Annotated in this window: 57 protein-coding genes and 1 pseudogene (2 of these 58 cut by a window edge); 10 read left to right on the top strand and 48 right to left on the bottom strand. The window is 40.7% G+C overall.

Annotated elements, in window-relative coordinates:
* Positions 1-249 carry the start of a plasmid pRiA4b ORF-3 family protein gene (locus tag RWN13_RS11660; protein ID WP_314063629.1) on the bottom strand. It extends 732 nt beyond the left edge of the window, so 249 of the gene's 981 nt are visible here — the first part of the coding sequence; its start codon is at positions 247-249; its stop codon lies off the left edge, out of view.
* A gap of 204 nt (positions 250-453) precedes the next feature.
* Here RWN13_RS11660 and RWN13_RS11665 point away from each other — a divergent pair, with 204 nt between their 5' ends.
* A complete protein-coding gene (locus RWN13_RS11665; RefSeq protein WP_314063631.1) occupies positions 454-1,101 on the top strand; it encodes a pentapeptide repeat-containing protein in 648 nt (215 codons plus the stop codon).
* Positions 1,102-1,257: 156 nt separating this feature from the next.
* Here RWN13_RS11665 and icd read toward each other — a convergent pair whose 3' ends face one another.
* The 6 genes from icd to rpsO all read right to left on the bottom strand — a co-directional run bounded on the left by icd (position 1,258) and on the right by rpsO (position 11,861).
* Positions 1,258-2,520, bottom strand: a complete 1,263-nt coding sequence (icd, locus tag RWN13_RS11670; protein ID WP_314063633.1) for an NADP-dependent isocitrate dehydrogenase — start codon at positions 2,518-2,520, stop codon at positions 1,258-1,260.
* Positions 2,521-3,660, bottom strand: coding sequence for a citrate synthase (locus tag RWN13_RS11675; RefSeq protein WP_314063635.1), 1,140 nt, complete (start codon positions 3,658-3,660; stop codon positions 2,521-2,523). It lies immediately after the preceding gene.
* Positions 3,661-3,776: 116 nt separating this feature from the next.
* Positions 3,777-6,479, bottom strand: coding sequence for an aconitate hydratase AcnA (gene acnA, locus RWN13_RS11680; RefSeq protein WP_314063636.1), 2,703 nt, complete (start codon positions 6,477-6,479; stop codon positions 3,777-3,779).
* A 185-nt stretch (positions 6,480-6,664) separates the two neighbouring features.
* On the bottom strand, positions 6,665-9,175 hold the full coding sequence (locus RWN13_RS11685; RefSeq protein ID WP_314063637.1) for a DEAD/DEAH box helicase family protein: 2,511 nt from the start codon (positions 9,173-9,175) through the stop codon (positions 6,665-6,667).
* A gap of 90 nt (positions 9,176-9,265) precedes the next feature.
* Complete coding sequence (gene pnp, locus RWN13_RS11690; protein ID WP_314063640.1) at positions 9,266-11,389, bottom strand: polyribonucleotide nucleotidyltransferase; 2,124 nt, start codon at positions 11,387-11,389, stop codon at positions 9,266-9,268.
* A 202-nt stretch (positions 11,390-11,591) separates the two neighbouring features.
* A complete protein-coding gene (gene rpsO / locus RWN13_RS11695) occupies positions 11,592-11,861 on the bottom strand; it encodes a 30S ribosomal protein S15 (RefSeq protein ID WP_314063642.1) in 270 nt (89 codons plus the stop codon).
* 363 nt (positions 11,862-12,224) lie between these two features.
* On the opposite strand from rpsO, the gene RWN13_RS11700 reads away from it, so the two are divergent.
* From RWN13_RS11700 to def, 3 genes are all read left to right on the top strand, one after another.
* A complete protein-coding gene (locus RWN13_RS11700) occupies positions 12,225-12,935 on the top strand; it encodes an ABC transporter ATP-binding protein (RefSeq protein ID WP_314063644.1) in 711 nt (236 codons plus the stop codon).
* Positions 12,919-14,472 (top strand): putative ABC exporter domain-containing protein, encoded by a 1,554-nt coding sequence (locus tag RWN13_RS11705; protein WP_314063647.1) that lies wholly within the window; start codon positions 12,919-12,921, stop codon positions 14,470-14,472. The genes RWN13_RS11700 and RWN13_RS11705 overlap by 17 nt, the downstream gene beginning before the upstream one ends.
* A gap of 100 nt (positions 14,473-14,572) precedes the next feature.
* On the top strand, positions 14,573-15,136 hold the full coding sequence (gene def, locus RWN13_RS11710; protein WP_314063649.1) for a peptide deformylase: 564 nt from the start codon (positions 14,573-14,575) through the stop codon (positions 15,134-15,136).
* Positions 15,137-15,174: 38 nt separating this feature from the next.
* On the opposite strand, the gene araD is transcribed toward def, so the two are convergent.
* The 7 genes from araD to ulaG all read right to left on the bottom strand — a co-directional run bounded on the left by araD (position 15,175) and on the right by ulaG (position 20,912).
* A complete protein-coding gene (araD, locus tag RWN13_RS11715) occupies positions 15,175-15,882 on the bottom strand; it encodes an L-ribulose-5-phosphate 4-epimerase AraD (protein WP_314063779.1) in 708 nt (235 codons plus the stop codon).
* Complete coding sequence (locus RWN13_RS11720) at positions 15,875-16,732, bottom strand: L-ribulose-5-phosphate 3-epimerase (protein WP_314063651.1); 858 nt, start codon at positions 16,730-16,732, stop codon at positions 15,875-15,877. The genes araD and RWN13_RS11720 overlap by 8 nt, the downstream gene beginning before the upstream one ends.
* A 5-nt stretch (positions 16,733-16,737) precedes the next feature.
* Positions 16,738-17,427, bottom strand: coding sequence for a 3-keto-L-gulonate-6-phosphate decarboxylase UlaD (locus tag RWN13_RS11725; RefSeq protein WP_399553658.1), 690 nt, complete (start codon positions 17,425-17,427; stop codon positions 16,738-16,740).
* An 11-nt stretch (positions 17,428-17,438) separates the two neighbouring features.
* Positions 17,439-17,738 carry a PTS sugar transporter subunit IIB gene (locus RWN13_RS11730; RefSeq protein WP_314063654.1) on the bottom strand — a complete coding sequence of 100 codons (300 nt, stop codon included), beginning with the start codon at positions 17,736-17,738 and terminating at the stop codon, positions 17,439-17,441.
* 36 nt (positions 17,739-17,774) lie between these two features.
* Positions 17,775-19,247: a PTS ascorbate transporter subunit IIC gene (locus RWN13_RS11735; RefSeq protein ID WP_314063656.1), complete on the bottom strand. Its 1,473-nt coding sequence runs from the start codon at positions 19,245-19,247 to the stop codon at positions 17,775-17,777.
* A gap of 34 nt (positions 19,248-19,281) precedes the next feature.
* Positions 19,282-19,755, bottom strand: a complete 474-nt coding sequence (locus tag RWN13_RS11740; protein ID WP_314063657.1) for a PTS sugar transporter subunit IIA — start codon at positions 19,753-19,755, stop codon at positions 19,282-19,284.
* 92 nt (positions 19,756-19,847) lie between these two features.
* Complete coding sequence (gene ulaG / locus RWN13_RS11745) at positions 19,848-20,912, bottom strand: L-ascorbate 6-phosphate lactonase (RefSeq protein ID WP_314063660.1); 1,065 nt, start codon at positions 20,910-20,912, stop codon at positions 19,848-19,850.
* Positions 20,913-21,235: 323 nt separating this feature from the next.
* On the opposite strand from ulaG, the gene RWN13_RS11750 reads away from it, so the two are divergent.
* Both RWN13_RS11750 and RWN13_RS11755 read left to right on the top strand, forming a co-directional pair.
* The gene (locus RWN13_RS11750) at positions 21,236-22,048 is read left to right on the top strand and encodes a hypothetical protein (RefSeq protein WP_314063663.1); all 813 of its coding nucleotides are present in this window, start codon (positions 21,236-21,238) and stop codon (positions 22,046-22,048) included.
* Positions 22,032-22,802, top strand: coding sequence for a DeoR/GlpR family DNA-binding transcription regulator (locus RWN13_RS11755; RefSeq protein ID WP_314063665.1), 771 nt, complete (start codon positions 22,032-22,034; stop codon positions 22,800-22,802). The genes RWN13_RS11750 and RWN13_RS11755 overlap by 17 nt, the downstream gene beginning before the upstream one ends.
* Positions 22,803-22,841: 39 nt before the next feature.
* On the opposite strand, the gene RWN13_RS11760 is transcribed toward RWN13_RS11755, so the two are convergent.
* The 4 genes from RWN13_RS11760 to RWN13_RS11775 all read right to left on the bottom strand — a co-directional run bounded on the left by RWN13_RS11760 (position 22,842) and on the right by RWN13_RS11775 (position 25,468).
* Entirely contained in the window at positions 22,842-23,618 is a 777-nt protein-coding gene (locus RWN13_RS11760; protein WP_314063666.1) for an HAD family hydrolase, read from the bottom strand.
* 100 nt (positions 23,619-23,718) lie between these two features.
* Entirely contained in the window at positions 23,719-24,360 is a 642-nt protein-coding gene (locus RWN13_RS11765; RefSeq protein ID WP_314063667.1) for a DNA alkylation repair protein, read from the bottom strand.
* Positions 24,361-24,378: 18 nt separating this feature from the next.
* On the bottom strand, positions 24,379-25,083 hold the full coding sequence (locus tag RWN13_RS11770; RefSeq protein ID WP_314063669.1) for an LrgB family protein: 705 nt from the start codon (positions 25,081-25,083) through the stop codon (positions 24,379-24,381).
* Positions 25,061-25,468: a CidA/LrgA family protein gene (locus tag RWN13_RS11775; RefSeq protein WP_314063672.1), complete on the bottom strand. Its 408-nt coding sequence runs from the start codon at positions 25,466-25,468 to the stop codon at positions 25,061-25,063. The genes RWN13_RS11770 and RWN13_RS11775 overlap by 23 nt, the downstream gene beginning before the upstream one ends.
* A gap of 344 nt (positions 25,469-25,812) precedes the next feature.
* On the opposite strand from RWN13_RS11775, the gene rpsD reads away from it, so the two are divergent.
* The gene (gene rpsD / locus RWN13_RS11780) at positions 25,813-26,424 is read left to right on the top strand and encodes a 30S ribosomal protein S4 (protein WP_314063674.1); all 612 of its coding nucleotides are present in this window, start codon (positions 25,813-25,815) and stop codon (positions 26,422-26,424) included.
* 442 nt (positions 26,425-26,866) lie between these two features.
* Here rpsD and comGG read toward each other — a convergent pair whose 3' ends face one another.
* From comGG to RWN13_RS11860, 16 genes are all read right to left on the bottom strand, one after another.
* On the bottom strand, positions 26,867-27,235 hold the full coding sequence (gene comGG, locus RWN13_RS11785; RefSeq protein ID WP_314063677.1) for a competence type IV pilus minor pilin ComGG: 369 nt from the start codon (positions 27,233-27,235) through the stop codon (positions 26,867-26,869).
* Positions 27,189-27,599, bottom strand: a complete 411-nt coding sequence (locus tag RWN13_RS11790; protein WP_314063679.1) for a ComGF family competence protein — start codon at positions 27,597-27,599, stop codon at positions 27,189-27,191. Before RWN13_RS11790 ends, comGG begins: the two co-directional genes overlap by 47 nt.
* Positions 27,600-27,627: 28 nt before the next feature.
* Positions 27,628-27,969, bottom strand: coding sequence for a hypothetical protein (locus RWN13_RS11795; RefSeq protein WP_314063683.1), 342 nt, complete (start codon positions 27,967-27,969; stop codon positions 27,628-27,630).
* Positions 27,950-28,408, bottom strand: a complete 459-nt coding sequence (gene comGD / locus RWN13_RS11800) for a competence type IV pilus minor pilin ComGD (protein WP_314063685.1) — start codon at positions 28,406-28,408, stop codon at positions 27,950-27,952. The genes RWN13_RS11795 and comGD overlap by 20 nt, the downstream gene beginning before the upstream one ends.
* Entirely contained in the window at positions 28,389-28,700 is a 312-nt protein-coding gene (comGC, locus tag RWN13_RS11805; protein ID WP_314063783.1) for a competence type IV pilus major pilin ComGC, read from the bottom strand. The genes comGD and comGC overlap by 20 nt, the downstream gene beginning before the upstream one ends.
* Positions 28,694-29,743 (bottom strand): competence type IV pilus assembly protein ComGB, encoded by a 1,050-nt coding sequence (gene comGB, locus RWN13_RS11810; protein ID WP_314063786.1) that lies wholly within the window; start codon positions 29,741-29,743, stop codon positions 28,694-28,696. Before comGB ends, comGC begins: the two co-directional genes overlap by 7 nt.
* A complete protein-coding gene (gene comGA, locus RWN13_RS11815; protein WP_314063687.1) occupies positions 29,709-30,716 on the bottom strand; it encodes a competence type IV pilus ATPase ComGA in 1,008 nt (335 codons plus the stop codon). Before comGA ends, comGB begins: the two co-directional genes overlap by 35 nt.
* 115 nt (positions 30,717-30,831) lie before the next feature.
* Entirely contained in the window at positions 30,832-31,179 is a 348-nt protein-coding gene (locus tag RWN13_RS11820) for a DUF6176 family protein (RefSeq protein WP_314063689.1), read from the bottom strand.
* Between the two features lie 2 nt (positions 31,180-31,181).
* The gene (locus RWN13_RS11825; RefSeq protein ID WP_314063691.1) at positions 31,182-31,907 is read right to left on the bottom strand and encodes a YebC/PmpR family DNA-binding transcriptional regulator; all 726 of its coding nucleotides are present in this window, start codon (positions 31,905-31,907) and stop codon (positions 31,182-31,184) included.
* A 258-nt stretch (positions 31,908-32,165) separates the two neighbouring features.
* Positions 32,166-34,625 carry an FtsX-like permease family protein gene (locus RWN13_RS11830; protein WP_314063695.1) on the bottom strand — a complete coding sequence of 820 codons (2,460 nt, stop codon included), beginning with the start codon at positions 34,623-34,625 and terminating at the stop codon, positions 32,166-32,168.
* A gap of 11 nt (positions 34,626-34,636) precedes the next feature.
* Complete coding sequence (locus RWN13_RS11835; protein WP_314063698.1) at positions 34,637-35,302, bottom strand: ABC transporter ATP-binding protein; 666 nt, start codon at positions 35,300-35,302, stop codon at positions 34,637-34,639.
* A 111-nt stretch (positions 35,303-35,413) separates the two neighbouring features.
* Positions 35,414-36,397 (bottom strand): HAMP domain-containing sensor histidine kinase, encoded by a 984-nt coding sequence (locus RWN13_RS11840; RefSeq protein ID WP_314063700.1) that lies wholly within the window; start codon positions 36,395-36,397, stop codon positions 35,414-35,416.
* On the bottom strand, positions 36,394-37,077 hold the full coding sequence (locus RWN13_RS11845; protein ID WP_314063701.1) for a response regulator transcription factor: 684 nt from the start codon (positions 37,075-37,077) through the stop codon (positions 36,394-36,396). The genes RWN13_RS11840 and RWN13_RS11845 overlap by 4 nt, the downstream gene beginning before the upstream one ends.
* A gap of 18 nt (positions 37,078-37,095) precedes the next feature.
* Entirely contained in the window at positions 37,096-37,458 is a 363-nt protein-coding gene (locus tag RWN13_RS11850; RefSeq protein WP_314063788.1) for an SPASM domain-containing protein, read from the bottom strand.
* A complete protein-coding gene (locus RWN13_RS11855; RefSeq protein ID WP_314063703.1) occupies positions 37,389-37,925 on the bottom strand; it encodes a radical SAM protein in 537 nt (178 codons plus the stop codon). Before RWN13_RS11855 ends, RWN13_RS11850 begins: the two co-directional genes overlap by 70 nt.
* Positions 37,926-38,229: 304 nt before the next feature.
* Complete coding sequence (locus RWN13_RS11860) at positions 38,230-38,742, bottom strand: VanZ family protein (RefSeq protein WP_314063705.1); 513 nt, start codon at positions 38,740-38,742, stop codon at positions 38,230-38,232.
* A gap of 130 nt (positions 38,743-38,872) precedes the next feature.
* On the opposite strand from RWN13_RS11860, the gene RWN13_RS11865 reads away from it, so the two are divergent.
* Positions 38,873-40,675 (top strand): M3 family oligoendopeptidase, encoded by a 1,803-nt coding sequence (locus tag RWN13_RS11865; RefSeq protein ID WP_314063708.1) that lies wholly within the window; start codon positions 38,873-38,875, stop codon positions 40,673-40,675.
* Positions 40,676-40,772: 97 nt separating this feature from the next.
* Positions 40,773-41,003, top strand: a pseudogene (locus RWN13_RS11870) (NUDIX hydrolase); the annotation flags it as partial.
* A 189-nt stretch (positions 41,004-41,192) separates the two neighbouring features.
* Here the strand turns inward: RWN13_RS11870 and purD are convergent.
* The 11 genes from purD to purE all read right to left on the bottom strand — a co-directional run bounded on the left by purD (position 41,193) and on the right by purE (position 53,056).
* Positions 41,193-42,446, bottom strand: a complete 1,254-nt coding sequence (gene purD / locus RWN13_RS11875; RefSeq protein ID WP_314063710.1) for a phosphoribosylamine--glycine ligase — start codon at positions 42,444-42,446, stop codon at positions 41,193-41,195.
* Positions 42,447-42,459: 13 nt separating this feature from the next.
* Positions 42,460-44,007, bottom strand: a complete 1,548-nt coding sequence (gene purH, locus RWN13_RS11880; protein ID WP_314063713.1) for a bifunctional phosphoribosylaminoimidazolecarboxamide formyltransferase/IMP cyclohydrolase — start codon at positions 44,005-44,007, stop codon at positions 42,460-42,462.
* A 37-nt stretch (positions 44,008-44,044) separates the two neighbouring features.
* The gene (purN, locus tag RWN13_RS11885; protein ID WP_314063716.1) at positions 44,045-44,620 is read right to left on the bottom strand and encodes a phosphoribosylglycinamide formyltransferase; all 576 of its coding nucleotides are present in this window, start codon (positions 44,618-44,620) and stop codon (positions 44,045-44,047) included.
* Complete coding sequence (purM, locus tag RWN13_RS11890; protein WP_314063789.1) at positions 44,617-45,660, bottom strand: phosphoribosylformylglycinamidine cyclo-ligase; 1,044 nt, start codon at positions 45,658-45,660, stop codon at positions 44,617-44,619. Before purM ends, purN begins: the two co-directional genes overlap by 4 nt.
* On the bottom strand, positions 45,657-47,144 hold the full coding sequence (purF, locus tag RWN13_RS11895) for an amidophosphoribosyltransferase (protein ID WP_314063718.1): 1,488 nt from the start codon (positions 47,142-47,144) through the stop codon (positions 45,657-45,659). Before purF ends, purM begins: the two co-directional genes overlap by 4 nt.
* Entirely contained in the window at positions 47,120-49,345 is a 2,226-nt protein-coding gene (purL, locus tag RWN13_RS11900; RefSeq protein ID WP_314063720.1) for a phosphoribosylformylglycinamidine synthase subunit PurL, read from the bottom strand. The genes purF and purL overlap by 25 nt, the downstream gene beginning before the upstream one ends.
* 1 nt (position 49,346) lies before the next feature.
* Positions 49,347-50,024 (bottom strand): phosphoribosylformylglycinamidine synthase subunit PurQ, encoded by a 678-nt coding sequence (purQ, locus tag RWN13_RS11905; protein WP_314063723.1) that lies wholly within the window; start codon positions 50,022-50,024, stop codon positions 49,347-49,349.
* A gap of 2 nt (positions 50,025-50,026) precedes the next feature.
* A complete protein-coding gene (purS, locus tag RWN13_RS11910; RefSeq protein WP_314063726.1) occupies positions 50,027-50,275 on the bottom strand; it encodes a phosphoribosylformylglycinamidine synthase subunit PurS in 249 nt (82 codons plus the stop codon).
* A 28-nt stretch (positions 50,276-50,303) separates the two neighbouring features.
* Positions 50,304-51,020 carry a phosphoribosylaminoimidazolesuccinocarboxamide synthase gene (gene purC / locus RWN13_RS11915; protein ID WP_314063729.1) on the bottom strand — a complete coding sequence of 239 codons (717 nt, stop codon included), beginning with the start codon at positions 51,018-51,020 and terminating at the stop codon, positions 50,304-50,306.
* A gap of 439 nt (positions 51,021-51,459) precedes the next feature.
* On the bottom strand, positions 51,460-52,581 hold the full coding sequence (gene purK / locus RWN13_RS11920) for a 5-(carboxyamino)imidazole ribonucleotide synthase (protein WP_314063732.1): 1,122 nt from the start codon (positions 52,579-52,581) through the stop codon (positions 51,460-51,462).
* The gene (purE, locus tag RWN13_RS11925; RefSeq protein WP_314063735.1) at positions 52,568-53,056 is read right to left on the bottom strand and encodes a 5-(carboxyamino)imidazole ribonucleotide mutase; all 489 of its coding nucleotides are present in this window, start codon (positions 53,054-53,056) and stop codon (positions 52,568-52,570) included. The genes purK and purE overlap by 14 nt, the downstream gene beginning before the upstream one ends.
* A 262-nt stretch (positions 53,057-53,318) precedes the next feature.
* Between purE and RWN13_RS11930 the strand changes: the two genes are divergently transcribed.
* A complete protein-coding gene (locus tag RWN13_RS11930; protein ID WP_314063738.1) occupies positions 53,319-53,942 on the top strand; it encodes an SDR family oxidoreductase in 624 nt (207 codons plus the stop codon).
* A 58-nt stretch (positions 53,943-54,000) separates the two neighbouring features.
* Here the strand turns inward: RWN13_RS11930 and lpdA are convergent, their stop codons facing one another.
* The 3 genes from lpdA to RWN13_RS11945 all read right to left on the bottom strand — a co-directional run.
* Positions 54,001-55,392 (bottom strand): dihydrolipoyl dehydrogenase, encoded by a 1,392-nt coding sequence (lpdA, locus tag RWN13_RS11935; RefSeq protein ID WP_314063740.1) that lies wholly within the window; start codon positions 55,390-55,392, stop codon positions 54,001-54,003.
* Positions 55,393-55,414: 22 nt separating this feature from the next.
* A complete protein-coding gene (locus RWN13_RS11940; protein ID WP_314063743.1) occupies positions 55,415-56,605 on the bottom strand; it encodes a dihydrolipoamide acetyltransferase family protein in 1,191 nt (396 codons plus the stop codon).
* A 100-nt stretch (positions 56,606-56,705) separates the two neighbouring features.
* Positions 56,706-57,671 carry the 3' portion of an alpha-ketoacid dehydrogenase subunit beta gene (locus RWN13_RS11945; protein ID WP_314063746.1) on the bottom strand. The gene runs 18 nt beyond the window's last position, so the window shows 966 of its 984 coding nt (coding positions 19-984); its start codon lies beyond the right edge, outside the window — the gene reads right to left on this strand; its stop codon occupies positions 56,706-56,708.

The following is a 57,671-nucleotide window of genomic DNA, read 5'->3' on the forward strand; positions in this document are numbered from 1 at the left end:
TATTTCTGAGCCGAAATCAGGCTGTAAAAAGAACATCTCAGGAAAAATATCTAATAAGATACCTCGCATGACAGGTTTATTCGTAAATCCAATAAATCGACTATCACTCAAATCAATCAACATGTCATTTAAACTACTAATAACTTCTCGATGACACTCTTCATCTAAAATCATTTGCTCATCAATTAATCGATTCAGCTTCACTTTAAAATATTTTTGCTCTAATTTCTTTAATTCCTTGCTGTTCATCGCTTCCCCGCCTGTCTCTTTGTGATAATTGTAGTATATCATTTAACAAGCATTAACAATAGACACTTTATTAAGAAAAACTTGGACTTCTGCTCTTCTTTTAGACAAATTATGTTAAACTTGGTTAAGATAATTCTATTGACACAGGCCTTGGCTTGCTTAATTGTATCAAGAAGTATCTACTAGCTAAATGTGAGGTGCCCTATGAAAAAAATAAAAAAACCAATCCAACCTAAGCTATCACCAGCTACCCTTCTTCCCTTTACAGGCTATCTGGAAACAGAAGAACTAATCGTTAATCAGTTACTACAAGAACAAGATTTTTCTTATCAAGAAGCCCAATCCGTTGGTTTCCAGACCTGTCAAATCAGCAAAACCAACTTTAGTGGCTGTCAACTAACTAGTTTTGAAGCTCAGGACGTCCTATTCGACCATTGTGATTTTTCTAACGCTGTTATGATTGGTGGGTCATTTCACCGAGTGATTTTTAAAAATTGCAAATTAACTGGCACAAATTTTGCCGAATCTTTATTAAAAGACTGTCAGTTTATTGAGTGCATCAATGATTTTTCTTCTTATAGTTACGGCAATCTAAAAATGGTTCAGTTTCAAGATTGCTCTCTGAAAGATAGCGATTTACATGAAGTACGCTGGCAGCACCTGGAACTGACCAACTGTGTCCTAACAGGCTCCAGTTGGTTTAATACCGAGTTAACTGATCTCAATTTAGCCACTTGCCAGTTTGATAAAATAGCCCTATCCCAAGACTTGATTAAAGGACTAACAGTTAATCAAGAGCAAGCACTGATCATTGCGTTAGGCTTCGGCTTGATCATCGACGATCCGCTGTAACAAAGAGGCTGGGACAATAGTCCCAGCCTCCGATATTTTTACGAACATTATGCGATAGACGCGCTCCAAAAGTCTGCTCCGAGCAATCGAAAAAGCCGATTGTTCGGGTTCTTCGAGATTGCTCGGAGCAAAACGACTTTATGTCCCAGCTTGTTTTTACATATTAGCAATTAATAGATCAGCAAAACCAGAGCAACTAACTTTCTCTGCCCCCTCCATTAAGCGGGCGAAATCATACGTGACGGTTTTGTTTTCAATTGTTTTTTCTAAAGACTTGACGATCAAGTCGGCTGCTTCTTGCCAGCCAATGTGTTCTAACATCAACGTTCCCGACAAGATGACAGAAGATGGGTTAACCTTGTCTTGTCCTGCATATTTTGGTGCAGTGCCATGGGTGGCTTCAAAAATTGCATGTCCCGTTTGGTAATTAATATTCGCGCCTGGCGCAATCCCAATACCACCTACTTGAGCTGCCAAAGCGTCTGAAATATAGTCACCGTTTAAGTTCATAGTTGCCACGACATCAAATTCATCTGGACGTGTCAAAATTTGTTGTAGGAAAATATCGGCAATTGAATCTTTAATAATGATTTTTCCGGCTGCTTCCGCCTCTGCTTGAGCGTCATTAGCCGCCTCAGTTCCCTTACTTTCTTTCAAACGATCGTACTGATTCCACGTGAAAACTTGCTCCCCATATTCTTTTTCAGCCAGTTCATAGCCCCAGTTCTTAAAGGCACCTTCTGTGTATTTCATAATATTGCCTTTATGGACCAGTGTAACTGATGCTTTTTGATGCTCGATGGCATATTCAATGGCTGAACGAACTAAGCGATCGGTCCCTTCTTTTGAAATTGGCTTCACACCAATCCCGCTAGTTTCAGGGAAACGAATGCTTGTGACACCTAACTCGTTTTGTAAGAAAGCAATTAGTTTAGCCGCCTCTGGACTACCTTCAGCAAATTCAATGCCCGCATAGATATCTTCCGTATTTTCGCGGAAGATTACCATATCGGTTTTCTCTGGATGTTTAACTGGAGAAGGCACGCCATTAAAATAACGAACAGGTCGCAGGCAAACATATAAATCAAGTTCCTGACGCAAGGCCACATTTAAGGAACGAATCCCTCCGCCAATCGGGGTAGTTAAAGGCCCTTTAATGCCGATTAAGTACTCGGAAATCGTGTCTAAAGTGGCTTTTGGCAGCCATTCTCCTGTGGCTTTAAAGGCCTTTTCACCTGCCAATACTTCTAACCATTCAACTTGACGTTGACCGCCATACGCTTTTTCAATAGCGGCATCAAAGACACGCTGTGAAGCTTGCCAAATGTCAGGGCCAATGCCGTCCCCTTCAATAAATGGAATCACTGGTTTATCTGGTGTTACGACGTTGCCGTCTACCATGGTAATTTTATTTGTCACTTATATAACCTCCCGAGTATCGTTGCGTTCTTCAATTGGAATGTAAATCAAGCCTAATTCACCAACATAGTTAGAACGTGGGCGAATCAATCGACTATTATTTTTTTGTTCATAAGTATGAGCCAACCAGCCCGACACCCGACTCATAGCAAAAATCATCGTAAAGAGGTCCGAATCGATGCCTAAACAATGGTACACCGTTGCGGAATAAAAATCCACATTGGGAATTAAACCTTTTTTATCGCGAATAAAAGTTTCCACTTCCACGGAAATATCGTACCACTTCTCTTTATCTGTTCCCGCCGTCAATTCTTTTGCCATGGCTTTTAAATACTGTTGACGAGGATCCACTGTCGTATAGACCCGATGGCCAAAGCCCATGATTTTTTCCTTTGAATCTAATTTTTCTTGCAAGTATTCTTCCGTATTGCCATGTTCATCAATGGCATTTAACATTTCAAACACCCGCTCATTGGCGCCACCATGGAGAGACCCTTTTAAGGTTCCAATAGCCGTTGTAATCGTCGAATAAACATCCGTCAAAGTTGAAGCACAGACTCGAGCCGCAAAGGTTGAGGCGTTTAACTCATGATCGGCATGAAGAACCAAAGCCATATCCAAAATTTTAATTTCCGTTGCTGTCGGTTCACGACCATCCAACATATACAAAAAATTAGCCGTAAAGGACAGATCATTCCGCGGGGGAATTGGGTCCAATCCTTGACGCAAGCGAGAAAATGCTGCCACAATCGTGGGCATTTTGGCTTGTAATTTAATGTTTTGTTCATAGGTACTCTCATTATCCGTTAACTCGGCATCCTTATCAAAAACCCCCAGCAAAGAAACCGTGCTACGCAACACACTCATAGGATGAAGGTTCTCCCGACACTGAATCCGCAAACAGGTTTCTACTGCATCACCAATCTCCATATTATTTCTTAGATCCGCTGAGAAATCAGCGAGTTCATCAGCTGTCGGCAAGCGTAAGTGCCAAAGTAAGAAAATCACTTCTTCAAACGACGCCTCATTATCTACCAGTTCCTTGATTGTGTAACCAGCATAGGATAACGTTTCATCAATGATTGAACTAATCCTAGTGTCACAAGCAACCGTCCCTTCTAATCCACCTTTGAATTCCATCTGCTTCCTCTCCTCGTATAATATAATAGGCCTGATCCGTTGATGCTACTACATCAACGAATCATCCTTAAACTTGTTAGTGCTTCTATTTTGAACTAAAGTAAATCAACCTATCATTAGTGTGTAGCTTGCATTTTTTTGCGAATAACCATTGGCAAAATGCCTTGATGTTTGTAATAACGGATATCCGCTTCCGCATCGAATCGCACCACTGCTTTAAACGCCGTTACCTGTCCCTGATCATCAATGGCTCGAAGATTAATAACTTCTTTAATTCCCGCGTCTTTCGGCAAGTCAATCTCAATAGTTTCTGCTCCTGTTAGCCCCAAGCTATCAGCATCTTCTCCAGGCTGGAACTGCAATGGCAGAACTCCCATCATAACCAAATTAGAGCGGTGAATCCGTTCGTAACTCTTGGCAATGACTGCTTTCACTCCTAATAAACGAGCCCCTTTAGCTGCCCAGTCACGAGAAGAGCCCATCCCATAGTCATTTCCCGCTAAGACTACAGAGCCAACTTTTTGGTCTTGATAATTCATAGCCGCGTCGTAAATCGATTGAACCTCGCCAGTTGGCCAGAAAGTCGTATAACCCCCTTCTGTTCCTGCGGCAATTTGATTGCGAATTCGAATATTACCAAATGTTCCACGCATCATCACTTCATGATTCCCTCGTCGTGAGCCGTAAGAGTTAAAATCTTTTGGCGCCACACCTTCTTCTTGCAAGTAACTACCAGCTGGCGAACGCATCGCAATGGCCCCAGCTGGTGAGATATGATCCGTCGTCACAGAATCACCAAATTTTGCTAAGACCCGCAAGCCCTTTAACGCTTCAAGTTCCCCAGCTTCTTCACTCATTTCCTCAAAAAATGGCGGATTAGCAATATAGGTTGAATCCTCCTGCCAATCATAATTGGCCTCTGTTGTCGTTTCAATGGCATTCCATTCATCATTCGAAGTGAAAACACCGGCATAATATTCTTTGAATAATTCTGGTGTGACATAGTCTTTAATATAAGCTTTCACCTCATCATCGGCAGGCCAGATATCCGTCAAATAAACCTCTTGCCCTTCTTTGCCAATTCCCAAAGGTTCCTTGACTAAATCAACCATCAGATTTCCAGCTAAAGCATAAGCTACGACAAGTGGCGGTGAGGCTAAATAATTAGCCTTGACCAGTGGATGAATCCGACCTTCAAAGTTACGATTCCCACTTAAAACAGACCCCACAAGTAAGTCATTTTCCGTTATGGCATCTGATATTTCTTGTTTAAAGGGACCGGAATTTCCGATACACGTCGTACAGCCATAGCCGACCACATCAAACCCGAGTTTTGCTAAATCTGGTAAAAGACCGGCATCAGCCAAATAGCCAGTTACGACTTTCGACCCTGGTGCCAAGGAGGTTTTTACTGTCGGGCGAACACTTAAGCCTGCTTTGACAGCGTTTCTTGCTAATAAACCAGCTGACAACATCACAAAAGGATTAGAGGTATTGGTACAGCTGGTAATGGCCGCAATGGTAACATCACCTGTCCCTAAGTCAGTCGTCTCACCTTCAACAGTCAAACTAACCCGCTTATTCAACTCTTCAGCAGCTAAGCCAAACCCTTGATTACCTTCAGGCGCTGTTACGGCTTCTTTAAAACTGCCCTTCATCTCTGACAATGGAATTAAATCCTGAGGGCGTTTTGGCCCGGCTAAATTAGACTCCACTTCACTTAAATCCAATTCAATCACCGTTGTATACTCAGCTTCAACTGTCACATCATAAAATAAATCATTAGCTTTTAAGTAAGCTTCTGTCAAGCTAATCAGTTCTGACGAACGCCCCGTTAAACTCATGTAATTGAGAGTTTCCTGATCCACTGGGAAGAAGCCGCAAGTAGCACCATACTCCGGTGCCATATTGGCGATAGTCGCCCGATCTGCTAAGGTTAATTCCTGAATACCTCTGCCAAAAAACTCAACAAACTTGCCGACTACATTGGCCTGACGTAACACCTGGGTCACCTTTAAAGCCAAATCAGTGGCCGTTGCGCCCAATTGCAAACCATTGACTAACCGTACGCCGATAACTTCTGGTGTTGGAAAATAGGAAGGCTCTCCCAGCATGCTGGCTTCTGCTTCTATTCCCCCTACTCCCCAACCGAGAACCCCTAACCCATTAATCATAGTCGTATGAGAATCCGTCCCAACTAGACTATCTGGGTAAATCTGAGTTTCGCCAGCTATTTCTTTAGTCAGCACTACATCTGATAAATACTCGATATTCACTTGGTGAACAATCCCAGTGGCCGGTGGTACCACCTTGTAATTATCAAACGCGTGTTGGGCCCATTTTAAAAACTCATACCGTTCTTTGTTTCGTTCAAATTCAATTTTCATGTTAGCTTCCAAAGCCTCTGGACTACCGTAACGGTCCACTTGAACCGAATGATCGATAACTAGATCAACGGGAATTTCCGGATTAATCTGTTCTGCTCTACCACCTAATTTGACAACGGCTTCACGCATCGAAGCCAAATCTACTACTGCTGGCACCCCGGTAAAATCTTGTAAAATAACTCGTGACGGTTTAAACGGAATCTCACCACTACTTTGTGTCGGGTTCCAATTTGCTAATGAGCGAATATGCTCCTCTGTGATATCAATTTGATCTTCTTGACGAAGTAATGATTCCAATAAAATGCGAATCGTGTAAGGCACTTTGGCCAAGGTAACACCTAACTCATTAGCAATCGTTGCTAAGTGGAAATAAGTGTAAGGTTGTTGATTAATGACAATCCCCTTTTGACTTTTTTCACGAAATGTTTTCATTTCTTTTCACTACTCCTTTCGAAATTTAGGGCACTACCCCTAGTATTAAAGTCTAATAGAATTAGTATACACTTTTTAATTCTAATTGTAAATTAATGGTTTTATCATAATTATCATCAAACACTCATAAAGGTAGGTTAAAAAAAGAAGCACTCTCTTCATCGACAGCACTTCTTTCTTGTAGATTAAGTCGACCAAAGATTTTTTCGAACAACTTCTACTTTTTGTGTATTCAACTGTTTCAATTTTTGTTGAATTAAGACATATCGTCCATCTATATTTTTAGTGTAAACTAGCTCCCAATCGTGCTTCACTTGGTTTTCCCAATTTTTCTTAAAGACGGTGGCCAATTCTTTATTCTGGCCAAATAAAGTAGGAACAGGATAACACTCTTTATTACTTACCAATAGATAACGAGGCATTCCAATTCCTTGAAAAAGCTCCGTCATAGTCTGATTAAACACCAATTCTTCTTTTTTAATCGCCCCTTCTAAAGAGCAGCGAATAGTCGTTGGCGTTTCACTCACAACTACCTTGGACCGATTGTTTAGCATTTTCAATTCAATCATAGTTTCATAGACTGCCGTGGCAGCGATTCGCCATCTTTTAGCTTCTTTTTGCCACGCCCTTTCAGCTCGATATCCTTGCCATTTATCCCCAAGGTTTTGACTATGAGCCAGACCGGCTGCCAGCACCCCGCAAGAAAGAACGATTCCTACTGAAAACCCCGGCGCTAGCGCTAAACTAATAGGTAAGGCAATCAAAGAAACCCCAATGCCAAGAGTCAAGCTTGGCAAAGGCAGCGGACTCAAGCGCTTGTTTTTTATTGGCTTAGGCATCTGATTTTTAGGTTGCTCCAATGGCTTTGCCATAACCACTTGCCGCAAATGCTGTCCTTTGGCCAAAGCTTTTTGCCACTGTTTAGCTAAGGTCTCTTTCTGGCTGCTCCAGTAAAACATCTTGTCATTAAACCGCCCTATTTCCTGCTGATTTAGCATAAAAGGAAATTCAAAACGAGCCAGGCCATTCTCAATCAAACCATCCTTCTCGAAGGTCACGCCCACAACATGCTCCATGCGCCTATCCAACCCGACTAACCCTTGTTGTCTTGCCAGTTCCAGGTCGTTAAAAACCAAGCCTAAATGCCAGATAGAGGTTGCATTTTTCCCTAGGGAACTGCGCAAACTACGACCTCGCAGCTGCTGAGTTTGGACAAAGCCACTGCCTTGATTGCCGAGAATCAGGCAATTAATTGCCGGACAATCCCAGCCTTCGCCAAGGAGGGCCACAGTGCCTAACAGCACGTGCAGTTTTTTATCATTTAATAAAGTTGTGACTAATTGTAAACCCTGCTGCCGATTACTTTGCCTTAAACGAAACAGGAGATAGCCCTCACTTTCTGGATAACTCTCCCCGAAAAGTCCTAAGGATTCCTGAGATAGCTCTCTTGGTAAAACCAACCAATCCCCACAGATCGCCCCAATTTTCATCTCTGACTCACAGACTGTCCTTAAATAATTAAATAAGGAAAACAAACCAAATTCTTGCTGATTTTGATTGCTGATGGCCTCTTCTATAATAAAATCAACTAGAATAACCGCCGACAACCTGTGTTTATCATACTGAAATTCTCGCAAGAGTATTTGCGTAATCGCCTGTTTTTTGCCCAATGGATTTTTTTGTAAGCGACTGATTGGAAATGAAGGAAACAAAGTCACCCACTTTTCCTGACCACGCTTTTGATTAATCAATTGACTGATGGCCAGTTCGGGGGCTGAAACAGCCACATAATTAGCCAAGGTGTCCAGATGAGCCTTAGTTAAAGGTGGCACACCTATCTTCTCTCCGTGCTTCTTACTCACTCCCAGCAATTGCCAGTGATCCTCTGATAACTCGTAATTACAATGCCATAAAAAAACCAACCCACTTTGATAGACATCAAATGACTCATAAATTTCCCCTAAGACCGTCAGTGGCTCTTTAATAAAAGAACACTCTAGTAAATAAGCTTGCAACTGTTCATCCTTTAAGAGATCCTGAAAGAGACTTTCCTCCTCTTCTTCATAGGCCAAATAAGCCTCTTGTAAATCAGTTGCTGCCGAATATAAATAAACAAAATCTTGGTGGGGGACTAAGACCTTTTCCCTTACGAGGGCAGGTATGCTGATTTCGGCATCAATCGGCCCGCTAACGTCTAAATAACGAGCCCAATCCCCAGAGTCGCTTTCAAATGGAGGCGTCGCCGTTAGGGAAATAGTGACCACTTGTGGGTTGCTTTCTTTTAACTCTAAAACAGCCTCTGCCCAGCTCCGTTTAAGGTGATGAACTTCATCTAATACCAACGTGTCAAATGGCTGCAACATTTCCCTTGAGTTCAGCTGAAATAATTTTTGATAAGTGTCAACTGTCACTGAAGATGGCCTTGCCAAGTCAAAGGATACCACGGCTTTCTCTGAGCCTCCCTCAGACAAGTTGTTTAACCACTGACCCCATTGATTTTTCAAGGCCAATGAGGGCACGAGAATCAATGTTTTGCCAGCCAACAATCGGGCTAATTCGATTCCCAACAAGGTTTTACCCGAACCTGGAGGTGCTACTAGGTGAATTGAATGGTCTGCTTTTAACTCGTCAAATTGTGCCAGCAGTTCCTTTTGATAGTCACGCCAATGAATTGATTCAGTTGATATGCCACGCATCTTCTCACCTCCAACTTCTTTTTAATAGACTGACAGCTTCAGCCAAAAACAAAAAGGGCAGAGAAAAACCACTCTGCCCTTCATCATTAATTATTTTGATTCGCCAGCTTTTTCATCTGTCAACATTGCTTTGCGAGAGGCATTAACACGGCCCATTTTATCGATTTCAGTGACTTTAACTAAGACTTCGTCACCTAATTTCACCACATCTTCAACATTGGCAACACGCTCGTTAGCTAATTGAGAGATATGAACTAAGGCGTCCTTACCTTTAATCAGATTAACAAATGCTCCGAATTTTTCAACACGAACCACTTTTCCTAAATAAACTTCGCCGACAACGACTTCTTTAGTCAACTCTTCAATGATTGAGATAGCTTTCTTAATCATCGCTGCATCGGCAGAGGCAATACTAACATTACCGTCTTGATCGATATCAATTTTAACCCCAGTTTCATCGATAATACCGTTAATAGTGTCGCCACCTTTACCGATAACATCTTTGATTTTTTCAGGTTTAATTTGAATCATTTCAATCTTCGGTGCATATTCGCTTAACTCTTCACGAGGTGCCGCAATTGTGGCAGTCAAGACGTCTAGGATTTCCATCCGCGCTTTTTTGGCTTGAGTTAAAGCTTCCGTTAAGATTTGTTCCGTGATACCTTCAATTTTAATATCCATTTGCAAGGCGGTAATCCCATCTTTAGTTCCAGCCACTTTAAAGTCCATGTCTCCCAGATGGTCTTCCAACCCTTGAATATCAGTTAAAATCGTATAGTTATCGCCATCCATCACCAGACCCATGGCAATCCCCGCAACGGGTGCTTTAATCGGCACACCGGCATCCATTAAAGCTAAGATCCCCCCACAGATACTCGCTTGAGAAGAAGAACCATTTGATTCAAGTACTTCTGACACCACACGAATCATGTAAGGAAACTCTTCTTCAGAAGGAATCACTTGTGCCATCGCACGTTCACCTAGAGCACCGTGACCAATCTCACGACGGCCAGGACCACGAGAAGGACCTGTTGACCCCACTGAGAATTGTGGGAAATTATAATGATGAATAAATCGTTTGCTGTCTTCTAAGCCTAAGCCATCAATAATTTGATGCTCGCCAAGAGGTGCTAATGTCACCACAGACAAGGCTTGGGTTTGACCACGAGTGAAGAGACCAGAACCATGAACACGTGGTAAAATGCCGACTTCACCTTCAAGTTGACGTAATTCATCGACTTTACGACCATCAGGACGAATCTTATCAATCGTAATTAAACGACGAACTTCATTCTTTTCCATGTCTTCTAATATTTGACGAACTTCTTTTAATTTCTTAGCAGCATCTGCATCTGCCGCTAATTTTTCTGTGTATAACTCAGTGATTTCAGCTTTTAAGGCCTCGATGTTTTCTTCACGGGCTAATTTTTCTTCAGTTTGAATCGCCGCAACCATCTTCGCTTTATACGCATCGTTGATTTCTGTTTCCAAATCTTCTGAGACTTGTAACAAGATGATTTCCATTTTTTCTTTGCCGACTTCTGCCGCAATTTTTTCTTGGAAAGCCACTAATTCTTTGATCGCAGCATGTCCGAATAATAACGCCCCAAGCATATCTTCTTCAGATACTTCTTTAGCGCCACTTTCCACCATGTTGATGGCATCTTTAGTGCCGGCTACAGTCAATTCAATGTCTGACAGTTCAGCTTGTTCAATTGTTGGGTTTAAGACATATTCGCCGTTAACACGACCAACGTTCACCCCAGCAATAGGACCGTTGAATGGAATATCAGAGATAGATAAGGCTAACGATGAGCCTAGCATGGCAGACATTTCAGGTGTGCAATCTTGTTCCACACTCATGACCACGTTAGTGATTTGCACGTCGTTACGGAAGCCTTCCGCAAACATCGGACGAATTGGACGGTCGATTAAACGAGCGGTTAAGGTTGCACGTTCGCTTGGGCGTGCTTCACGCTTAATAAAGCCACCAGGAATTTTACCTACTGCATACATTTTTTCATCATAGTTGACGGTTAATGGAAAAAAATCCACGTCTTTTGGTGCTTTAGAGCCTACTGCTGCGGTTAAGACAACCGTGTCTCCATAACGCACTAATACGGAGCCATTTGCTTGTTTTGCTAAATGACCCACTTCAACTGATAGCGGACGTCCGCCCCAATCCATTGAGAATACTTTTTTTTCTGAACTCATCTTTTGCTCCTTTTCTTTTCGAAAAACGTGAGTGGGCTACTAAACAAATGTCAACACCCAACAATGGCCTTGTTGACAGCTCTCATTTGCATAGTAGTATCACTAAACACGATTTCGAAACTTCAATTTTTTTACATACTTCAATACTAAAAGAAAGCGAGATCCATAACGAACCTCACTTTCTTAAATATGTCCAATTTGATTAACGACGTAATCCTAGACGTTGGATTAATTCGCGGTAACGAGCAACATCGTTGTTACGTAAGTAAGCTAACAAGTTACGACGGTGTCCAACTTTTTTCATTAAACCACGGTAAGAATGGTGATCTTTCTTGTGTAGTTTAGAGTGATCGTTTAAGTGATTGATTTCAGCAGTTAAAACTGCAATCTGTACTTCTGGCGAACCAGTATCTCCTTCGTGACGAGCATACTCTTTAATGATTTCGTTTTTCTTTTCTTTTGACATTGACATGCGTGTTCCACCTCTTCCTGATAAATTCATCCCATAACTGAGTAGGCCGTAGGTGACTCGACGAACCAAGTAATAGGCGGTACAATCTAATAATCGTACAATATTACTTTACCTGAATAACCAGTTAAATGCAAGCAGTTTCTGCCTTACTTTTATGAAAATAACAAGCTTGCCCAACCTTTCAACCAAAATTAAACCGTTCGGGAGAAATATTCAACCATTTAAGCAAAATTCACTTATCTACTTTGTTCCTTTGATAGGTTTAAGTCAGCCGCACTTGCGGACTGATCAGAAGGTTACGCCACTTACTGTTTTGACCTACAAAACATGAGTTGAGACTGACCCATCAGAGGAGGAATAAGAATGATTGAAGTAACAAATTTAACAAAAGATTACGGTAAAGGCGTTGGTGCAACTGATGTTAATTTAATCGCAAAACCAGGAGAAATCACTGTTTTATTAGGCGCCAATGGGGCTGGTAAGTCAACCACCATCAAAAGTATCATCGGACTCCTTAAGTACTCAGGCGATATTCAAATTTGCGGGCACCCCAATTTAAGCATTGAAGCAAAAAAATCCTTTGGTTACATTCCTGAAACTCCAGTCTTATACGACTTATTAACAATCGATGAGCATGTGGACTTTATTGGCAATGCCTACAATATCTCCGACTATCAAAGAGAAGCCACAAAATTTCTAACACTCTTTAAACTGCTGGACAAACGCCAGTCAATTGCCAAAGAGTTATCAAAAGGCATGCGCCAAAAATTATCCATGACTTTGGCATTGATGGTTCGCCCTAAAGCCCTTTTAGTTGACGAACCTATGATGGGATTGGATCCCAATAGCATTCAAGACACACTGGATATTTTAGAGGGCATGAAGCATCAAGGCGTCAGTATTTTGATGAGCACGCATATTATCGATATGTTAAACGACGTCTGGGATCGAGCCTATATCATGAAAAAAGGTCGGGTTTTACAGGAAGTCACTCGCACATCTCTAGGAAACCAAAGTCTCAAAGAACTCTTTTTCACCTTAAACGAGGAGGAGCAAGATGAAACAGCTAATTAAATTAAATATGACTAAGAAAAAAGCCAAAATTCGCGATTTATTTAAAAGTCCTCTTTCTGCTATTTTTATGATTCTGATGATTGGCGGCACTGCTTTTTCAATCTTACCTGTTTTTTTTAGCAAACAAGCTCGATTAGCAGAAGACATGTTTTCTGTCTATACCTTATTAGTCATCGGTTTTTCTTTTGGCTTAGTTGTGATGATTTTGCTTCAGAAGAGAATGTCCCTCTTTTTTGAAGAAGATTCCTACTATATGTTTATTGGCCCTTTTAACAATCGCCAAATTTTAGGATACGCCGCTTTCGACAGTCTATTACAAAGTCTGTTAACTGGTCTCTTCTGTGGGTTATTACCCGTTCTTTTTTTAATGTCTGTTGGCAAGTTCACATTATTACAATTGTTAACTGCCTGCCTTAGCTCCATCTTACTGATCAATGCCTTTATGACACTCTTACAAATCACTTATGTTAAAGAACTCATTAGCCAGCAAAAGAGTCGCCGAAATCAACTCCTTGGCCTAGTTTCACTACTAGTCGTGGCAGCCTTTATCGCCTATAACATATTTGTCGCTCATTTTGATGTCAGAGCAGGTTTATTAGCCTTTATTACCAGTAAAAATTTTTATTGGGTTCCCCTTATTGGTTGGGCAAAGCTGGCGATTAACAGCTCTTTCGCTCCTGACTACCTTGGCTTATTTATTGGGCTTGGACTACCACTTCTAACTAACGGCTTACTAATTGGTTATTTTACCCGTATCCAAGGAAACTTCTATGAGCAAGCCATGATCGATGCGGTTGATTACACGGACTACTACAAAAAAGCCTTGGCTGGTAAAGATACTTCTCAGCCTAAGCAACTTCAAAATGTGACGATTCGCTACAAACAAAAAGAAGGGGCTTTATTGTCTAAAAATTGGTTAATCCTTTTAAAATCACGACAATTTTTAACGAAAGGCGAACTAATTCCTCTCTTCGCTGGACTGGTCTTTTGTTTTAGTCTGAAACCTAATTTTTATCTTTACACAGGGCTGCTAGTTTTCTACTTAATCAATACTGTTAGTTCTTCCAGCATAACAGAAGAGCTAAAAAGCAACTATATTTATTTAATCCCAGGTCACCCATTAAAGAAACTCTTAAACATCCTAGTAATACCTTTTGGCAAGACGTTACTTTTTTGTTTCTTATTTTTATTACCTGGCGCCCTTTTCTTAAAAGCCTCTCTGACAACCTTTTTATTGACCTTTATATTACTAGCCTCCCTTATCGCTGTTTTCCATTCTGCCAATGTGGCAGCACTACGATTAGTGAAAAGTCGCAGTAATATTATGTTGGAAAGTGCCTTGCGAATGTTGGTCATTGGCGCTTCACTGATTCCTAGCGCTCTTATCACCTTAGGATTTTACGCTTTGACAGGAAATATCAATACAAGTCTGATCCTGTTAGTTCCAGTAATCACCCTCATAAATCTCTTATTAACAAGTGGCATTTTTTACTTGTGTCAAGGAATGATGAATGGCAATGCCTATACCGCTGATTAAGACCTTTTAACGTCTAAAACTACCTGAGAGCAAATCTATCTTTTTACGTTCTCCATGTGTTATAATATACTGATGAAAATGCACAAGGAGTGAGAGTTTAATGATTACAATGGACGATATCATCCGTGAGGGACACCCTACTTTGCGACAAGTTGCTGAAGAAGTGGTCCTGCCTCTAACTGAAGAAGAACGCCAATTAGGCGACGAGATGTTAACTTTTTTAAAAAACAGCCAAGACCCTGAACTAGCCGAAAAATATGAGTTGCGAGGTGGCGTTGGTCTAGCAGCCCCACAATTAGACGTATCAAAACGCATCGTAGCCTTACATGTCCCTAGCAATGACCCTGAAGTATCAGAACCATCTTTAAGCACTGTCATGGTTAACCCTAAAATAATCAGCCATTCTGTACAAGACGCTTGCCTAAAAGACGGCGAAGGTTGTCTGTCAGTCGACCGTGATGTACCTGGTTATGTGGTTCGCCACTTACGAGTAACCGTCTCTTACTTTGACATAGACGGCAACCCTCACAAGGTTAAACTAAAGGACTACGAAGCCATCGTCATCCAACATGAAATTGACCACATTAACGGGGTTATGTTCTTTGATCACATCAATGAAACAAATCCATATGCCGTTAAAAATGACGTTATTATTATTGAATAAAAAACCAGTCTTGGACTTCCAAGACTGGTTTTCTATTCTCATTGCCCATAATAAGCCTGTTCACCATGTTTTCTCAAATAATGTTTATCAAGCAACCCATCTGAAATAGTTCCGGAGGCTGGCCTGACTATTTCTGTTCCCATCGCCATTTCAGCCACTTCCTCTAAGATAATCCCATGCTCCACGGCTTCTGCTACTGATTTCCCCCATACAAATGGCCCGTGTCCATTCACAATCACCCCTGGCACAGCCAGTGGATCAATCTGTCTCACTCTAAAAGTCTCCACAATCACGTGACCCGTCTCTATTTCATATTCACCCACAATCTCTGCCTCTGTTAAAGGACGTGTACAAGGAATTTCCCCATAAAACGTATCGGCATGGGTCGTGCCATAAGGGGGAATATCCCGAGCCCCTTGAGCCCACATAACCGCATGTTTAGAATGGGTATGAACCACTCCCTGAATCTCTTGAAAATCACGATATAAAATAACGTGAGTCCCTAAGTCAGAGGAAGGTTTAAGACTACCTTCCAACACCTTGCCACTTAAATCCGTGACCACCATCTGCTCTGGTTTCATCTGATTGTAAGCAACACCACTAGGCTTAATAACAATCAATTGCAACTCTCGATTGACTTCACTCGCATTCCCCCAAGTTAACTTAACTAAGCCCTCTTGAGGTAATACTAAATTAGCCTGATAAACCCGTTCTTGCATTTCCCTGATGATCTTTGCTTTAGACATCATAACCGACCTCCCTTAGCAAGGGCAATAAAAACCCTTGGGCCTCTTTAATCGCCAGCTCAGGTTGGCCTGACGTTTCACTCCACATTTCTATGAGAAAGGGCCCTGTATAGCCCAGGCGCTTTAAGGTTTGTAAACAGCCCTTAAAGTCAACACAGCCCTCGCCAAAAGGCACCTCTTTAAACTTCCCTGGAAACTCTCCCCTCACTGCCAAGGTATCCTTTAAATGGACGTTGGAAATACTGTTAATTCCTTTTTCCAGCTCCAAACCAATGTCATTTTCTGGCCAAGCAGATAAGTTTCCCAAATCCGGATAGACTTGCAACCAAGGTGATGGCACTTGTTCCTTAATTTCTAAAAATTTGCTGATGGAGTTAATAAAGGGATCATCCATAACCTCAATAGCTAAGGTAATGCCCTTAGCTGCCGCAAGCCCCACCGCCGCTTTCAAGTTTTCAATAAAAAGATGACGGGAACTCACTGTTTTTTCTTCATAATAAACATCGTATCCAGCCAGCTGAATGGTTCGAATACCTAAATCTGCGGCCAAATCAATGGCTTTAGCCATCAGCTCCATCGCTTTTTCACGCTTTAAGGGATCCCTTGAACCTAAAGGATAGCGCCGATGACCACTTAAACAAAGCGACATAATTTTAACCCCAGTTTGATGAATCCCTTGAACAACTGCCAGACGTTCTGCTGGCGTCCAGTCCAAGCGCGCCAGTCGTTCATCTGTTTCATCAATGGACATTTCAACAAAATCAAACCCTAAGGATTGGGCTAATTCCAACCGCTTTAGCCATGTTATGTTTTTTGGCAAAGCTTTTTCATATATTCCAATTGTCGTCATTGATGTCACTCCCAAATTCGTTTAATCTCCTCTTGAAAAGCCCTTGCTGCTAAAGCAAGATCTTTTGCCTCTGTAATCCCTCTGCCCGCAATAAAGGTAAAAACCTCAAGATCCGAGAACAGTTTTAGCGTTTCAATGGTTAGTCCTCCCGTCACCGACACTCTAAAGCCCATCTCGATGAGCCTCTTAACTTTTTCCAAATCTTTTTCTCCCCAACTCTCGCCAGCGAACAAGGCATCTCTACTTTGATGATAAATCACTTGGCTAATGCCAACTTCTAGCCATGTCTGAGCTTGCTCAAATGTCCAGTCACCATAAAGTTCCACTTGAACTTCTTTGACCTCTTTAGCCGCAGCAATCATCGTCGGCAGTGTGGCACAACAGATAACCGTCATCCAGTCCGCCCCAGCTCGCCGACAGTTGCCTGCCACAGTTCCACCAGCGTCAGCACATTTAGTATCTGCGATCACTCGTTTATCCGGAAATAAAGCTCGCATACTCTGAATGGCCACTTCTCCCGCCTGCAAACAAAGAATGGTCCCTACTTCTATAATATCAACTTCAGCGCCTACCTTGACCACATCTGCTATGGCACTTGGTAAATCTGAATGGTCCAAAGCAACTTGTAAATTAGGTCTACTCACCTGATAATCCCTCTTTTCCAGAAAGGAATGACGTCTTTGTCCAGCAGCCATTCCTCCCACCTTTATTTAAATTTCTCTGCTAAATCAGTTTCATTCACACGCTCGACTACTTCTTTAGCAGACATGACGTTTTTTACGCCAACGATGGTCACCCCTTTTTTCTTGGCATTATCAAACATGCTCAAAAAATTCATCGGGGTAAAAACCACATCATACTGAGTCGCCGTACTTTTCCCTTCGGAAATCGCACAATGGTGGATATTGGTAATATGAAAACCTAATTCCTTCAAGGCCTTTTCAACACTCTTCTTCATCATTAAACTCGTTCCTGACCCATTGGCACACGCTACTAATACTCGCATTTTAATCTTCCTTCCTGTTTCTTTTTAAACAACTGCTTATCCTTTATTCATGACTGCTTCATACTCTTCATAATCCTCTGTTATTAAGAAATACGTCTCTGGTCGTCTACGATACTGAATTTGTGGGATTGCCAATAAGCCAATCACCACCACGCCGATACCAACAAACCCTAAATATTTCATCAAGACCGTCATCAATGGCCAGACAGTCGCCCAGTCAAACATGCCTAAATAACCGCCGTACTGAGACAAACCGATAAATGTTGCGATTAAAGCAGATCCTGCCACTTGGATAATGCCTGAAATGAAAGGGAAGATACAAGCCGCCTTAAAGCCTCCCTTATTATTTGAATAAACAGCAATCGCTGCATTATCAAAGAACAACGGAATAAAGCCTGCAATTACAATGGTCGGCGATTTCAGTAAAATCAATAAGCCGATTGTGATGAATTGACCCAAGGCCCCAAAAAGAAAACCAATGGTTACCGCATTCGGTGAGCCAAAGCCAAAGGAAGCCGCTACATCAATACCTGGAACAGCTCCTGGTAGCAAGGTATTGGAAATCCCTTGAAAGGATTCCGTTAATTCCGCCACAAATGTCCGAACCCCTAATTGTAAGATAGCCAGGTAAACAGCAAAATTAAGTGACGTCAATAAAATGTAGAAGAAAAAACTTTGTTCTGGCAACATAAATTCAGCCGAAACCAAGTAAGGTTTACCTAAAACCAATAGGATAATACCGAAGAAAAATAACATCAGTATAGACGTCGCAACCATGTTTTCATTAAAAATCGATAAAAATCCCGGTAACTCCATGTCTTCAAGCTTTTTATTTTTCTTGGTTTGTTTCATCTTTTCAGATAGTTTAGAAAAAATCGCTATCCCGAACATCTGCTGGTGAGCAATAGCAAACCCAGCCCCCTCTGTCAGCTCTTGAGTGATATCCACCGTCAAATTAGAACCAACTGCCCAATATACCCCTAAAATCAAGCCCATAATCAATAAAACAGGGATTCGGCCTAAATCGGGAAAACAAAACAATAAAATCCAAAAGGCCGTGGCCGCTTGCTGCACTTGCACATTCCCCGTAGTAAATACGGCCCTAAGTTTTGTATACTTCTTAAAACGAACAAGTAAAATATTCATGACAAAGGCTATCAGTAATAACAACATCGTATCACTGAATGTTTTACCAAAGGTTTCTTCGATGCCAACCGTCACGGCATTTTGACCAAAATAAGGATCAATCACCATGGCATCTAAATTAAACCGTTCCTTTAACCCAACTAATATCGGTCTAAAATTATTGACCAACCCCCCAGACCCGACAGATAAAATCAAATAACCAACAGTCGCTTTAAGAAAGCCGGCGACGCTTTCATATAAAGGTTTCTTTAGTAAGATATAGCCCAGTAATACGATAAAACCTATTAAAAATGCCGGCTGCGTCAAGATATTTGCTGCAAAATAACTCCAAATAGATAATAGAAAATTTAGTACTGCCTCCATCTTCTTCCTCCTTTAAAAATTCAAGACTACCATCCTAATCCAGATGGCCTTCCCCGCTAAACTGCCTCATCACTTCTTGAAACTCATCTAAATTATCAGTGGCTTCTAAGGCGCCAATTAGCCCCTCGGTCATTAACATTTCAGATAAATTCGAAATATTTTGAATGTGCTCCTCAGGATTTTTGGCTGCTAATGTAAAGAAAAGGCTTGCATTTTTTTCAGCATCCTGATCATTAAAAACCACAGGCTCTTTCATCTTCGTAAAGGAGATTGCCGTACCAAAAACCCCCTGACTTTGTTCTGATGAATGTGGCATGGCAACCCCAGGAACAATCACAATATAAGGCCCAAACTCTTCCACGCTGCTGATCACCTCATCCACATAAACCTGATCAATCACCTGCTGCTCTAATAATAACTGGCAACTTTCTTTAATAGCTTCCCGCCAGTCAGCAGGCTGCTCCTCACAATACCGAATCAGTTGATTATCAAAAAAATAATGTAACATTCCCCTGCTCCTTTCATAAACGATTCCAAACGCAACTTTCTTTAATCACCTATCCTGTCTTAGCTAGCCCCCTTTCCCCTGAGTTACCTAGCTTATAAAAATGATGTAAAAGGCACATCATTATCAATGGCAAAAACATCCGAAAAGCCACGATAGAAATTGAATTCCAACTTATCTTTATCTGTCGGGTAAGTGTACTTGCCTCCCACTTGCCAAATAAATGGCTTAAACTCATAATTTAAACGATCCTTTTTCGCGTTCCACAACAAGGTGATTTCTTTTGGGTCAGCCATAAAGTTGGACCAAATGTCGTAATGAACAGGAATCACAACCTTCGCCTTAAGGGATTCTGCCATTCTCAACATATCAACTGACGTCACCTTATCGGTAATTCCCCGAGGATTTTCACCGTAAGCACCTAAACAAACATCCACCTTATAACGATTACCATGTTCGGCAAATTTATTGGAATAATGGGAATCCCCTGCATGATAAATATTTCCTCCTGAGGTTTCAAACAAATAATTCACCGCAATTTCATCCATGTCTTGGGGTAGTTTACCTGCCAGAACCTGATGCTCATCGGGGCAGGTAATCAAAGCAGTCCGATCAAAGGCCTCTAAGGCCACTAGTTTGATTGACTTAATCGTCACTTGATCACCAGGATGCACCACGATCATTTTCTCTTTTGGAATGCCCCAGGCAAGCCATGTATTTACCACTTCTTGAGGCCCAATGAATAATGCCTCGGGACAGTTCTGATGAACAGCTGCCGCCGTGTTAATATCTAAATGATCCGAATGAATATGAGTGACTACCAAGGCATCTACATCCTTGATTGCAAAAGGATCAATCACAAAGGGTTGGGTCCGCAAATTCGGCTGCATCTGCTGAACACCACTCATTCGCATCATCTGGTGGCCTTTTTTCATTTTGCCATCACCGTGGCTCCGTTTACCCGTCCCACACCATAAATCACATAAAATATTCGTCCCTTCATGCGACTTTAGCCAAATGCCTGTACAACCTAACCACCACATGGAAACTGTTCCTTGGCTTACTACCTCCTGTTCGATTTCTTCATTTAGCCATGTCCCCCATTCTGGAAAAGTATTTAATATCCAATTCTCTCTTGTGACCTGCTCAACTTGACTCACTTAGCATTCCTCCTAATCTCTAACATGAAAACTCTATTCCTTTAATCATTCAGTAACTTAAACATTACCTGAGTCGCTCCCTTTGATGAACCTGTTCTGTGGGCACAACCTGTTTATTTTAGATTTGGTTCGACTACTGCCACTCAACTAGGCGCATCTTAGGAGAACGAGATGACTATACTTCTATTCTAAACGGATTGTTAGCGAATACAATCAGTTTTTATGACTGTTTCCCCACTTTTAACGATCATTCGATCATATCTCTGTTTTTTTTATAGTCATTAATCCGCTTCCATGATATATTATGATCGAGGTGAAGAGAAATGAACAAATTATCACGTATTTTATTTAAACACAGCTCTTCCATAAGAAAATGGAGCAATTGGACGCTGTATATTATTTTTAGTGCCTATATCCTCTATTTGGTTTTTACCACTCCCCAGCCATTAAAGATTGTTTATGGGATGATTGGACTAGTGGTCTTAAGCATCATCCTGCTTTTTGAATGGTTGAAGTCACTTTATGACAGGATGATTCTCGCTTTAACCTTTGACTGCAATCAAGAGAAGGCCCGCCAGCTAAGAGATCAACTAATCAAATTTGACTACTTTCACGGATTCGCCCCTTCTTTGAAATTATTCGACACGTTGCTTCTATTAGATCAAGGGGCTTTCCAAGAATGCCTCTCCCATCTGGACAAGCATCACCGCTTTTTCCATGGAACGAAAGATTATTTGTTAATCAACTACCACACCCAGATGCAGTGCGCTTATTACTTAAATAATCGTGAATTGTTTGACGACTCCCTCAAAAAACTGTCTCAGTTAAAGTACAGTCTGCAAACTAAAAAAGACCTCTCCCCTCTTTATTCCTGGGAAGAGATAGACGGCCTACATTTTTTGAGAGACAAGCGTTATTCCCAAGCATTAAAAAAACTTGAGGGAGTGGATACAACCAACTTTAATCCACGTGAGACCACTTATTTATTATTTGAGAAAGCCCAAGTTAATCACGCTCTAAACAAATCATCTGAGGCCCACCGTTTACTGAAAGACGTCATCGCACAAGGAAACCAGCTACATTTGGTTGAATTAGCTAAAAGAAAGGAGTGGATAACATTTGAAGAACACCAATGAACTAATTCAAAAACGTAAAAACAAGATTTTATCTTTGCTACAAGAATTTAATTCTCTATCTGTATTTGACCTGTCCGAACGATTAGGTATCTCAGAAATTACAGTCAGAAGAGATCTAGCCACCCTAGATCGAATGGGCTTAGTCCGCCGCTTTCACGGAGGGGCAGAAAAAGTCGACAACATTGACGACTATACCGAAGAAAACCGCCAACTGGACTGCATCAAATTACAGCTAGCTAAAAAAGCCGCCTCCTTTATTAAAGAAAACGACACCATTTTTATTAATACTAGCTCGACTGCCCTATTGAGCTTAAGCTATACCGAGGACAAACGGTTAACTGTTATTACCAACAACGTTAAAGTCGCCAATTTGGATCATAATCCTCATTCGACCATTATTCTGTCTGGTGGTGAAATTCGTTTCCCCAAAGAAGCGCTTGTCGGGGACATCGCCATCGATTCCTTTTCAAAAATGAAGGCGGACATCTGTATCATTGGCTGTTCAGGTATAACTGCTGAAGACGGCATTACCACTCCCATATTCCATGAAGCAAAAATAAATAAACTGATCATCGACCGGACACATGGACTAAAAATTGTCGTGGCTGACTATCGGAAAATCGGCAAAACCGTTAATTTTCTCAGTGGTCGCCTAGAAGAAATCGATTATCTGATTACGGATTCTTTCGCCAACACAGCCATGATAGAAAAAATTGAACAAAAGGGCGTCAACGTCATTCAAATTCCTATCTAAAAATGCACCAGACTTCCTGTCACAGAGAGTCTGGTGCGTTTAAATTAACTTCAATTCTTTGGCAGCGTGCCAAATACCATGGTTATCGTGACTTTTTGTCACAAAATCAGCGTAGCCTTTCACGTAATCCGTAGCATTATCCATGACAACCCCCACACCTGCCAATTGAACCATTTCAATGTCATTTTCACCATCACCAAAGACAATGATATCCGCTGCAGCAAACCCTTGTTCAACAGCGATTGCCTCTAATGTTACCGCCTTGGAACTATTACTCGGTACTGCATCCATGGCATCATCGCCCCAGCGCGTAAAGCGAATCTGTTCAAATTGCCCACTAAACAACTGCTCTTCCTGTCGATTACAAAAAAGAATGGCTTGATAAATGGCCTCTTCCCCATCAATATCAAACTCATAAGAAGGCTGTTCACTGTTAAAAGCCTTTTGCATTTCCGCATTCCGTTCATGAATGAAAGGCCCCTGCTGCTTAACTTGATCGATCGTCTGGTACAATAAATCAATTCGTTTGTCGTTTGCCATGGCCACCAGCTTCTTTAACTCACCTTTATTTAAGGGGTTACTAAAAACTTGCTGATGATTCAGAAAGGCATACCCACCATTACACAATAAATAATTGCTGACACCAACTTGCTCAATGACCGCTTTTGCCGTTGCCAAGCTGCGACCAGTGGCAATCGTGACTAAATGACCAGCTGCTTTGAGCTTGTCGATTACTTCCAAAGAACTTTCCAAAACCTCATGCTGTGAATTTAGCAAGGTCCCGTCAATATCAAAGGCAATTAATTTTCTCTCCAATAATCCTGCCTCCTTAACTAAATAGCTCACTACCAACCATGAAACAATCAGCCAAGACGCTGATTGTTTCACTTTTACTTATGATAATGCAGATATCTACTTATTTTAAATGTTTCGTCGCTTCTCGAACCGCCAAGGGACTTAACTGATAGTCCTCTAAAAACTGACGAACCCACTGTGGATCTGTTTTACTGTATTGTCGCAATGACCAACCAATAGCCTTCTGAATAAAAAATTCATCAGTCTCCTGATCTTTTAAAATCGCTTTTGTCAATAAGACTAGATCTGTTTCATCCTTTTGCATCAATTGTAAATTAATCGCCACTCGCCGCATCCAAAAATCATCACTGCTATGGAAATGATGGTACATCTCCTGAAGTTCATCGGGAAAATACTTAATCCGCAACCCGAAAAACTTGCGCCAAGCATCTACACTATCCCACCACGCTTTTTGCGAAACGTATTCAGCTAATGCCACCGTCTGACTTTTACTAAACCGTTTGACATTAGCAATCGCTAAATCAATGGCCAAGTATTGGTATTCCCGTTCTCTCAGATTATAATAAGCCCCAATCAGCTCCATAAGCTCCTCGGTGGGCATCTGCTTACTCGCTTTAAGCACATCCTGGCAAATTGCCTGCCGTTGTGGCGCCTTAAGCCCTAAAAAAACAAACCGATTTTTCATGTAAGCTGCCATAGGCCGTTGATTGTCAAGATTAACTGGTAAACTGATTAATTCCATCGGAAATCGCTCCTTCCATTATAGTAGGCCGCTAAACAGTTGCATCACCAAAGGCGCCACGAAAACCGTCACTAAACCGGTCACGCCAATAGCCAGACCCGACATAGCACCTTCTACTTTGCCCAATTCCATGGCTTTTGAAGTTCCGATAGCATGGGCAGAGGTACCTAAAGCAATCCCCTTGGCAACAGGCTCTTCTACTTTGCTCCATTTTAACACAGTTGGGCCAAACATCGCCCCTATAATTCCCGTAATAATCACCACAATAATCGTAACCGTTGTAATCCCCCCCATTTTAGCAGAAATCTCAATGGCGATAGCCGTTGTGACGGATTTAGGTAAAATAGAGGCCATCAGCTCCTTATTATAGTGAAACAATACCGCTAAACAAGCCGTTGTAACAGTACTGATCAGTGAACCGGCAATAATCCCCGCCAAAATTGAACGGGCGTGATGCTTCAATAAATGAAAGGATTGATATAAGGGAATCGCTAGTGCCACCGTAGCTGGGGCAATTAACATATTCAGCATTCCGCCACCAATATAATAATCCTCATAGGTAATACCTGTCAGCTTTAAAAAAAGAATGACCACTATGATCGAGATAATCAAAGGATTTAAGATCGGTAATTTAAAGCGAGCCGCCAAACGACGGGCCCCTAAAAAAACCATGATAGACAGCATTAAGCCAAATAAAGGATTACTCGTCAATTCGTGTAACATGTCCCTCTTCCTCCTCTTCATCTAATTCAACTAAATCACCTTCAAATCTGCATTTAACAGCTTGAACAATCCGCCCAACCACGACCATCGTCAACAGTGTGACAACTAGCGTGGCAATTAGCAAGGTCCACCAAGTCTCGCGAATCACTGGGAAAAAGACCATAATGCCCACCCCAGCCGGTAAAAATAAAATACTCAAATTATCCAATAAAAAGACGCCGACAGTCTCAACATCATTCACTTTGACCACCTTAAAATACAAGGCAGCGAATAGCAGCAACATCCCAATAACACTGCCTGGTATTGGTAACTTAAATAACTTGGAAACAATCTCACCTGCATAAGTAAAACTAATGATTAATAAAAACTGTTTAAATAACTTCATTTTAACGTTTCCTCCAAACTCTACCCATCCATTATATAGCAGATTTCACTTAATAAAAATGAAAATTTCATTTTTTTTCATATTTATTACAACCATCACATGATCGGGCCATTTATCAAAGAAAAACCATAATTCACTTGACCTAAGACAGGATTGTGAGGTATACTAATCTTTGTGTAAAATAAGCAGCTAGAAGATAAGTAACTCGTCAACAGTTTAACGCCCAATTGGGTTCAATTGCGTAACCACGGCTGCAAGGGGTGAAGATTGAAGGTTGAACTGAACGAATACTAAGTTTTCAGAAATTATTTTACTCCAAAAAAACATTATTGGAGGAATTTTAAATGTCACGTTATACTGGACCAAGTTGGAAAATTTCACGTCGCCTAGGTATTTCATTATCAGGTACGGGTAAAGAATTAGCACGTCGTCCTTATGCACCAGGTCAACATGGACCTAACAGCCGCGGAAAGAAATCTGAATACGGCTTGCAAATGACTGAAAAACAAAAATTACGTAACATGTACGGCATGAACGAACGTCAATTCGTTAACACATTTATCAAAGCTGGTAAAATCAGAGAAGGTAAACATGGTGTTAACTTCATGATCTTATTAGAACAACGCTTAGATAACGTTGTTTACCAATTAGGATTAGCGACTACTCGTCGTCAGTCTCGTCAATTAGTAAACCACGGTCACATCTTAGTAGATGGCAAACGCGTAGATATCCCTTCTTACCAAGTTGAGGTAGGTCAAGTGATTTCTGTTCGTGAAAAATCTAAAAACCTAGTTATCGTTAAAGGTGCTATCGAGTCTGCTTTAGGCCGTCCTGGATACATCACTTTCGATGAAGAGAAATTAGAAGGTGGCTTAAGCCGCTTACCTGAACGTGAAGAGTTAACTCAAGAAGTTGATGAAGCTTACATCGTTGAGTTCTACAACAAAAAACTTTAAGATCCTTAAAAGACTCCAAAGCTTGTTTATCAAGCATTGGAGTCTTTTTTTGACTATATATTAATCACCATGCTTCGCTCCGATCTCACCACATTCTAAAGGCTCTTCACCCTTCACTCCCTTGTCACTAATTGCTGCCATTATTCTTACAAATTTATTCGTTAGAGATAAGGGACATCATAGTAACGAACTGAAATTTAAAGGCGATCAACCGTTAAACTTCCAGCTGAAACATGCTGAAAGTACCACTCTTTGTTAGTCAATAGGCAGATGGATTAGTGGAACTATCTGTTCACATTATTATACGGGATGCCTCTATTTATAAGTTACCAAGGCTCAAGGTTGGTTAACCATAAGCCGTCTCTCTCATTTCCATCTTATATAGCTACCTCTAGTGTCAATTGCTCGACATACTGACGCCTAAGGGGGAATGCCTGTGCTCTTAATCGTCACTTAAACTAACCTTTTCCTGATACCTTAAACCAGTATTCAAAGCTATCTCCAAGTCAACTTGATCACCCGTCACTTTATAAGTCACCACACCAATATTATAACAATCCTCACCCCAAACAAGCTCTTCACCACTGCCATATCGTTTTTGAAGCTTCGCCAATGTCATATTCTCTAAGGTTTTTCCTTGATACATCTGCTTAGTTTGCTGATAGAGAATCGCTTCATTCCGGTAACTCTTCAACTGCTGGCTAAAAATCAAACTAAAAATTAACAGCAAGGCTAATACTGAGGGGAGTACTCCGCCAACATACTTATTTCTTACGCCATTGTGGAAAAACACCTTGAAATTTTTGGCCATCGGTAAATACCACATCCATTCTAACATCTGCCCCATTAACGCCATAACTTATCTTTTCCACATGATCCAATAATAATTCAATCCCACTATTTTTTCGTTTCCGCAACTGCCCATTGACATGCTCAATGAAGAAAAGGGTAGTCCCCTCTCCCTCCGACACCTCTCTAAACCAAATAGTCTCATCTTCCACTTTAACAAAAGACCAATTGGCAGATGTGTTATCCAGATTGGCGGTAAATAGATGCCACTCCAAAGCAGTAGACACACCTTTTGAGCGATTGATTAGCTTTTGCTCTATTTGTAAAAACCAACTAAAAGAAAGAATGACTAGCCCAAGGGCGACCAAGGAAACAAGACACTCCATCAACGTAAATCCCTCGTATAACCTGCCATCACGTCCCATTCTGTTCCGAAAGCCAGCAAATTTCAAAGCTCTCACCATCCATTTCCAACACCAGCGACTTAATTTGTTCCTCCGTATAACGACCTTTAGCGGAAATCTCCAACCCATTGCTACTTTTATTAACAAATTCAACTCGGCCATGATAGTAAAAACTACTGGCTAATTCATTAAAATAACGATAAACTTCCAATTTATCTCGATGTTCTTGCTTTTTATTTTCCACAAAAACAGTTAAAGGAATTAGCTGCAAGAGGATCACTGTCACAAGGGCTAGAGCTACCATGCTTTCCAATAAAATATACCCTGAATACTTACCTCTCTTTAATAACAAAACGCCCACTTCCAATCTGATAGACATACTCTAAATACTGCTCATGATAAGGTGTCTGAAAACGAAACGTATGATGTTGCTCAACATTTCCTGACTTACCTATAAAACTCAACGATACACTACGCTGAATCGTGACGCCCCTTGGAATACTTAGCGTTTCAATTACAAACCGGCCATCCCCTTTAAAAAAGCCAAATTCAATGGTCGATGCCTCTTTTTCCGTTTGAACTCTGGTTCGCCGTTGAAAAACAATAGCAGATTGCTGAGTTTGAATTAATCGCTGCTCAAATTCTTCAATGAACCCTTGATATTCCAAACGCTCTCGCCACTGACGAATTTGCAGAGTTGGTAAACCAAGAACCAGAGTCACCACCAGCAGAACCAACAAGGATTCCACCAACGTAAAGCCACTGAGCAGCTTATTCCCTAAGAGTTTCATCGGTAAACCCAATTTTCAGCGCTTTTGTTTGTTGCTCTTTCGTCAGGTATTTTTTTTTGACTAAATTATCTAGAGACAGCTGATTCCCAGGAATACTTTCATCTTCATTTTGAGTGTACAATTCAACCTGTGTAACAACAACTTTTCTAAAGGCATCATCACCTTGAGTATTAATCTTGTTACGTTGGCCCGTTAAGTTCGGGACAAACAACAACACCAACACTGCGATAACCAGCAAAACAATCAACATTTCCACCAAAGTAAAGCCGGCGTATTTCTTTTTTTTCATAATACTTCCCCCATTTCATTGTAAATCGGTAATAGTAACGCACCATAAACGGCCACAATTAAAATCGCCACAAAAATAAAAATCAGCGGCTGTAGCCAAGACAATAACGTTTCAACTTTCTGACTTAACTGCTCCCACAACCGATTGCTATAAACGATTAATTCATCTCCTAATTTTCCCTTAGCTTCCCCCTGGCGAATAATCCCTGACAATTCATCCTGAAAAAATGCCCATTGACTAATTTGCAAATGAATGCCATTTCCCTGCTCCAAGTCCAAACTTAAACATCTTGCCACTTCCCCCATTAACTTACTACTATCCTCGCCTTTCATGATGGTCAAAATTTGCTTCATCTCCAACCCTAAATTCAACAGCTTCCCTAATTCTCCTGCAAAAAAAGAAGTGTAATAATACCGAAAAAACAGTCCCACAAGTGGAATTTTCATCAAAAAACGGCTTTGTCTAATCGCTGATTTCCCCTTAAAATAACAGCGGATCACTCCAAACAAGAGCAATCCAGCAATGACGACACCGACCACCCCTATGGGACCATACTCAATCACTAAAAAACCTATATTAGTTGTTGCGTCCTGATCACTATAAGTTCCCAATTGAGGAAGCAGTAACCACTTCATCAACAAAATCACCACGACTAAAAATACCACCAGCATGAGTGGATAGGCTAACACCTTAGCCGCTTGCTTTCGCTGCTTCTCACGGTCGCTTAACTGGCGGCCAATTTGAATCAATGTCCCACTTAAATCACCATGGACCTCTGCCAAGCGTAATTGAGTGACATACGTACTGGAAAAATTTAACGTCTGAAAGCAATGATAAAATAAGGTACCACGAGTCAAACGCCGTTCAATTAACTGAATCGCAGGTCTTTCTTTAGGCACCAATTGCTTCATAAACCGCAAACTCTCTTGTAACGTAAAGCCGTTAACTAATAAATCCCCTAATAATAAAACAAACTCCCGCTTGCGCTGATTAGATAAGTTAAACTTTTTTTTAACACTCTTTCTGGTAGGTTTCCGTTGAAATATAGCCCAAAACCCAAGCTTTTTGTATCGTTTTTTGCCACGATTTTGAGGTCTTTTTCGGTAACTCCCCGTTCTCTGTAAAGACCACATCAAACATCACTCCACTTCCACCACTTTGACAAAACTGAGAACACCCGCCAAGACAGTATGGGCAAACTATCGGTAACAAGCGCTGGTAAATAATCCCTCTTAAACACTGACTTAATTCCTCCTTCGCCACGCCAAGTTCTAATAATCGAGGAACAATGCTTTCCTTATTTAATCCATGAATCGTCGAAAAAATCGTATGACCCGTTAAAGCTCCCCGAATAACAGCTTGGGCAGTTTCACGGTCGCGAATTTCACCAACAATGAGCACATCCGGCCGATGGCGCAGACAGACTTTAACCAGCTTTTCATAACTCAAGTTGATTTTTCGATTTACCTGCAACTGCAAAAAAGCTGAATCTTCAATTTCCACAGGATCTTCAATTGTAATCACTTGTCTATTTTGACTGCCTAATTGTTTGGCCAAACGATACATTGAGGTTGTCTTTCCAGAACCTGTTGGCCCAGAAAACAAATAGAGCCCTGACCGCTTAACGGCTTCTTCAATCACTGGTAACTGCTTTGGAAAAAGGACCAGATAATCTTGCTTCCCGGTAAAATCATGTAATAAGCGAATTACCAAGCTTTCCCGATGTTGAAAATCTCCAACGGTGGAAAAACGTAGTCGCCTCTTCCTGCCCAAAATAATTCGGCTTCCTGCCCCCACTTGAATTCTACGCCTCTCTGCTACATCCATATCTGCCATATACTTAAAAAATAAAATTAATTTCTCCCCTTCTTCCAGCGGTAACTTAGCGTAACGAACCTTCCCTTGATGATATCGAAATGACACATCATAGCCCTTTTTTATGGGAAAAATATAAATATCACTGGCTTGATGTTGTACGCCAAACTTTAACAACTGTTTCCCAAAACTCGAAATATCCATCCGATTCTCCTTCCCTATAATATATTTCGCAAAAAATGGAAATTCTCGTTAAATTCGTAAAAAAAATAAACGATTTTTCTCTATTCAGAAAAATCGTTTAGTTCATTTAGTTCATTTAGTTCATCCATTTTGATAAAGTCTCAGGTATCATCGTGATATTAGTCTGCAACAAAGCTTCACCATATTCCGAATCAATACAGGCTTCCCAGTACATCAGGTGTTGTTTGTCCACAGCAAAATCCGAATCAGCCACCTCAACTGCCCCTTCACCTTGGACGGAAAACCAATAAAGGTAGGTAACGCCTGCCAACTCTTCTTGGAAAATCGCCTCAACATACATCTTCTCTTGAGGCAAAGTCAATAGCACCTCAGAAAGATGATCATTCAAAAAAGCCATCCACTCTTTTACCAGCTCTTCTTTTCCTGATAAAACTCGGTATCGACTTAATTCTGTTTTAGTCATCGCTACATCTCCGCAGAAGTGTAAACTTCTGAGACATCGTCGTCATCCTCTAAAGCATCGATTAATTGCTGAATCTTATCTGCTTTACTTTCATCCACTTCAATTAAAGTTTGAGGCACCATCGTTAACTCGGCTTGGGCTAATTGATACCCTTCAGCTTTTAAGGCATCACGAACACGTTGGAAATCACTTGGATCCGTATAGATCTCAAAAACTTCATCAGAGGTCTCCAAATCTTCCCCACCGGCTTCCAACACGCTCATCATCATCGTATCTTCATCTACAGTCAGGTCTTCCCGATCAATCGCAATATAACCCTTGCGATCAAACATGTAATTGACCGACCCGGTTTCACCTAAGGAACCCCCATTTTTATTAAAGGCCACTCGCACATTAGTTGCTGTTCGATTCCGATTATCCGTTAAGGTATACACCAAGATCGCCACGCCTTCTGGACCATATCCTTCATAAATAACTTCATCGTAATTTTCACCTTCACCAGCGGCACTGGCTTTTTTGATGGCTCGTTGGATATTGTCATTAGGCATATTTGCCGCTTTTGCCTTATCGAGAACCATTCGTAAAGAAGGATTTGAATCAGCGTCAGGTCCACCACTTTTTGCCGCCATGTATAACTCACGTGATAATTTTTGGAAAATTTTGCCACGTTTTGCATCTTGCGCATTTTTTCTCCCTTGAATATTCTTCCACTTAGAATGTCCTGCCATTCTTTACACCCACTTTCAATTAATGTAGGCATTGCCTACTTACCTCTCTATTTTAACAAAGATAGAGTCTAACAGCAAAGGCTTACAGAAATCATGTCACTATTACGAATCAATTCCATTCTATGAGCAATAATTATTAATTATAGCCAACTATTCTTTCCAAATGAGGTCAGAAATCTATCACTATCATCATTTTTTATGGCTGTATTCAAAAAATTCTGATTATCTTTTCGCAATAATCAGAACCTTGTTCATTTTTTAGTTATTACTTCTTAGTCTTGCACTAATGGATTCTTTCTTCTTTCTAAAGGAAAGAATTGGAATAAGAATACCTATTGCACCAACACTCACTATCATCCAAGCAAGAGCCCTCCAGGGGATAGTAAACTGCATATAACTTTCTTCTTTAAAAAGATTAAACAAGAAGTATGATATGGGGACCCCAATAATTAAAGTCAAGCCAATTGAAAGTACGAGATATTCGATACTTTCTACCATCACCATTTTTCTAATTTGTTTTCTGGTCATACCAATACTTTCTAAAATGGAAAATTCCTTATTCCGTTCCACAATTCCCGCTGTTATAACATTTACAAAATTAATCATAGCTATTAAAGCAAATAGAGTAATCAAAGCATTAGATATCATTGAAATTTCTTTAAGACTATTTTTCATTTCATCTCGAATATCTATTTTACTAACGACACCTATTCTATTATCTTTTTTTACTATAGCCTTTATTTGTTCATTTACGTCTCGAGCATTTTCAGACTCAAAATTCAGACGGATTTTTTCATAGATATAGGAGATCCCCATTTGATTCACTGCATCTTCATACAAATAGATATTGGGTGCTATCCCTGCTTTATCCGAAAGGCTTTGATTAGTAACAGCCGCTACTTCAACAGTTAAATTTTTCCCAGATACTTCACCATTCAACACTTTATTAACAAACTCTGATGTTTCATCAATATCTGTATTTAGTATCCCTATCTTTCCCTCATAAAAGTCAGCTTCGTCCACTTTACTAGTTAGCTCTTCTTGAATCTTTTTAAAATCCTCTTTACCAATTCCAACGACAAAGCCATAAAATTGGTTTGGATCTTTTTTTATATTTTCTTCTCCTTCACTTGCTGAAATTCTCATGTACTTTTTATAGTATTTATCCAGATAATTATTATACTTTTTGTGCTCATACTTAATTACCATTGGTGTAAAAGAAATTTTACTAATATTTTTTATTTCAGATTGGGAAAATAATTTCGTCATAATTGGGTCTGAAAAAACCTGCTTTGGCTGTTCATCTTCTCCTGATCCAGTTTGGTTTTCTAAAATAAGATCATCTTCCATATGAGCATTTACAAAATCTTCATCATTTCTGCTATAAATTAAAGTGTTAATCGTTATAAAAGTAGTAAATGCTAAAAATAACGATGTAATAACTAAGAAGGCTCTCCTTTTGTCTCTAAAAATATTCTTATTTGACATTGATAATAAACTAGTCCCTTTTAACCGTTTATGTCCCTGTTTATTTTTTTGAAAGCTCACACCTTTAGCTTCAACTACCGTACGCTTCATCGCTATTTTTATAGGAAAGCTCAATGAAACATATGTTGTAATGGAAACAAATAGACAGGAACAAATTATTGATGCCCCATTAAAACTGATTTTACTCACGCTAAAAAAAGCAATTCCACCAGGGATAATGAAATGATTAAAAGTCATACCTAAAGTTACACCAATTGGTATGCCAATGATTAACAAGAAGAATAATTGCTGCACAAACATTTTTTTGATTTGAGTATAGGTCATGCCAATTGCCCTATACAATCCAAAGACTTTGATATCCTTTACAAGTGAAATGTACATAACATTGAATATGACTAAATACGTTGCCAACAATACTAGTATTACTAATAATATACATCCTATTAAGATAATTAAAGTAGCTTTAGCCAGTTCATTATCGTATAAAAAAACTTGATTACTTGACACATCTAACTTTTTTTTCAACATCTCAACTTTTTCATTTCTGATAAATAACGAACTAAAACTTACATATGCTTTACTTGATTCTTCTGTACTATCATTATACCCACTCTTTTCCAAAAAGGATTTGGACACAAGAACCGATGGTGTACTATTTCCATTTAGTTCAGTCATATCTTTATAAATACCTGATAGAATGAACTCGTTCTCCTCAATACCATTCTTATCAATATACTTCATTGAAATTTTCATACCTAATCTAACATCTTTTATTGCTGCATCTCTAAGTGCAGCACTTGACATCATAATTTCGTTAATTTCTTTCGGATATCTTCCTTCCCACTCAACTAAAGCTGGGATTGTTTGTTTTTGCCAATTAATTGAGTCTTTCCACTTCAAAACAATTTTAACCGTTGTTTTATCATCAATGGAAATACCCGTTCCACAGGCTATTTGTTGCCCAGTAAATTTAACGTTAGACTGATTTCCTAAAATATTAAGTTGTTTTTCTGTTGGAGAGGTGAGAACTGCTTGATAATCCATACCATCTACATTTAATTTTTGTTTTTGAATAGCAGAACTATAATTAGTACTCGCATTTATTAGAATTATCAGTATCATTTGACATAAGATGATTGACGCTAACAGTAGTATATTTCTTTTTAGATTTTTCTTAAAATCTTTTATAGCAAGCTTTCTCATTATCTTTTTGTTTCTAGTCTCAAACATAAGATTACTCCTCACTCTCTTAAACTTCCATCTTCTATTCTAAGAACTCTATCAGCCATTTGAGCAATTGTTTCATCATGAGTAATCATCATAATCGTTTGCTTATATTTTTTCCCAGTCATTTTTAATAAGCCTAGAACATCTTGACTTGTTTTTGAGTCTAAGTTCCCTGTTGGTTCATCTGCTAAAATAATGGCTGGTTTTGTAGCAATAGCACGCGCAATGGCTACTCTCTGTTGCTGCCCTCCAGATAATTGATTCGGATAGAATTCAAGTTTATCCTGGATGCCAATTTGTCTAGTAATTTGATCAACAAATTCGTAATCGATTTTTTTTCCATCCAGTTGAATAGGTAATACAATATTTTCATAAACATTCAACAATGGTAATAAATTGAAATCTTGAAAAATAAAACCGATATTTCTTCTTCTAAAAATAGTTAACTCTTCTTCATTCATATCTTTAAAATTTACATCATCGACAAAAACATCTCCACTTGATGGATAATCTAATCCTCCAATTAAATTTAAAAGAGTTGATTTTCCACTACCTGAGGTGCCTACTATTGATACAAATTCGCTAGATTGAATAGTTAAATTAATGTCTCTCAAAGCATTTACCTTCAACATTCCATTATCATACTTTTTAAATACGTCTACTACTCTTACCGAGTTCATATTTCCCACTCCTATCTAAAACAATTATATAAACTAATTCTTTCGAGCTTATGTTAAAATTCTTTCAAAATTGACATAAAGAGGAATAATAAGTCCCAAAAATCGAACTCATTATTCCTCTTTTGGTAAAAATAATTTAACCTTTGTTCCGTTATCAATTTTAGATTCAACTATCATATACCCTTCTTGTTTTTCCATAATTTCTCTGGCTAAACTTAAACCTATACCAACACCTTGAATATGTTTCACTTTTTGACTTCGATAAAACCGTTGAAAGATGTGTGCCATATCCATTTGATCAATGCCAATCCCAGTATCTGAAACGATAATACAAACAAATAATTCTTGTACTTCTACTTCTACTAGAATACTTCCTTCAACAGTGTATTTTACACTGTTTTCAATGATAGTTGACAAAACTTCTTGCGTCCATTTGAGATCTGCAAAAATTGATGTAGATACATTTTTTAACTGATTATAGATTAAATCTAAATTCTTATTATCACATGCCACTCTATATTGCTCTAAACAAGGTACAATTATATCGTCAATCATGTAAACTTCTTTTCTACATTGTATAATCCCATTTTCTAACCTTGAAAGATGTAGTAAATTCTGTATCAGCCATTGTAATTTCTCAGCCTGATTAGTAATAGTTTGAACGTATTTTTTTTCTTTTACCTCTTTTTCTAATAACAATTCACTATATAAAATAATATTGGCAATCGGGGTTTTAGTTTGATGTGAAATATCTGAAATCAATTTTTCAATCTGTTTTTTTGATTGTTCATTCTCAACACGCTTTAACTCTTCGATTTTTGTATACTTAATCAGTCTATTCTTTAATGAAGAAAATTCAGTTTCTGTTTCTTTTTCTAATTGGCTAAGATTTGGAGTAGACAGTAACTCATGTAAATCTTCTAATAAGTTATAGACACTATTTGAAAAAAAATAGTAAGATACTAATTGAATAGCTATTAAAATAAATAATTCTAAAAAGATAATTGCTTTTGTCATTTCATAGTAGATGCTTATTCCTAGTGCTAAAACGATGCCCACATTCAATAAAATGAGAAACTTTTTTTTCATACTCATTCAAAATTCTCCCACTTATAGCCAATGCCATAAATGCTCTTAATATTTTTTGAACCAGAATCCATTTCCAATTTTTTTCGAAGTCGTTTAATTACAACCGCTAAAGCGTTCTCTTCAACATAATCTCCATCTATTCCCCAGACAAACTCAATTATCTTTTCTTTTTGCACTATTTGCCCTCTATTACTAACTAATACTTTTAATAATTTTTGCTCTGCATTACTTAAAAATACAGCCTGTCCTTTGCAAGTATAATTCATTGTCTCAAAATCAAAACAATAATTTTGATCAATGTAATTTTCATCAGTAATAGGAGCATGGTATCTTTTAATTACCGTTTCCACTCTTGCTCTGAGTACCATTAAATTAAAAGGTTTTATGATATAGTCATCTCCTCCTAATTCTAATCCGCGAATAACATCTATGTCGGTATCATTCGCACTAATAAAAATAACCGGACTATTACTTGAACGAAGTTTGACTATTTTACAAAATTCAATACCATTTCCATCTGGTAAGTTGATATCAAGTAATATCAAATCGAATGTTTGATTAATTTGTTCTTTTGCTTCCCTTAGAGAATATGCTTGAAAAATCTCAGTTGTATCATTTTCTAGGACAAATTTTATTCCTTCATTTAAGTCTATATCATCTTCCACAACAAGAATTTTTCTAATCAACAAATAATCACCTCTTTTTTATGAATTCCAAACTCGTTTCATTAACACTGGTTTAATGAGCCGACAATTATCATCCAGAGCTTCTTTTGTTTTTAAATCATCTATAGAAGCTGGGCAGGTCCAACAAAAAAGTTTCACTTCACACTCAGAATATTTTTCTGAATTCTTAGGATCTATTTTATCTAATGTTAAAGATATTTTTCTACTTCCATTTTCGGTTACATCTGTTAATTTGTCAATTTCAAAAATATTTCCCATTTTAAGTTCACTACGAATACAACTAGGGCAAGGATAAACGTTCCCTTGATAATCTATGAATACTTCCTTTTTCCCTGCAATACAAGAACAAATAGACAAAGGCTTATCCGAGTGCTCAACCATATAATCAGAGGGAATATACGTTTCCAATTCTGTTTTATCCGTAAATAAGAAAGAAGCAAGAAAAAATCGTTTCTAAGCATTGGCTCTCCGCCACTAAGCATAATTCTTTTAGGTTTCCATTCAATTATCTTATTTAACATTTCTTTCATTTGCTCTAAAGACAAATCAGATTCTTCTTTCATATTATTTGACGCATTCATACAGCATTGGGCACAGTGTAAATTACATCGATGGGTTATTTCTATCGATACTGTTTCATTAACAACTCCATACTTCTCGCCTGAACGACTAATTAAATTCATTTTTTTAAGTTTTTCAATTGTATTTTTTACAGATTGAAAACCCTCTACGGATTGAAATAAAGCTGATTCTATATCATCTACTAAATCTGCTTCGAGTAACTGAGTTAGAGTATCAAATGTTTCTTTCGATATCCTTATCCACGGATCATTTACAGTATTAGCCACTAATACATATCCGTTTGCTTTACTAGATACAATTTCTACATGGGTACCTATTTCTTTATCATATATATAATTCCTCCATTTATCATAAGAATATCAAAAAAAGTTGACACAATTCTTTCGGAATACTATCAATATTGACACTTTCGTTATTAACATTTCTTACATGTTCTAAAAAGACTTCAGTCAATCACATCCCATAGAACTCATATTCAAACCTTTTTTTGAAATCAAAAACATCAGATCATAACTAGCCCTTAAACCAGATGATTATCGACACGACAAAAAACAACTAAGAAAAATCTTCCTAGCTGCCTTTTCTCATGCGCTTGAACAAAATCACCATTAAACAAATCATGATGGCTGTCAACGCGCCCATGCTATCCAACATCACATCTTGAAATAAGGGAGTCCTTCCCCCTGTGAGCATTTGATGAAATTCATCTAAACCAGCATAACCAGTGGCGGCTAACCAACTAACTAAAGCCGTAATGCCAATATTTTTAATTCGCGGCTGTAACCCTAAAAACCAAGAACCTCCCAAGATAAAATAGGTGCCAAAGTGAGCGCCTTTCCGGATAAAAAACTCCACAAAACTGAAATAACCACTCTCCTCAATACTGACTGGACTATCAGCATAACTAAAACTAATCTTACTTAGACTTTCTTTAAAGGGTTCATTCTTCAACAATTTCTCTAATAACGACAACTGTGATTGTTGCTCATAAGTTTGAGAAGAACTAATAAAAAGCACGACCATGACCACTATCGCCACGGCAATGTAGACATTGCCATTTTTTACATGTTTATTTTTTGTCATTACGCTCATCTCCTTGTCCCTCTCTAATCCTACAAAAGATTTAGCTAATTAGCAATTGATTTCTGCTAATTAGTGCCTATTATGGCTTTTTTATACTATAATAGAAAGTAATTTGAAAGGAGCGACATTAATGACAAACTATTCACTTAACTGGGACTTGGAGTCTATTTTCCCTGGAGGCAGCAGCTCACCTGAACTACAGGCTCGCTTGGATTTATTAAACGATCAAATTTCTGCTTACGAAACAAATGTAACAGATTGGCAGCCAGAGCTAGATTTTCCCGAATTCAAGCTATTTGCTGAGCTTATTAAAGAATCAGACATCATTGAAAAAGGCTTTTCGGAAACTGGAAGCTTCATTAATGCTATCCAATCAGCAGATGTTCACGATAAAAAGACCAATACTTTATTTGGCAACTTGCACAGCTTAGGCACACTTTTCAGCAATGCTGAATTAATTTTTATCAAAAAATTAACAGCTATTGGTGGCGATCATTGGTCAAAACTTTTACAAACTGATCTGGCACAACAGCCCGGTATTGCCTTTAACTTAGAAGAAGCTCGACGAGACGGCCAAAAACTCCTAAGCGAAGCAGAAGAAAACATCATTAACCACCTCTCCGTCGATGGCTTTAACGCTTGGAGTTCTCATTACGATACCATTGTAGGTTCCATTGAAATTGACTACGCTGGTGAAATCCTATCAGCAGGCCAAGCCTTTAATAAAATGATGGGGGATCCTGATGCCAAGGTTCGGAAAGATCTTTTTGCTATCTGGGAAAAAACATGGGCAGACAAAGCCCCTCTTTTTGCTGACACCTTAAACCACTTAGACGGTTTCCGGATAACCAATAACCACCTTCATGGCATTGAGGATCATCTTGAAAAACCCTTGCAGTATAACCGCATGAAAAAGGAAACCTTAGATGCTATGTGGGGAGCCATTACTGAAAACAAACAATGTTTCACTGACTTCTTAAGACGCAAAGCCCAATTATTTGGTAAGGATAAGATGGAGTGGCAAGATCAAGACGCGCCAATTATCTTAGGAGACTTAACAGAAAAACGTTATTCATTTGACGAAGCAGCTGCCTTTATTATTGAAAACTTTGAGACCTTCAGCCCTAAAATGGCGACCTTTGCCAAAAAAGCTTTTGAAAACAGCTGGATTGAAGCAGAAGATCGCCCTGGTAAACGTCCTGGCGGGTATTGTACAGGTCTTGGTGAAAGTCAAGAATCCCGTATTTTCATGACCTACGGTGAATCGATTAATGAAGTTGCCACACTGGCTCATGAGTTGGGTCACGCCTTCCATTCAGAAGTCATGTGGGACATGCCTTTAATGAGTCAGGATTACGCTATGAATGTAGCGGAAACAGCCAGCACCTTTGCTGAATTAATCGTGGCTGATGCGACTCTAAAAAGTGCGGAAACCACCGAAGAAAAAATTAATTTATTAGACACTAAATTACAAAATGCCACAGCGATGTTTATGAATATCCATTCACGCTTTATTTTTGAAAATAACTTTTACACAGCACGGAAAGACAATGTCTTAACAGACGAAGACATCACACAATTAATGTTGGCTGCTCAGAAAGAATCATACCAAGATTCACTAGCAACTTATCATCCACATTTTTGGGCCAGTAAACTTCATTTCTTTATTGACAGTGTGCCATTTTATAATTTCCCCTATACCTTTGGTTATTTGTTTAGTAACGGCATTTACGCCTTTGCCCAACAAACAGAAGGCGATTTCGAAGACAACTATATCGCGCTACTAAGAGATACGGCTTCGATGACAACAGAAGACTTAGCAATGAAGCACTTAAACGTTGATTTAACACAACCAGACTTTTGGCAAGCTGGCATCGACATTGTGAAAAAAGACATTGCTGAATTTATGACATTAACCGAAGACTATATTTAGACATCTTTAAGAGGCAGTTACCTGCTGCCTCTTTTAAAGGAGGACTTATGTCAATTGGCGTTTTTAGCATCATTACAAATGAAAAAAAGAACTCTTATTAGTTAAACGCACTGATTCCCCTCTGTGGGATTTGCCAGGAGGAAGGTTGGAAGACGAATCCCTTGAACGGTGCGCTCGGAAAGCTTATGAGGAAACAGGTTACCCGATTGTCTTAGATTATAAAATAGGCACCTTTAACCGTCCGAAATTTAAGGACACCCAACATCTCTTTGCCGCAACTGTTGAATCAGGCAAACCATTAACTACCGGACCGGAAACTAAGGAATGACGCTGGTTTCAGCTTAATCGTTTGCCCATGGCAATGATTTCCAATCGGCGCAAACAGATTAATTGTTTTAAACAGGGAGACAAACACATTGAGCTAACCCTAACAGACAATCATCCTTTTTTACTGCTCCAACGATTGTTCCGACGATAAAAACAGGTACCTGAGACAACTCTCGGGTACCTGTTTGATTTACTTAAGCCCTTTAAAGCCAATGTCCTTCCGATAATGAAACTCGTCTAAATTCAACTGATTAAGGGCCTGATAAATCGCTGTTTGAGCCTCTGAAATCGTACGGCCTTTCCCGACCATAATAAACACCCGACCACCTGCTGAAACAAGCTTACCATCGACCTGGTCAACACCAGAGTAATAGACCGCCTGGCGAGACTCCCTAAGGTCTGGCAGCGCCACCCCTTTTGAATAACTCTCTGGATAACCTTTTGCTGCCACCATCACTCCAAGATGGACATGAGCATTATCCCACGTAATGGTCACTTCCTGATTTCCTAAAATACCAGTAATAACTTCTGCCAAATCACTGGTCATATGCTCCAACAAAACTTGAGTTTCAGGATCACCCATCCGAGCATTAAACTCAATTACCTTTGGCCCATCTTGGGTCGCGATTAAACCGGCATATAACACACCGGTATAATCATAACCATCTGCCTTTAGCCCAGCAATCGTTGGTCTGAGGATTTTTTCAATCGCTGTCTCAATCATCTCTGCCGCAATTTGTGGGACAGGGCAATACGCGCCCATCCCGCCGGTGTTTAAACCCGTATCTCCTTCAAAAACTCGCTTATGATCTTGCGCAATTTCCAAAGGATAGATTCTTCCCTGATGAACAAAGGCCAGTAAAGAAAATTCTTCTCCTACTATGAACTCTTCAATTACCACTCGCTTGGAACTGTCTCCAAAGCGCCCCCCTAAAAGCTCCCCTAAAGCAAGAATGGCTTCTTCCTCCGTTTCAGGAATAATCACCCCTTTCCCTTCAGCTAAGCCATCTGCCTTTAACACCAAAGGCATTCCCTTCATTTCCACATAAGCAACTGCTTCTGCTAACTGATCAAAGACTTGATAGTCTCCAGTTGGAATCTTATGACGAACCATCAACTCTTTGGCAAATTCCTTTGAGCCTTCGATTTGCGCACACGCCTTATTCGGGCCAAAAACCCTTAAACCAGCTTTTTCAAAATCATCGACAATTCCGGCCACTAAGGGCTGCTCCGGTCCAACAAAGGTCCAGTCAATCTGCTGAGTCATGGCAAAGTCAATCAATCCGCTATGATCCCGTTGCTCAATCCCGACCAGCTGAATGCCATCATGACTCATACCTGGATTTCCTGGGGCACAATAAACATCGCTCACTAAGGGACTTGCTAATAATTTCTTACTGATCGCATGCTCCCGACCACCACTTCCAATAACTAAAAGTTTCATCCTTCCATCCTCTCTAATGCTTAAAGTGGCGAACGCCCGTAAAGATCATGGCTATGCCTAATTCATTGGCCTTATCAATTGATTGTTGATCCTTAATACTGCCCCCTGGTTGAATAATAGCACCTATCCCATGCTCAGCCGCATAACTGACACAATCATCCATTGGGAAAAAGGCATCACTAGCCATAACAGTTCCTGCCAATGACCCAATGGACGTCTCAGCCTGTTCAATAGCAATCTTAACGGAGCCAATCCGATTCATTTGACCCGCGCCGATTCCTAAGGTTTGATCCTTTTTAGCAATCACTATGGCGTTGCTTTTAACGTGCTTCACCACATGCCAAGCAAACTCCAAAGCTTTAATCTCATCTGAGGTGGGTGGCGTGTCCGTCACCACTTGCCAACTTTCGACTTGCTCTTTTAAAGTATCACCCTCTTGGATTAACAAGCCCCCCATAACTGAGGTTAGCTCTAATTTCGCTGCCTGGTCCGTTGTCTCTGGAAAATCCACCGTCATCAGACGAATATTTTTCTTTTTACTTAAGATAGCCAAGGCCTCATCCGTAAAACTTGGCGCAATAATAATTTCTAAAAATAGTTCGCTCATCTTCTCAGCTGTCGCCACATCCACTTGGCGGTTTAGAGCAATGATCCCTCCAAATATGGAAGTTGAATCAGCTTCATAAGCGTGAGTATAGGCCTCAAAAATCGTCTTGCCTAAACCAACCCCACATGGGTTCATGTGCTTAACTGCTACAACGGCAGGCTCTTGATACTCATTAACGATTCGCAGAGCCGCATCGGCATCATGAATATTGTTATAAGACAACTCTTTACCATGCAATTGTTTTGCTTCAGCAATCGAATAAGTCACAGGTAACACATCCCCATAAAAGCTGGCTTGTTGATGGCCATTTTCACCATAACGTAACCCTTGTTTTTTCTCATACGTCACCGTTACTTTTTCAGGATAGGTCTCTCCTACTTCAGCCGTTAAATAAGCGGCAATTAAAGCATCATAGGCAGCTGTATGACGAAAGACTTTAGCTGCTAAACGTTTCCGAGTCATCACCGTTGTCTGGCCATTGGCTTTAACTTCATCTAACACAACCTGATAGTCAGCTGGATCCACAACAACAGTTACCGCTGCAAAGTTTTTAGCGCCACTGCGCAACATGCTTGGCCCACCAATATCAATTTGTTCAACCGCTTCTTCCAAGGTAGTGTTTTCCTTGGCTATCGTTTCTTTAAACGGATAAAGGTTCACTACCACGTAATCAATCCATTGAATCTCATGTTCCTTTACAGCCGCTACATGGCTAGCTAAATCTCTTCGACCAAGTAAACCACCATGAATTTTTGGGTGCAAGGTTTTAACACGACCATCCAACATTTCAGGAAAATCCGTTACCTCTTCAATGCCGATCGTTGGAATACCGCAATCCGTTAAGTAACTTTTAGTCCCACCAGTTGAAATAATGTCGATGCCCGCCTCAACTAATCCTTTAGCTAATCCCTCAATACCTGTTTTATCAGAAACACTAATCAATGCTCTTTTCATGATAACGCCCTTTCTTTGCCTTCTTTGTTAAACGCGTTTAAATCTTGTTTATTCTGTTGCTTATCGCTTTTAATACTTCGACGTATAATCGATGTTCCACCTGATGAATTCGATCTTCTAAAGAAACCACATCGTCCTCAGGTAAAATCCTTACTTTTTCTTGGGCAATAATCGGTCCCGTGTCAATCCCTTCATCAATAAAATGAATGGTAACCCCCGTTTCACTAACCCCTGCTTCAAAGGCATCACGAATGCCATGAAGACCTGGGAAAGCCGGTAATAAGGACGGATGAATGTTCATAATTTTTTGAGGATAAGCCTTTAATAAGCCTGAACCGATTAAACGCATATAACCTGCTAGCACAATCCATTCCACCTCATATGCAGCTAATACACTTAACACATCGTTCTCATAAGCTGCTCTACTGGAAAAACTCTTCGGTGAGAATGTCACCACCGGAATCCCCCACTTTTCAGCCCGCTGGATAACAGGGGCTTCTGGCTGATCACTAAAAAGGAGGGCTACCTCGAGGGCTAGTTCCTGACGATGGACAGCCGAGACAATGGCTTCGAAGTTACTGCCACTCCCCGAAGCAAAGACAGCGACTCTCATAAAGACTCCGCAAAATGAATCGTCTGATCAGCGTCTGCAGTGACCTGGCCGATTAGGTAGCTAGCTTCTCCCTGTTCTTTCAACAAGTCTCGAACCTGATCAACCTTTTCAGGTGAAACAGCCAAGACCATCCCGATTCCCATATTAAAAATCTCATACATCTCTCGGTAAGTCAACGATCCCACCGTTCCTAAGACGTCAAAAATTGGCAAGACTGGCCAAGACCCTTCGTTAATGACCCCACCTAAGCCAGCGGGCAACATCCGAGGGATATTTTCAACAAAGCCGCCTCCAGTTATGTGCGCAATGCCATTAACTAAACTAGCTTCAATCAGCGGTTTCAAACTCTTCACATAGATTTTAGTCGGTTTCAATAATTCCTCACCTAAACTGACATCACCTAGGGCTTCAAACTGGCTTTCATAACCATAGTCATTGTCTTTGAAAAAGAGCTTGCGCACCAAGGAGTAGCCATTTGAATGAATACCACTTGAACTTAAACCAATTAGAATATCCCCTTCTTTGACATTTTCCGCCTGAATCAACTGGCTTTTTTCAGCCATGCCAACCGTGAAACCCGCCACATCATAATGAGACTTGTGATACATATCAGGCATCTCCGCCGTTTCACCACCAATTAAAGCCGCTCCTGCTTGAACACACCCTTCAGCAATTCCAGCCACAATCTCTTCAACAATCGCCGGTTCCACTTTACTGGTGGCAATATAATCTAAAAAGAATAAGGGCAAGGCCCCTTGAGCAATAATATCGTTAACGCACATAGCCACGCAATCAATGCCAATCGATTGATGTTTACCTTGTTCAATCGCCACTAACAATTTCGTGCCAACTCCGTCTGTCCCTGATACTAAGACCGGCTCTTTAACCCTCATTTGGGACAAATCGAAAGCACCACCAAAGCCCCCAACCTCGCCAAGTGTTTCCGGTCGCTGAGTCCGATCAATATGTTTTTTCATCCGTTGGACACTTTCATAACCTGCCGTCACATCGACACCTGCTTTACCATATGCATTCATCAGTCATTTCCCTCGCTTCTATCGTGATGTGCCATAATATAATGGGTTAACTCGTCTACATTCTCAGCTCCTTGAATGGACGCTAAATATTCTACTTCATAGTCATATAATGGCGTCGGATAATCACCGGTAAAATAAGATAAACACAAGCCACCATCCTCATATTCAGGATAGGGTTTGCCGATCCCTTCGACCAACCCTTCCACACTTAAATAGGCTAATGAATCCGCTCCAATCAACCGACACACTTGATCAATGGAATAATTGGCTCCGATTAATTCTTCACGGGTGCGAATATCAATCCCGTAATAACAAGGATAAATCAAGGGAGGTGACGCCACTCGAACGTGCACTTCTTTCGCATTAGCTTCCCGTAACAATTGAACAATCCGCTTCACAGTAGTGCCACGAACGATGGAATCATCGATGATCACCACACGCTTGCCTTCAACTACTCCACGAACGGCAGATAGCTTCATGCGGACACCTTGTTCCCGTAAAGCTTGAGAGGGCTGAATAAAGGTCCGAGCCACGTAACGATTTTTAATCAACCCTAACTCATAAGGCAACCCTGCCTCTTCAGCATACCCAATGGCAGCGGAAATACTTGAGTCAGGAACCCCCGTCACCACATCTGCTTCAACAAAGGCTTCTTGAGCCAACTTCTTGCCGCAACGCTTCCGGGCAGAATGAACGTTAATACCCGCAATATCCGAATCAGGTCGAGCAAAGTAGATGTACTCCATGCTGCAAATCGCCGGCCGAATATCATCTGTAAACCGGCTAATATGGAGACCCTCATCATTAATAACAACTAACTCTCCTGGTTGGACATCTTGAATAAATTCTGCTCCCACCGTATCAAAGGCACAGGTTTCTGATGCCACCACGTAAGACTCGTTAATCTTGCCGATGGACAAAGGACGAAAACCATTCGGATCCAACGCCGCATACAAGGCATCTTCCGTCAATAACAAATAGGCAAACCCACCTTTAACCTGTTGCAGTGCCGAACGCAAATTTTCCACAAAACTACCTTTCCCCGCCCGCTTCAGCAAATGAGCCAAAGCCTCTGTATCAGAAGACGTTTGGAAAATAGCGCCTCCTACTTCCAACTCCTTGCGCAAGCTGCGAGCATTGGTTAGATTGCCATTATGTGCCAAACCAAAGGAATCCTCTTGAAAATGAAACAAAAAGGGTTGAACATTCGCTAAATCCTTATTACCAGAAGTAGCGTAACGAACATGCCCAATAGCGGCTGTCCCAGTCAAGTCCTGAAGTTCATTGGCTGAAAAAACCTCTGCCAACAATCCCAGACCCCGGTGCCCCTTTAAGGACTGGCCGTCTGTCGAAACAATGCCGGCCCCTTCCTGTCCACGATGCTGCAAACTGTGCAAGCCATAGTAGGTAATATCTGCTGCTAAGCCGTTGTTCCAAATGCCAAACAACCCACATTCTTCATTTAAGCTTTTGATTTCATTAGACACGGAATAGCTCCTTCCCATAAACCTTTCAACTGATCAATATTCCCGGTCACTACCGTTTCTTTCGTCGCAATTTTCACTAAACTGTCTGCTTTTACTTTTCCAATTAACTGACCCGCTTGTCCTACTAAACTTTCAAACTCATCTTGGTCATCCCCTTTGACTGTCACCAAAAAGCGAGACTGACTTTCTGCAAACAACTGGGCATTGGTTACCCCAACTGCCACATCAAAACCTAGACCACGTTCAAAGCCAGCTTCAGCCAAAGCAACCCCTAATCCACCTTCAGCTAAATCGTGTGCACTACGAATCAAGCCTTTTTGAATCCCCTCTAAGACAAATCCTTGATGTTTTTTCTCCTGAACTAAATCCAAGGCTCTTAATGACCCAAAGATGTCACCTGTTAACATTTTTTGGAGCTCACTGCCATGATAATCATGGCCCGTATCACCAATCAAATAAATCAAGTCGTCTGCTGCTTTAAAACCCTGAGTTGTAACATGAGTTAAATCACTGATCAAGCCCACCATACCAATAACTGGCGTTGGATAAACAGCTTGACCATTGGTTTCATTGTATAAGGACACGTTACCCGAAATAACCGGCGTATCCAGCACTTCACAAGCTGCGGAAATCCCATCAGCAGAGGTCCATAATTCCCAGAAAACCTCTTCTTTGTCGGGACTGCCATAATTCAAGCAATCCGTAATCGCCAAAGGTTGCCCCCCGCTACAAATAATATTGCGCGCAGCTTCTGCAACCGCAATTTGACCACCGACTTCTGGATTTAAATACAAGTAACGCCCATTACAATCCATGGTCAATGCCAAGCCTTTATTCGTTCCCTTGATTCGAACCACGGCAGCATCACTTCCTGGTTTAACTACCGTATTCGTCTTCACTTGAGAATCATAAGTCTCATAAAATGACTGTTTTGACGCGATCGTCGGTTGTTGCAATAACTGTTCCAATGTCTCAGTTGGATTAACCACTTCTGGCAGATAGGCTTCCATAGCAGCGAATTCTTGAATACGAGCTGGCTCAGTATAAGCCTTGTGATAGGTTGGCGCCTCTTCTGCCAAGGCATCCACTGGTAAATCTGCCACTAATTGACCATGATGGTACAATTTATATTGGCCATCTGAGGTTACATGGCCGATGACCACAGCATCTAGCCCATAGCCTTCAAATAAGGATTTAACCCGATTTTCCGCCCCTTTTGTCACACACAATAACATCCGCTCTTGAGACTCTGATAACATCATTTCGTAAGGGGTCATTTCCGTTTCCCTTTGAGGCACATCATCTAAATTTAAGTGTAAACCACTGCCTGCTTTAGAAGCCATCTCAGAACTCGATGAGACGAGACCAGCTGCCCCCATATCTTGAATTCCCACTAAAATATCAGCGTGATCGCGAATCAATTCCAAACACGCATCCATCAATAGTTTTTCCATAAAAGGATCCCCAACTTGGACCGCTGACCGTTGACTTTCCTCTTCATCGCTAAATTCTTCCGATGCAAATGTTGCCCCGTGAATGCCGTCTCGACCAGTTTTAGCCCCTACATACATAATCGGATTCCCTTCACCTTTGGCTTGCCCTTTTTGAATATCAGCGTGATCAATTAAGCCGACACACATGGCATTGACTAGGGGATTCCCCTCATAACAAGGATCAAAAGCCACTTCACCACCAACCGTTGGAATGCCGATACAGTTACCATAAAAGGAAATTCCCGCCACCACTTCTTCCGCTAAATAACGGGTTCGGGCATTAGTCAGTTCACCAAAGCGCAGTGAATCCAAAATAGCAATTGGTTCAGCTCCCATACTAAAGATGTCACGAATAATTCCACCTACACCTGTAGCCGCGCCTTGAAAAGGCTCAATTGCTGAAGGATGATTATGACTCTCAGCCTTAAAGACCACAGCCTGATTATCACCAATATCAACGATACCAGCTCCTTCACCAGGTCCTTGTAAAACTTGAGGTCCTGATGTTGGGAATTTTTTCAACACCACTTTTGAATTTTTATAAGAGCAATGTTCGCTCCACATCACGGAAAACAGGCCTGTTTCGGTGTAATTAGGTAAACGACCAAGAATATCATCAGCAATTAAACGATATTCCTCATCTGTTAAGCCCCATTCAGCATATATTTTCTGATCTTTGACTTCTTGAGGAGTTGGTTCTATCTTCATCTTATACGGTCACCTTTCCTAAATGGTTAATAATCGATTGAAAAAATGCCACGCCATCTGTTGAACCTAACAGGTCCTCCATCGCACGCTCTGGATGAGGCATCATGCCTAAGACATTACCTGCTTTATTGGTAATCCCAGCAATATTGCCCAAGCTACCATTGGGATTGTTGTCACGATAAGTAAAGACGATTTGATTATTCGCCTCTAACTCCGCTAAAGTTTCCTCGTCGCAATAATAATTTCCTTCTCCATGAGCAATTGGCAAACTGATTTCTTCATCCGATTCATAAGCATTGGTAAAGATTGTCTGATTATTCACTACCTTTAAGGGAGCCGAGCCACAGACGAATTTCAACTGTTCATTAGGCTTTAAGGCACCAGGTAAAAGCCCTGCCTCCACTAAAATTTGAAACCCATTACAGGTCCCAAAAACAGGCTTGCCACTTTCTGCAAAATCGATAATAGCTGGCATAATATTGGCAAAACGAGCAATCGCCCCGCAACGCAAATAATCCCCATATGAAAAGCCACCAGGTAGTAAAACCACGTCAAACCCAGCCAAACTGCTTTCATGATGAGACACAAGGGAGGCACTAGCTCCCATAACTTCATTAACGGCATGAAAGATATCCTTGTCACAATTCGATCCAGGAAATGTTACCACAGCAAATTTCACGATTAATTGACCTCCTTGATATCATAACGGTACGATTCCAACACTTCGTTTGCCAATAACTGCTGACACAATTCTGCTACCACTTGCTCCACAGGTCGCTGGCTTTTTTCAATCGTTAATTCAAAGTACTTCCCAATACGGACATCGGCTACTTCTTGGAATTCCAAACGATGAATCGCATGTTTAACCGCCTCACCTTGAGGATCTAAAATCGATTCCTTATACGTTACAAACACTTCTACTTGATACATGCTACGCCTACTTTCAATCAGTTATTTTTTATTGTGCTAATGCCTGTTTCAACCGTGCCAAAACCTCTTGATAAACCCCAATTAAATCCCCTGTTTCTTTGCGGTAAACATCTTTATCTAAGGATTTCCCCGTCTCCCTATCCCATAAGCGACAGGTATCTGGTGTGATTTCATCGGCTAGCAAAAGCTCGCCAGATGGGGTAACACCATACTCCACTTTAAAATCAACCAAGGTTAGGCCAATCTTCTCAAAAAGTGGCATCAATGTTTGATTTAACTCTAAAGTCTGCGCTTTAATTTGAGCCACTTGTTCCGCTGTGGCGATTTTCAAAACGGTCACATGAGCGTCATTCATCATCGGATCATCTAAAGCATCATTTTTGTAGTAAAACTCAATCAACGGATTCAAAACGGTTCCTTCTACTGCGTTAAACTTCTTAACAAAACTGCCTGTTGCCACGTTTCTCAAAACCACTTCTAAAGGAATCATCGCCACTTTTGTTACCAACTGCTCTGTCGGTGATACCTCTTTAATAAAATGATTGGCAATTCCCTGTTCACTTAGATACTTAAAAATCAAACTGGTAATTTGATTATTTAATTGTCCTTTGCCACTCATTTGATCTTTGCGCAATCCATTTAAGGCGGTCGCCTGATCAAGATAGACTACCTGCAAAACACCTGGCTCTGAAGTAGTGTACAACTCTTTCGCTTTTCCACTGTATACTAATTGTCCTTTGCTCAATTCTCAGCCCCCTTAACTTTAAACACGAACATTAAAACGATTGACGAATAAATCATACGACATTCATTTCTTTCATTTATCTTAACAAGTATCCTCAGCAAAGTCAAAGTAAAATACACACTTTATAGCAACTAACTAACCAATCGTTCGTCTTTTACCCAAAAACAGAATATTACCTCTTACACTTATCACTTTACAACCATTTAAACGAACTTTAGTTAGTAACAACCTTTTCCAACAGTTCCTTATTAAGGTCGTCCCAACTTCTCCAAGTATCGTTTAGACAGACTGGTTAACCTAAGACAGAATGATCCAAAAATTCATTTTTCTTGATAAAAGTCGGAGGGATGCCACAATCACCTGTTTTCATTTTAGAAAGGAACCTGACAATGGGGAACAAAAAAAAGAACACTATCAGCGAGTGTTCTCCTTTTGTTAGTTAGTCCCAAATATGTTCGCCTTTAATTTCAGCTAACGTGTCCTCACAATTTTTCGTCAAAATCGTCACATGACCCATCTTCCGATTTTCTTTGGCTTCTGTTTTTCCATAAAAGTGAACGTGCCATTCAGCTTTTTGTAACAGGGTCTCGTAAATAGGGGCCACATGTTGCCCCAAAATATTAACCATCACCGCTGGTTGTAGTAAGTTCACCTCTGGTAAAGGCCGTTGGCAAATACTTAATATATGTAAATCAAACTGAGAATAGTCACACGCTTCTATAGAATAATGCCCAGAATTATGAGGACGAGGAGCCAGTTCGTTAATAATTACCGTCTCTCCAATAAAAAATTCAATCCCTAATACGCCACATAACTTAAGTTTCTCAGCTAACGCTTTCGCTAATACTTGAATCTCCGATTGAACGGCTGGTGTCACACGTGCTGGCACAATTGACTGATGTAAGATATTCTGTCGGTGTTCATTTTCTGAAACTGGAAACACGGCAATCTCGCCAGCCAGGTTACGACTGACCATAATAGACACTTCTTTTTCAAAACTCACCCACTGCTCAAGGACACAGGTTCCACCCACTAATAATTCTCTGGCAAGGCTCAAATCTTCAGACGTTTTCAAAACCACTTGACCATGACCATCGTAACCACCGCGAATGGTTTTTAAGACACTGGGATAACCAATGGTTTCAATTGCGCGATCCAGCTCTGCTACCTGTTCAGCCATCTCATAGGAGGCTACTGGAAAACCATGTTCACTCAAAAAATTCTTTTCTAGTTGACGATTTTGCGTCACTTCCAAAACCGTCACCCCTTGTGGAACGAAGACCTGCTCACGAACACGATCTAATGCTTCTGCGTCAATATTCTCGAACTCATAGGTCAACACATCACATCGTTCGGCCATTTCAGCTAGTGCCATATCATCACTGTACTCACCAACAATTTGCCATGTAGCCACTTGACCAGCAGGACAATCGACCTGTGGATCTAGGACACCTACTTTATAACCCATTGACTGAGCTGAAAAAGCCAACATACGTCCTAACTGCCCACCACCGATTATGCCAATGGTTTCACCTGGTAAAATTGCCTTAGCGTAATTCATCACTGGCCTCCATCACTTGCTCAGCTCGTTCCTGACGCTTAGTTATTAGTTTCTGCTGCAACTGATCATCTTGAAGACCTATGATCTGGGCCGCTAAAAGACCGGCGTTTGTCGCTCCAGCTTCCCCGATGGCCACCGTTGCAACTGGAACGCCACCAGGCATTTGGACAATTGACAACAACGAGTCCAATCCATTCAATGTTCGGGATTTAATTGGAACACCGATGACAGGTAAGATTGTTTTGGCCGCCACCATTCCAGGTAAATGAGCTGCCCCACCTGCTCCTGCAATAATCACTTGAATCCCTCTAGCTTGAGCCTTTTCGGCAAATTCAAACATGTAATCAGGTGTTCGATGAGCCGACACCACTTGTTTTTCATACTCAATTCCATACTCCTCCAACACATGGCAAGCAAGTTTCATGGTTTCCCAATCGGATGTGCTTCCCATGATAACCGATACTTTGACTGACATCATATAGCCTCCTATAAAAACTTTTTGATTTTTTTAACACTGATATCACCCATGGTCAACCAAGTGAACCCTTCAGGTTTCAGCCTAAATTTAACTCTAGTTTAACAAGTGATATCTCATTCGTCAATGTTTTTCACGAACGATATAGTTAAAAAATAACAAATAGTTCGTTTTAATTCAAATAGAACACTAAAAGCATCCTCTTTTGTCTAATGGAAGACCATCTAGTATACTTAATATAATTAAGAAGGAGGTATAAAGCATGAAAATTCTCATCATTGGTGCACATGGCAAGATTGGCAAACTGCTAGTAGAAAAGCTGGCAAAAGTACCTGACTATCACGTTTTTGGCATGATACGCAAAGAAGAACAAATTCCTGTAATAAAAGAATTAGGTGGCACTCCCATCATCGCTGATTTAGAAAGAGATTTCAGCTCAGCCTATTATGAAATCGACACCGTCATCTTCACGGCTGGCTCAGGTGGTCATACTGGTCCCGATAAAACCATTGCCATCGATCAAAATGCCGCCATTCACGCTATTAATCTGGCGAAATCTCATCACACTAGGTTTGTGATGATCAGTACAGTAGGTGCTGGGCAACCAGAAAAAGGCCCTGACTCACTGGCAACTTACCTTAAAGCGAAAGGCAAAGCTGACGACGCCCTTCAGCAAAGTCAGCTCAATTACACCATTATTCGTCCGACAACATTGACAGATGAGTTACCAACAGGAAAGATTGCACAAGTCGATTCTTTAGGTGGCTCCACCATAACTCGCAGTGATGTCGCCACATTTGTCGAAACCATTCTGCCTTTACCCTCCACCTATGGTCATATTTACACCATTAAAAATGGTGATATTCCGATTGAAGAATTTCTATAACCAAAAAGGTGCTCACTATTCTGTAGAGAAGTGAGCACCTTTTTCCTATTACTGCTGATTAAAAATGAATGGGTAACCCCTGGGCAAGCTCCGCCACATCCATCACAGCCTCAGATAAGGTCGGATGACCATGAATTGTCAAAGAAAGATCCTCGACAGTCAAACTAGCTTCCACTGCGAGACTAATCTCTGTAATCAATTCACTGGCGTTGGCCCCAACAATTTGTCCCCCAATAATTCGTTGATCTGCTGCCACAATCAACCTGATAAAGCCCTCAGTCTGATTGAGTGAGATTGCTCGACCATTGGCTTGTAAGGGAAACTCATAAGAAGTAGCAGATAGCGACTGTTTCTTAGCCTCTGCTAATGTGAAGCCTGTCGTTGCCAACTCTGGTGTTGTGAAACAAATAGCTGGCATCGCCTGATAATCCTTTTGGACCTTTCTACCAACAATCACTTCCGCCACAACTTTTGCGTCGTAACTGGCCTTATGAGCCAGCGCCAACCCTTCAACCACATCGCCAATGGCATAAATAGCTGGATTAGCACTACGGTATTGAGAATCCACGGGAATTAAACCACGAGCATCCACTGAAATCCCCGCTGTATCCAGTCCTAAATGATCGGTATTTGGTTGCCGGCCCACGGTCACCATCACATAATCAGCCGTCACCGTCTGTTGTTTCCCTGCGGCTTCATAAGTGACCTCCACATAAGTATCAAAGCTGACAGCCTTTTGAGCCACAGCATTGATCACACTTTCTATGCCTTTTTGCTTAAAACTCTTTTCCACGGCTAAGACCATGTCCTTTTCATAACTAGGCAATAACTGATTAGAGCCTTCTAACAACGTGACCTTACTTCCCAAATCAGCATAGGCACTTCCCAGCTCTGACCCGATGACCCCACCCCCAATAATCACAAGTTCCTTAGGAATCTCCTTTAAATTCAGTCCCCCAGTCGAATCTAAAATCCGACCACCAAAAGGAAAGCCTTTAATTTCGATTGGTCGACTGCCTGTTGCAATGACAGCTTCTTGAAAAGAGTAATGCTTTGAGTCATGAGCCGTCACGATTTCCACTTGTTGCCTGCCAGTAAATCGAGCGGTCCCTTTAATCACTTTAACGTTATTTTTCTTTAACAGTTGCGCAATTCCAGCCGTTAAGCCGCGAACAACCGTCTCATTTTTCCAGCGTTGGGTCTGTGAGAAGTCCATCTCGGCCCCTGCCACATTCAAACCGAGAAATTGAGACGTCTGACTTTCTTGATAGCGATGCCCTGCCGTAATTAAAGCTTTGGAGGGAATACATCCCACATTTAGACAGACACCACCGATTGCCTCTTTTTCCACAATCGTGACAGCTTTCCCCAGTTGTGCTGCCCGAATCGCCGCTACATAGCCACCAGGACCAGAACCGATTACCAGTGTTTCAATCTCTTCTTTCGTCAAATTGTTTCACACCCTTTCTCCCTTACACCAACAATTGGTAAGGTCTCTCTAATAAATCAACTAACACCGATAAAAATGCGGCAACAGGAGCACCATCAATTGCCCTGTGATCGAAAGATAAACTAAGGGTTAAGCATGAACCCATTTCCAAACCGCCACTTTCGGTTTGATACGGCGCCTCATAGATACTGCTTACCCCTAAAATCGCAACCTCTGGCGCATTGATGACTGGGTTAAACTGTCTGACAACTCCAGGCCCCAGAGAACTAATAGTAAAAGTACCGTCAGCTAGTTGATCACCTGTTAACCGCCCATTTCGAGCCGCAGCTGCCCCTTGTTTTACTGCTGTGGTCAACTCAGATAGCGTCATTAAATCAGCGTTTTTTATGACAGGAACGACTAAACCATCCTCAAGAGAAACTGCCACGCCCATATTAACATGAGAAAACTCATGAATGCCATCGTCCATCGCTCGTGCATTCAAACGTGGAAACTGCTTTAAGGCAATCGTGACAGCCTTAATTAGAATCTCCGTATAACTCAGCCGTTGTGAGGTCTGTTCTTCAATGATTGGCAGTAATTGTTGGCGCAGTCGCACGACTTCCCTTAGATCAACTTGTGCGTCCATGGTCACATGTGGCAAGTTATTTTTACTGGCAGTCATCCTGTCAGCAATAACCTTTCGCATTCCTCCCCAAGGAATTACCACTTCTTCATTAAGCATCACGGTTTCCTCATTTACAGGTGAAACACCTTGGACATCGCTTAAGTGAATTCTACCGTTGGTACCACTGCCAATTAGTTGGGACAAATCGAGTCCTTTTTCACGAGCTAACTTGCGAGCAGCAGGCGTTGCGCGAATCCCTTCGCCAATGATAGAGGCAACAGGACGGGTGACGACGGCTTTATCCTCTCTTTCTGGCAAATCTGACTCGGTCGTATGGGAGATTTCAGGAGCTTCCGGTACCTCTTCTCCCAATTCACCAATGTAAGCCACCACCGAATTAATCGGGGCACTTTCATCAATGTCATAATATCGTTTCAACAAAATGCCTTCTTCATAGGCTTCCACTTCAATGGCAATTTTATCTGTCATCACTTCAAAAATAGCCTCACCAACTTCAACTGGATCGCCTTCTTCTTTAAACCACTGGGTAATACTGCCTTCAGCCATGGTTGAACTAAGCTTGGGCATCAATACTTCATGAGCCATTAGATAACCTCCTGATTAACACGCTTTTTAATCCTCAAAGGATTGTAGCCTCTCTCCTTAGATGATCTTTCACTTTCATCATACATTTCCTGCCATCCCACTAGCCTTTTGCCATCATTTTTTGACAAGCTGCCACAATATCTGCTACTTGAGGCACAGCCATTTTCTCTAAATCCGGGTGATAAGGAATCGGAACTTCTTCTCCAGCCAAACGAATAATCGGCGCATCCAGAAAATCAAAGGATTCATTTTCCACAATCACACTGGCTAACTCTGCGCTAAAGCCACTCCGCTTAACCGCCTCTGTCACCACAATTGCCCGTCCTGTTTTCTTAACTGACTCAATAATCGTCTGCTTATCTAAAGGGACAATCGTCCTTGGGTCGACAATTTCAACCCCAATGCCTTCTTTTGCTAATAGATCTGCTGCCTCCAAGGCCTTATGAACCATAATCCCTGTGGCAACAATCGTAATGTCTTCCCCTTGACGTTTAATATCTGCCACACCTAAAGGAATCGTGTACTTCCCTTCTGGAACGTCACTGCTAGTTTTATAACAGAGCTTGTGTTCATAAAACATCACCGGGTTATCATCTTCAATGGCCGCATGTAACAGACCTTTCGCGTCATAAGCGGTCGCCGGCTGAACCACTTTCAACCCAGGAATATGAGCAGTCCAATTTTCCAAACTTTGGGAGTGCTGAGCGGCAGCCCCAGTTCCTGAACCACCTGGGGTTCTCATTACCAACGGAATTTTAGCTTTCCCGCCATACATGTAATGAATTTTTGCCGCTTGATTGACAATTTGATCGAGGGCAATCGTAATAAAATCGGAAAACTGTAACTCATAAACAGGGCGCATCCCTGTCATCGCCGCACCAACTGCCGTGCCGGCTATGGCACTTTCAGAAATAGGCGTTGAGCGAACTCGGTCTTCCCCAAATTCTTCAACCAAACCACGAGTCACACCAAAAGCCCCACCATAGACACCGATATCTTCTCCCATCAAAAAAACATCTTGATCTGCCGTCATCGCCTCCCTTAAGGCCTCTCTGACTGCTTCTAA

It is taken from the genome of uncultured Vagococcus sp. (assembly GCF_963518325.1).
Taxonomy (GTDB): domain Bacteria; phylum Bacillota; class Bacilli; order Lactobacillales; family Vagococcaceae; genus Vagococcus_D.

What these genes read in the sequence shown, in the direction of transcription:
- RWN13_RS11665 (WP_314063631.1), top strand. Translation starts at nt 454, where the DNA reads ATGAAAAAAATAAAAAAACCAATCCAACCTAAGCTATCACCAGCTACC.
- RWN13_RS11675 (WP_314063635.1), bottom strand. Translation starts at nt 3,660, where the DNA reads ATGGAATTCAAAGGTGGATTAGAAGGGACGGTTGCTTGTGACACTAGG.
- acnA (WP_314063636.1), bottom strand. Translation starts at nt 6,479, where the DNA reads ATGAAAACATTTCGTGAAAAAAGTCAAAAGGGGATTGTCATTAATCAA.
- RWN13_RS11685 (WP_314063637.1), bottom strand. Translation starts at nt 9,175, where the DNA reads ATGCGTGGCATATCAACTGAATCAATTCATTGGCGTGACTATCAAAAG.
- pnp (WP_314063640.1), bottom strand. Translation starts at nt 11,389, where the DNA reads ATGAGTTCAGAAAAAAAAGTATTCTCAATGGATTGGGGCGGACGTCCG.
- rpsO (WP_314063642.1), bottom strand. Translation starts at nt 11,861, where the DNA reads ATGTCAATGTCAAAAGAAAAGAAAAACGAAATCATTAAAGAGTATGCT.
- RWN13_RS11700 (WP_314063644.1), top strand. Translation starts at nt 12,225, where the DNA reads ATGATTGAAGTAACAAATTTAACAAAAGATTACGGTAAAGGCGTTGGT.
- RWN13_RS11705 (WP_314063647.1), top strand. Translation starts at nt 12,919, where the DNA reads ATGAAACAGCTAATTAAATTAAATATGACTAAGAAAAAAGCCAAAATT.
- def (WP_314063649.1), top strand. Translation starts at nt 14,573, where the DNA reads ATGATTACAATGGACGATATCATCCGTGAGGGACACCCTACTTTGCGA.
- araD (WP_314063779.1), bottom strand. Translation starts at nt 15,882, where the DNA reads ATGTCTAAAGCAAAGATCATCAGGGAAATGCAAGAACGGGTTTATCAG.
- RWN13_RS11720 (WP_314063651.1), bottom strand. Translation starts at nt 16,732, where the DNA reads ATGACGACAATTGGAATATATGAAAAAGCTTTGCCAAAAAACATAACA.
- RWN13_RS11725 (WP_399553658.1), bottom strand. Translation starts at nt 17,427, where the DNA reads ATGGCTGCTGGACAAAGACGTCATTCCTTTCTGGAAAAGAGGGATTAT.
- RWN13_RS11730 (WP_314063654.1), bottom strand. Translation starts at nt 17,738, where the DNA reads ATGCGAGTATTAGTAGCGTGTGCCAATGGGTCAGGAACGAGTTTAATG.
- RWN13_RS11735 (WP_314063656.1), bottom strand. Translation starts at nt 19,247, where the DNA reads ATGGAGGCAGTACTAAATTTTCTATTATCTATTTGGAGTTATTTTGCA.
- RWN13_RS11740 (WP_314063657.1), bottom strand. Translation starts at nt 19,755, where the DNA reads ATGTTACATTATTTTTTTGATAATCAACTGATTCGGTATTGTGAGGAG.
- RWN13_RS11750 (WP_314063663.1), top strand. Translation starts at nt 21,236, where the DNA reads ATGAACAAATTATCACGTATTTTATTTAAACACAGCTCTTCCATAAGA.
- RWN13_RS11765 (WP_314063667.1), bottom strand. Translation starts at nt 24,360, where the DNA reads ATGGAATTAATCAGTTTACCAGTTAATCTTGACAATCAACGGCCTATG.
- RWN13_RS11770 (WP_314063669.1), bottom strand. Translation starts at nt 25,083, where the DNA reads ATGTTACACGAATTGACGAGTAATCCTTTATTTGGCTTAATGCTGTCT.
- RWN13_RS11775 (WP_314063672.1), bottom strand. Translation starts at nt 25,468, where the DNA reads ATGAAGTTATTTAAACAGTTTTTATTAATCATTAGTTTTACTTATGCA.
- rpsD (WP_314063674.1), top strand. Translation starts at nt 25,813, where the DNA reads ATGTCACGTTATACTGGACCAAGTTGGAAAATTTCACGTCGCCTAGGT.
- comGG (WP_314063677.1), bottom strand. Translation starts at nt 27,235, where the DNA reads ATGGCCAAAAATTTCAAGGTGTTTTTCCACAATGGCGTAAGAAATAAG.
- RWN13_RS11790 (WP_314063679.1), bottom strand. Translation starts at nt 27,599, where the DNA reads ATGGAGTGTCTTGTTTCCTTGGTCGCCCTTGGGCTAGTCATTCTTTCT.
- comGD (WP_314063685.1), bottom strand. Translation starts at nt 28,408, where the DNA reads ATGAAACTCTTAGGGAATAAGCTGCTCAGTGGCTTTACGTTGGTGGAA.
- comGA (WP_314063687.1), bottom strand. Translation starts at nt 30,716, where the DNA reads ATGGATATTTCGAGTTTTGGGAAACAGTTGTTAAAGTTTGGCGTACAA.
- RWN13_RS11820 (WP_314063689.1), bottom strand. Translation starts at nt 31,179, where the DNA reads ATGACTAAAACAGAATTAAGTCGATACCGAGTTTTATCAGGAAAAGAA.
- RWN13_RS11825 (WP_314063691.1), bottom strand. Translation starts at nt 31,907, where the DNA reads ATGGCAGGACATTCTAAGTGGAAGAATATTCAAGGGAGAAAAAATGCG.
- RWN13_RS11830 (WP_314063695.1), bottom strand. Translation starts at nt 34,625, where the DNA reads ATGTTTGAGACTAGAAACAAAAAGATAATGAGAAAGCTTGCTATAAAA.
- RWN13_RS11835 (WP_314063698.1), bottom strand. Translation starts at nt 35,302, where the DNA reads ATGAACTCGGTAAGAGTAGTAGACGTATTTAAAAAGTATGATAATGGA.
- RWN13_RS11840 (WP_314063700.1), bottom strand. Translation starts at nt 36,397, where the DNA reads ATGAGTATGAAAAAAAAGTTTCTCATTTTATTGAATGTGGGCATCGTT.
- RWN13_RS11850 (WP_314063788.1), bottom strand. Translation starts at nt 37,458, where the DNA reads ATGGTTGAGCACTCGGATAAGCCTTTGTCTATTTGTTCTTGTATTGCA.
- RWN13_RS11860 (WP_314063705.1), bottom strand. Translation starts at nt 38,742, where the DNA reads ATGACAAAAAATAAACATGTAAAAAATGGCAATGTCTACATTGCCGTG.
- RWN13_RS11865 (WP_314063708.1), top strand. Translation starts at nt 38,873, where the DNA reads ATGACAAACTATTCACTTAACTGGGACTTGGAGTCTATTTTCCCTGGA.
- purD (WP_314063710.1), bottom strand. Translation starts at nt 42,446, where the DNA reads ATGAAACTTTTAGTTATTGGAAGTGGTGGTCGGGAGCATGCGATCAGT.
- purH (WP_314063713.1), bottom strand. Translation starts at nt 44,007, where the DNA reads ATGAAAAGAGCATTGATTAGTGTTTCTGATAAAACAGGTATTGAGGGA.
- purN (WP_314063716.1), bottom strand. Translation starts at nt 44,620, where the DNA reads ATGAGAGTCGCTGTCTTTGCTTCGGGGAGTGGCAGTAACTTCGAAGCC.
- purL (WP_314063720.1), bottom strand. Translation starts at nt 49,345, where the DNA reads ATGAAGATAGAACCAACTCCTCAAGAAGTCAAAGATCAGAAAATATAT.
- purS (WP_314063726.1), bottom strand. Translation starts at nt 50,275, where the DNA reads ATGTATCAAGTAGAAGTGTTTGTAACGTATAAGGAATCGATTTTAGAT.
- purK (WP_314063732.1), bottom strand. Translation starts at nt 52,581, where the DNA reads ATGAATTACGCTAAGGCAATTTTACCAGGTGAAACCATTGGCATAATC.
- purE (WP_314063735.1), bottom strand. Translation starts at nt 53,056, where the DNA reads ATGTCAGTCAAAGTATCGGTTATCATGGGAAGCACATCCGATTGGGAA.
- RWN13_RS11930 (WP_314063738.1), top strand. Translation starts at nt 53,319, where the DNA reads ATGAAAATTCTCATCATTGGTGCACATGGCAAGATTGGCAAACTGCTA.
- RWN13_RS11940 (WP_314063743.1), bottom strand. Translation starts at nt 56,605, where the DNA reads ATGGCTCATGAAGTATTGATGCCCAAGCTTAGTTCAACCATGGCTGAA.